Annotated in this window: 46 protein-coding genes, 6 tRNA genes and 8 rRNA genes (2 of these 60 cut by a window edge); 18 read left to right on the plus strand and 42 right to left on the minus strand. The window is 55.2% G+C overall.

Translation table 11 applies throughout. The features are described 5' to 3' along the window. The 14 genes from NH461_RS16205 to NH461_RS16270 all read right to left on the minus strand — a co-directional run. Positions 1 to 231 (minus strand): 23S ribosomal RNA (locus NH461_RS16205); it reaches 2,658 nt to the left of the window's first position. Between the two features lie 262 nt (positions 232 to 493). Then, positions 494 to 569: transfer RNA gene (locus NH461_RS16210), tRNA-Ala, on the minus strand. Positions 570 to 600: 31 nt separating this feature from the next. Continuing rightward, positions 601 to 676: transfer RNA gene (locus NH461_RS16215), tRNA-Val, on the minus strand. A 65-nt stretch (positions 677 to 741) separates the two neighbouring features. Beyond that, a tRNA-Lys gene (locus tag NH461_RS16220) sits at positions 742 to 817 on the minus strand. A gap of 1 nt (position 818) precedes the next feature. Then, a tRNA-Glu gene (locus NH461_RS16225) sits at positions 819 to 894 on the minus strand. A 96-nt stretch (positions 895 to 990) separates the two neighbouring features. Next, positions 991 to 2,542, minus strand: a 16S ribosomal RNA gene (locus NH461_RS16230). A 360-nt stretch (positions 2,543 to 2,902) separates the two neighbouring features. Beyond that, a 5S ribosomal RNA gene (gene rrf, locus NH461_RS16235) occupies positions 2,903 to 3,018 on the minus strand. A 149-nt stretch (positions 3,019 to 3,167) separates the two neighbouring features. Beyond that, a 23S ribosomal RNA gene (locus tag NH461_RS16240) occupies positions 3,168 to 6,056 on the minus strand. A gap of 302 nt (positions 6,057 to 6,358) precedes the next feature. Next, positions 6,359 to 6,434, minus strand: a tRNA-Ala gene (locus tag NH461_RS16245). A 40-nt stretch (positions 6,435 to 6,474) separates the two neighbouring features. Further along, positions 6,475 to 6,551 (minus strand) — tRNA-Ile (locus tag NH461_RS16250). A gap of 73 nt (positions 6,552 to 6,624) precedes the next feature. Continuing rightward, positions 6,625 to 8,190 (minus strand): 16S ribosomal RNA (locus NH461_RS16255). Between the two features lie 292 nt (positions 8,191 to 8,482). Next, positions 8,483 to 8,598: ribosomal RNA gene (gene rrf / locus NH461_RS16260) — 5S ribosomal RNA — on the minus strand. Between the two features lie 149 nt (positions 8,599 to 8,747). After that, positions 8,748 to 11,636 (minus strand): 23S ribosomal RNA (locus NH461_RS16265). Positions 11,637 to 11,986: 350 nt separating this feature from the next. Next, a 16S ribosomal RNA gene (locus tag NH461_RS16270) occupies positions 11,987 to 13,552 on the minus strand. The 16S, 23S and 5S rRNA genes sit together here with 6 tRNA genes alongside, the layout of an rRNA operon. Before the next feature lie 412 nt (positions 13,553 to 13,964). On the opposite strand from NH461_RS16270, the gene NH461_RS16275 reads away from it, so the two are divergent. Beyond that, on the plus strand, positions 13,965 to 14,504 hold the full coding sequence (locus NH461_RS16275) for a gamma carbonic anhydrase family protein (RefSeq protein ID WP_261601300.1): 540 nt from the start codon (positions 13,965 to 13,967) through the stop codon (positions 14,502 to 14,504). Positions 14,505 to 14,507: 3 nt separating this feature from the next. Here the strand turns inward: NH461_RS16275 and NH461_RS16280 are convergent, their stop codons facing one another. The 4 genes from NH461_RS16280 to tsaC all read right to left on the minus strand — a co-directional run bounded on the left by NH461_RS16280 (position 14,508) and on the right by tsaC (position 17,156). Continuing rightward, entirely contained in the window at positions 14,508 to 14,771 is a 264-nt protein-coding gene (locus NH461_RS16280) for a DUF1488 domain-containing protein (RefSeq protein WP_261601301.1), read from the minus strand. A 2-nt stretch (positions 14,772 to 14,773) separates the two neighbouring features. Continuing rightward, a complete protein-coding gene (gene aroE / locus NH461_RS16285) occupies positions 14,774 to 15,595 on the minus strand; it encodes a shikimate dehydrogenase (RefSeq protein WP_261601302.1) in 822 nt (273 codons plus the stop codon). A gap of 91 nt (positions 15,596 to 15,686) precedes the next feature. Beyond that, entirely contained in the window at positions 15,687 to 16,592 is a 906-nt protein-coding gene (gene hemF, locus NH461_RS16290; RefSeq protein WP_261602934.1) for an oxygen-dependent coproporphyrinogen oxidase, read from the minus strand. Positions 16,593 to 16,598: 6 nt separating this feature from the next. Next, a complete protein-coding gene (tsaC, locus tag NH461_RS16295) occupies positions 16,599 to 17,156 on the minus strand; it encodes an L-threonylcarbamoyladenylate synthase type 1 TsaC (RefSeq protein WP_261601303.1) in 558 nt (185 codons plus the stop codon). Between the two features lie 210 nt (positions 17,157 to 17,366). On the opposite strand from tsaC, the gene purE reads away from it, so the two are divergent. Next, entirely contained in the window at positions 17,367 to 17,858 is a 492-nt protein-coding gene (gene purE, locus NH461_RS16300; protein WP_261601304.1) for a 5-(carboxyamino)imidazole ribonucleotide mutase, read from the plus strand. Beyond that, entirely contained in the window at positions 17,855 to 18,970 is a 1,116-nt protein-coding gene (locus NH461_RS16305; RefSeq protein WP_261601305.1) for a 5-(carboxyamino)imidazole ribonucleotide synthase, read from the plus strand. Before purE ends, NH461_RS16305 begins: the two co-directional genes overlap by 4 nt. Positions 18,971 to 19,078: 108 nt before the next feature. Here NH461_RS16305 and NH461_RS16310 read toward each other — a convergent pair whose 3' ends face one another. From NH461_RS16310 to NH461_RS16325, 4 genes are read right to left on the minus strand one after another with little or no spacing between them, the layout of a single operon-like run. Beyond that, a complete protein-coding gene (locus NH461_RS16310; protein ID WP_261601306.1) occupies positions 19,079 to 19,633 on the minus strand; it encodes a type I DNA topoisomerase in 555 nt (184 codons plus the stop codon). A 27-nt stretch (positions 19,634 to 19,660) separates the two neighbouring features. Continuing rightward, positions 19,661 to 20,134 (minus strand): DUF494 family protein, encoded by a 474-nt coding sequence (locus NH461_RS16315; protein ID WP_261601307.1) that lies wholly within the window; start codon positions 20,132 to 20,134, stop codon positions 19,661 to 19,663. A 2-nt stretch (positions 20,135 to 20,136) separates the two neighbouring features. Then, positions 20,137 to 21,237 carry a DNA-processing protein DprA gene (gene dprA, locus NH461_RS16320; RefSeq protein ID WP_261601308.1) on the minus strand — a complete coding sequence of 367 codons (1,101 nt, stop codon included), beginning with the start codon at positions 21,235 to 21,237 and terminating at the stop codon, positions 20,137 to 20,139. After that, positions 21,234 to 22,319, minus strand: coding sequence for a LysM peptidoglycan-binding domain-containing protein (locus tag NH461_RS16325; RefSeq protein WP_261601309.1), 1,086 nt, complete (start codon positions 22,317 to 22,319; stop codon positions 21,234 to 21,236). Before NH461_RS16325 ends, dprA begins: the two co-directional genes overlap by 4 nt. 325 nt (positions 22,320 to 22,644) lie before the next feature. Between NH461_RS16325 and def the strand changes: the two genes are divergently transcribed. From def to NH461_RS16350, 5 genes are all read left to right on the plus strand, one after another. Continuing rightward, entirely contained in the window at positions 22,645 to 23,166 is a 522-nt protein-coding gene (def, locus tag NH461_RS16330) for a peptide deformylase (RefSeq protein ID WP_261601310.1), read from the plus strand. A gap of 24 nt (positions 23,167 to 23,190) precedes the next feature. Further along, positions 23,191 to 24,135 (plus strand): methionyl-tRNA formyltransferase, encoded by a 945-nt coding sequence (fmt, locus tag NH461_RS16335; RefSeq protein ID WP_261601311.1) that lies wholly within the window; start codon positions 23,191 to 23,193, stop codon positions 24,133 to 24,135. A gap of 114 nt (positions 24,136 to 24,249) precedes the next feature. Next, entirely contained in the window at positions 24,250 to 25,530 is a 1,281-nt protein-coding gene (rsmB, locus tag NH461_RS16340) for a 16S rRNA (cytosine(967)-C(5))-methyltransferase RsmB (protein ID WP_261601312.1), read from the plus strand. Positions 25,531 to 25,624: 94 nt separating this feature from the next. Next, a complete protein-coding gene (trkA, locus tag NH461_RS16345; RefSeq protein WP_261601313.1) occupies positions 25,625 to 27,001 on the plus strand; it encodes a Trk system potassium transporter TrkA in 1,377 nt (458 codons plus the stop codon). A gap of 5 nt (positions 27,002 to 27,006) precedes the next feature. Continuing rightward, entirely contained in the window at positions 27,007 to 28,452 is a 1,446-nt protein-coding gene (locus NH461_RS16350; RefSeq protein ID WP_261601314.1) for a TrkH family potassium uptake protein, read from the plus strand. A 93-nt stretch (positions 28,453 to 28,545) separates the two neighbouring features. On the opposite strand, the gene trhA is transcribed toward NH461_RS16350, so the two are convergent. The 3 genes from trhA to NH461_RS16365 form a co-directional block, all read right to left on the minus strand. Next, the gene (gene trhA, locus NH461_RS16355) at positions 28,546 to 29,205 is read right to left on the minus strand and encodes a PAQR family membrane homeostasis protein TrhA (protein WP_261601315.1); all 660 of its coding nucleotides are present in this window, start codon (positions 29,203 to 29,205) and stop codon (positions 28,546 to 28,548) included. Between the two features lie 92 nt (positions 29,206 to 29,297). After that, the gene (locus NH461_RS16360; protein WP_261601316.1) at positions 29,298 to 30,083 is read right to left on the minus strand and encodes a sporulation protein; all 786 of its coding nucleotides are present in this window, start codon (positions 30,081 to 30,083) and stop codon (positions 29,298 to 29,300) included. Positions 30,084 to 30,218: 135 nt separating this feature from the next. Next, entirely contained in the window at positions 30,219 to 30,896 is a 678-nt protein-coding gene (locus tag NH461_RS16365) for a FadR/GntR family transcriptional regulator (protein ID WP_261601317.1), read from the minus strand. Between the two features lie 299 nt (positions 30,897 to 31,195). Here NH461_RS16365 and NH461_RS16370 point away from each other — a divergent pair, with 299 nt between their 5' ends. The 5 genes from NH461_RS16370 to NH461_RS16390 all read left to right on the plus strand — a co-directional run bounded on the left by NH461_RS16370 (position 31,196) and on the right by NH461_RS16390 (position 35,214). Beyond that, positions 31,196 to 31,381: a hypothetical protein gene (locus NH461_RS16370; RefSeq protein WP_261601318.1), complete on the plus strand. Its 186-nt coding sequence runs from the start codon at positions 31,196 to 31,198 to the stop codon at positions 31,379 to 31,381. 134 nt (positions 31,382 to 31,515) lie between these two features. Then, a complete protein-coding gene (locus tag NH461_RS16375; RefSeq protein ID WP_261601319.1) occupies positions 31,516 to 31,782 on the plus strand; it encodes a YihD family protein in 267 nt (88 codons plus the stop codon). A 246-nt stretch (positions 31,783 to 32,028) separates the two neighbouring features. Then, the gene (ccoG, locus tag NH461_RS16380; RefSeq protein WP_261601320.1) at positions 32,029 to 33,459 is read left to right on the plus strand and encodes a cytochrome c oxidase accessory protein CcoG; all 1,431 of its coding nucleotides are present in this window, start codon (positions 32,029 to 32,031) and stop codon (positions 33,457 to 33,459) included. A 96-nt stretch (positions 33,460 to 33,555) separates the two neighbouring features. Further along, positions 33,556 to 34,545 (plus strand): serine/threonine protein kinase, encoded by a 990-nt coding sequence (locus NH461_RS16385; protein WP_261601321.1) that lies wholly within the window; start codon positions 33,556 to 33,558, stop codon positions 34,543 to 34,545. A gap of 66 nt (positions 34,546 to 34,611) precedes the next feature. Beyond that, a complete protein-coding gene (locus NH461_RS16390) occupies positions 34,612 to 35,214 on the plus strand; it encodes a DsbA family protein (protein ID WP_261601322.1) in 603 nt (200 codons plus the stop codon). Positions 35,215 to 35,272: 58 nt separating this feature from the next. Here NH461_RS16390 and NH461_RS16395 read toward each other — a convergent pair whose 3' ends face one another. After that, complete coding sequence (locus NH461_RS16395) at positions 35,273 to 36,805, minus strand: YifB family Mg chelatase-like AAA ATPase (RefSeq protein ID WP_261601323.1); 1,533 nt, start codon at positions 36,803 to 36,805, stop codon at positions 35,273 to 35,275. Positions 36,806 to 37,225: 420 nt separating this feature from the next. Between NH461_RS16395 and ilvG the strand changes: the two genes are divergently transcribed. The 5 genes from ilvG (at position 37,226) to ilvA (ending at position 43,549) form a co-directional block, all read left to right on the plus strand. Continuing rightward, positions 37,226 to 38,872 (plus strand): acetolactate synthase 2 catalytic subunit, encoded by a 1,647-nt coding sequence (ilvG, locus tag NH461_RS16400; protein WP_261601324.1) that lies wholly within the window; start codon positions 37,226 to 37,228, stop codon positions 38,870 to 38,872. Next, positions 38,872 to 39,120, plus strand: coding sequence for an acetolactate synthase 2 small subunit (gene ilvM / locus NH461_RS16405; protein ID WP_261601325.1), 249 nt, complete (start codon positions 38,872 to 38,874; stop codon positions 39,118 to 39,120). The genes ilvG and ilvM overlap by 1 nt, the downstream gene beginning before the upstream one ends. Before the next feature lie 21 nt (positions 39,121 to 39,141). Continuing rightward, entirely contained in the window at positions 39,142 to 40,086 is a 945-nt protein-coding gene (locus tag NH461_RS16410) for a branched-chain amino acid transaminase (protein ID WP_261601326.1), read from the plus strand. Between the two features lie 62 nt (positions 40,087 to 40,148). After that, complete coding sequence (ilvD, locus tag NH461_RS16415; RefSeq protein WP_261601327.1) at positions 40,149 to 41,990, plus strand: dihydroxy-acid dehydratase; 1,842 nt, start codon at positions 40,149 to 40,151, stop codon at positions 41,988 to 41,990. A 5-nt stretch (positions 41,991 to 41,995) separates the two neighbouring features. After that, positions 41,996 to 43,549 (plus strand): threonine ammonia-lyase, biosynthetic, encoded by a 1,554-nt coding sequence (gene ilvA, locus NH461_RS16420; RefSeq protein ID WP_261601328.1) that lies wholly within the window; start codon positions 41,996 to 41,998, stop codon positions 43,547 to 43,549. A gap of 63 nt (positions 43,550 to 43,612) precedes the next feature. On the opposite strand, the gene NH461_RS16425 is transcribed toward ilvA, so the two are convergent. The 16 genes from NH461_RS16425 to rsmG form a co-directional block, all read right to left on the minus strand. Then, complete coding sequence (locus tag NH461_RS16425) at positions 43,613 to 43,990, minus strand: helix-turn-helix transcriptional regulator (protein WP_261601329.1); 378 nt, start codon at positions 43,988 to 43,990, stop codon at positions 43,613 to 43,615. A gap of 292 nt (positions 43,991 to 44,282) precedes the next feature. Next, a complete protein-coding gene (gene glmS / locus NH461_RS16430) occupies positions 44,283 to 46,118 on the minus strand; it encodes a glutamine--fructose-6-phosphate transaminase (isomerizing) (protein WP_261601330.1) in 1,836 nt (611 codons plus the stop codon). Positions 46,119 to 46,146: 28 nt separating this feature from the next. Beyond that, positions 46,147 to 46,920: a DeoR/GlpR family DNA-binding transcription regulator gene (locus tag NH461_RS16435; RefSeq protein WP_261601331.1), complete on the minus strand. Its 774-nt coding sequence runs from the start codon at positions 46,918 to 46,920 to the stop codon at positions 46,147 to 46,149. 181 nt (positions 46,921 to 47,101) lie between these two features. After that, positions 47,102 to 48,463, minus strand: coding sequence for a bifunctional UDP-N-acetylglucosamine diphosphorylase/glucosamine-1-phosphate N-acetyltransferase GlmU (gene glmU / locus NH461_RS16440; RefSeq protein ID WP_261601332.1), 1,362 nt, complete (start codon positions 48,461 to 48,463; stop codon positions 47,102 to 47,104). A gap of 175 nt (positions 48,464 to 48,638) precedes the next feature. Next, the gene (locus NH461_RS16445; protein ID WP_261601333.1) at positions 48,639 to 49,061 is read right to left on the minus strand and encodes a F0F1 ATP synthase subunit epsilon; all 423 of its coding nucleotides are present in this window, start codon (positions 49,059 to 49,061) and stop codon (positions 48,639 to 48,641) included. A 17-nt stretch (positions 49,062 to 49,078) separates the two neighbouring features. Beyond that, positions 49,079 to 50,485: a F0F1 ATP synthase subunit beta gene (atpD, locus tag NH461_RS16450; protein ID WP_261601334.1), complete on the minus strand. Its 1,407-nt coding sequence runs from the start codon at positions 50,483 to 50,485 to the stop codon at positions 49,079 to 49,081. Between the two features lie 32 nt (positions 50,486 to 50,517). Continuing rightward, positions 50,518 to 51,384, minus strand: coding sequence for a F0F1 ATP synthase subunit gamma (gene atpG / locus NH461_RS16455; RefSeq protein WP_261601335.1), 867 nt, complete (start codon positions 51,382 to 51,384; stop codon positions 50,518 to 50,520). 44 nt (positions 51,385 to 51,428) lie between these two features. Further along, positions 51,429 to 52,970, minus strand: coding sequence for a F0F1 ATP synthase subunit alpha (gene atpA / locus NH461_RS16460; RefSeq protein ID WP_261601336.1), 1,542 nt, complete (start codon positions 52,968 to 52,970; stop codon positions 51,429 to 51,431). 16 nt (positions 52,971 to 52,986) lie between these two features. Further along, on the minus strand, positions 52,987 to 53,520 hold the full coding sequence (gene atpH / locus NH461_RS16465) for a F0F1 ATP synthase subunit delta (protein ID WP_261601337.1): 534 nt from the start codon (positions 53,518 to 53,520) through the stop codon (positions 52,987 to 52,989). A gap of 16 nt (positions 53,521 to 53,536) precedes the next feature. Then, positions 53,537 to 54,007 carry a F0F1 ATP synthase subunit B gene (gene atpF / locus NH461_RS16470; RefSeq protein ID WP_261601338.1) on the minus strand — a complete coding sequence of 157 codons (471 nt, stop codon included), beginning with the start codon at positions 54,005 to 54,007 and terminating at the stop codon, positions 53,537 to 53,539. Between the two features lie 47 nt (positions 54,008 to 54,054). Next, positions 54,055 to 54,312, minus strand: coding sequence for a F0F1 ATP synthase subunit C (gene atpE / locus NH461_RS16475; protein ID WP_005302247.1), 258 nt, complete (start codon positions 54,310 to 54,312; stop codon positions 54,055 to 54,057). Between the two features lie 67 nt (positions 54,313 to 54,379). After that, positions 54,380 to 55,168 carry a F0F1 ATP synthase subunit A gene (gene atpB / locus NH461_RS16480; protein ID WP_261601339.1) on the minus strand — a complete coding sequence of 263 codons (789 nt, stop codon included), beginning with the start codon at positions 55,166 to 55,168 and terminating at the stop codon, positions 54,380 to 54,382. An 8-nt stretch (positions 55,169 to 55,176) separates the two neighbouring features. Then, entirely contained in the window at positions 55,177 to 55,566 is a 390-nt protein-coding gene (locus NH461_RS16485; RefSeq protein ID WP_261601340.1) for a F0F1 ATP synthase subunit I, read from the minus strand. Between the two features lie 178 nt (positions 55,567 to 55,744). Then, positions 55,745 to 56,632: a ParB/RepB/Spo0J family partition protein gene (locus NH461_RS16490; protein WP_261602935.1), complete on the minus strand. Its 888-nt coding sequence runs from the start codon at positions 56,630 to 56,632 to the stop codon at positions 55,745 to 55,747. A gap of 17 nt (positions 56,633 to 56,649) precedes the next feature. Then, positions 56,650 to 57,444: a ParA family protein gene (locus tag NH461_RS16495; protein ID WP_261601341.1), complete on the minus strand. Its 795-nt coding sequence runs from the start codon at positions 57,442 to 57,444 to the stop codon at positions 56,650 to 56,652. Positions 57,445 to 57,459: 15 nt separating this feature from the next. Continuing rightward, positions 57,460 to 57,671: the end of a 16S rRNA (guanine(527)-N(7))-methyltransferase RsmG gene (gene rsmG / locus NH461_RS16500; RefSeq protein ID WP_261601342.1), read on the minus strand. 409 nt of this gene lie beyond the right edge of the window; the window shows 212 of its 621 coding nt (coding positions 410–621); its start codon lies beyond the right edge, outside the window; its stop codon occupies positions 57,460 to 57,462.

Genomic DNA, 57,671 nt, shown 5'->3' on the forward strand with positions numbered 1-57,671 from the left:
TCTCGGTTGATTTCTCTTCCTCGGGGTACTTAGATGTTTCAGTTCCCCCGGTTCGCCTCAACACGCTATGGATTCACGTATTGATAACTGCTTCTGCAGCTGGGTTTCCCCATTCGGAAATCGCAGACTCAAGTGGCTCTTACTGCCTCATCTGCGCTTATCGCAAGTTAGTACGTCCTTCATCGCCTCTGACTGCCCAGGCATCCACCGTGTACGCTTAGTCACTTAACCATACAACCCCAAAGGGTCTATATCGTAAACAACCAAGGTTTCCATCTGAGTAAAAGATGGAATAGTTTGTTTTGCCGGACTCTTCTTACACAAGACACTTGAATGTGTATTGCTTGAGAACTCGTTTCACCTTTCGGTGAAACAATAAATCAATCTTTTCGATTGAATTTACTAGTCAGCTTTCCAGATTGTTAAAGAGCATGTGTTGTTATCCCGAAGGGACAGACACTTTCTAACGACACTCGTAAGTGTGTTTAGAAAGTGGTGGAGCTAAGCAGGATCGAACTGCTGACCTCCTGCGTGCAAGGCAGGCGCTCTCCCAGCTGAGCTATAGCCCCATCGATAGTTTGAATTCTTTCGAGGAAAGAATGGTGGGCGATACCGGGCTCGAACCAGTGACCCCCTCCTTGTAAGGGAGGTGCTCTCCCAACTGAGCTAATCGCCCACGGCTGTTTGTCTCCACTTTTGAAAAAGCAGAAGCAAAACGGTTTTACATCCTTCGTGGAAAGATGGTGGGTCGTGCAGGATTCGAACCTGCGACCAATTGATTAAAAGTCAACTGCTCTACCAACTGAGCTAACGACCCGTGGCGTCCCATAGGGGAGTCGAACCCCTGTTACCGCCGTGAAAGGGCGGTGTCCTAGGCCTCTAGACGAATGGGACTTTGGTTTCTAAGTTTGGGCACTTAGAAAAACATGTTCTTTCTATTTCGACCAAGCAATCTGTGTGGACACTGCATCAAACAATGCGTCATATCGTTAAGGAGGTGATCCAGCCCCAGGTTCCCCTAGGGCTACCTTGTTACGACTTCACCCCAGTCATGAACCACACCGTGGTAAACGCCCTCCCGAAGGTTAAGCTATCTACTTCTGGTGCAGCCCACTCCCATGGTGTGACGGGCGGTGTGTACAAGGCCCGGGAACGTATTCACCGTGGCATTCTGATCCACGATTACTAGCGATTCCGACTTCATGGAGTCGAGTTGCAGACTCCAATCCGGACTACGACGCACTTTTTGGGATTCGCTCACTATCGCTAGCTTGCAGCCCTCTGTATGCGCCATTGTAGCACGTGTGTAGCCCTACTCGTAAGGGCCATGATGACTTGACGTCGTCCCCACCTTCCTCCGGTTTATCACCGGCAGTCTCCCTGGAGTTCCCACCCGAAGTGCTGGCAAACAAGGATAAGGGTTGCGCTCGTTGCGGGACTTAACCCAACATTTCACAACACGAGCTGACGACAGCCATGCAGCACCTGTCTCAGAGTTCCCGAAGGCACCAATCCATCTCTGGAAAGTTCTCTGGATGTCAAGAGTAGGTAAGGTTCTTCGCGTTGCATCGAATTAAACCACATGCTCCACCGCTTGTGCGGGCCCCCGTCAATTCATTTGAGTTTTAATCTTGCGACCGTACTCCCCAGGCGGTCTACTTAACGCGTTAGCTCCGAAAGCCAGTGTTCAAGACACCAACCTCCAAGTAGACATCGTTTACGGCGTGGACTACCAGGGTATCTAATCCTGTTTGCTCCCCACGCTTTCGCATCTGAGCGTCAGTCTTTGTCCAGGGGGCCGCCTTCGCCACCGGTATTCCTTCAGATCTCTACGCATTTCACCGCTACACCTGAAATTCTACCCCCCTCTACAAGACTCTAGCCTGCCAGTTCCAAATGCGATTCCGAGGTTGAGCCCCGGGCTTTCACATCTGGCTTAACAAGCCGCCTGCATGCGCTTTACGCCCAGTAATTCCGATTAACGCTCGCACCCTCCGTATTACCGCGGCTGCTGGCACGGAGTTAGCCGGTGCTTCTTCTGTCGCTAACGTCAAACAACTAAGCTATTAACTTAGCCGCCTTCCTCACGACTGAAAGTGCTTTACAACCCGAAGGCCTTCTTCACACACGCGGCATGGCTGCATCAGGGTTTCCCCCATTGTGCAATATTCCCCACTGCTGCCTCCCGTAGGAGTCTGGACCGTGTCTCAGTTCCAGTGTGGCTGATCATCCTCTCAGACCAGCTAGGGATCGTCGCCTAGGTGAGCCGTTACCCCACCTACTAGCTAATCCCACCTGGGCCAATCTTAGCGCGAGAGGCCCGAAGGTCCCCCTCTTTGCTCCGTAGAGATTATGCGGTATTAGCCATCGTTTCCAATGGTTATCCCCCACACTAAGGCATGTTCCCAGGCATTACTCACCCGTCCGCCGCTCGCCGCCCAACAAATCACCCGAAGGGTCAATGTTGTCGCTGCCGCTCGACTTGCATGTGTTAGGCCTGCCGCCAGCGTTCAATCTGAGCCATGATCAAACTCTTCAATTAAAGTTTTGGTGTTTCCGAAGAAACGGCTCAGTGATTACTGATAAATTGACTGTGCTGATACCGAAGTATCAATTTGGTCACTCAGCTCACTGATAAATCTTTTGACTATCATTTCACGAGCGCCCACACAGATTGCATGGTCAAATTGTTAAAGAACGTTGACTTTCAATGCCTTGACGCAATGCGCTTCAGCAAGCCAGGACGCGTATATTACGCTTTCCAGATTTGAAGTCAAGATAAAACTTTCAACTTTTTTGCCAACCGGCGAGAAAGTAAAAACCTTATCTTGACTCCGCTCGTATCACCGTTGATGAGAGCGAAAGAAAAGCCCGTTGTAGCCAACGGGCTTTCGTAATTGGAGCCTGGCGATGTCCTACTCTCACATGGGGAGGCCCCACACTACCATCGGCGCTGCTGCGTTTCACTGCTGAGTTCGGCATGGGATCAGGTGGGTCCGCAACGCTATGGTCGCCAAGCAAATTCGATGTGAAGGGATTCACTAATATCGCGATGCCATGGATGGCAAGGAGCGATGTGACCCTACACTAAATCTGGAAAAGTTAACTAGTATCTCAAACACATCATTCAAGTGCTCGTGGAGTCCGTAAAACCCCTTGGGTGTTGTATGGTTAAGCCGCACGGGCAATTAGTACAGGTTAGCTCAACGCCTCACAGCGCTTACACACCCTGCCTATCAACGTCGTCGTCTACGACAACCCTTCAGAAGGCTTAAAGCCTTGGGGATGACTCATCTTGAGGCTCGCTTCCCGCTTAGATGCTTTCAGCGGTTATCGATTCCGAACTTAGCTACCGGGCAATGCGTCTGGCGACACAACCCGAACACCAGCGGTTCGTCCACTCCGGTCCTCTCGTACTAGGAGCAGCCCCTCTCAATCATCCAACGCCCACGGCAGATAGGGACCGAACTGTCTCACGACGTTCTAAACCCAGCTCGCGTACCACTTTAAATGGCGAACAGCCATACCCTTGGGACCGACTTCAGCCCCAGGATGTGATGAGCCGACATCGAGGTGCCAAACACCGCCGTCGATATGAACTCTTGGGCGGTATCAGCCTGTTATCCCCGGAGTACCTTTTATCCGTTGAGCGATGGCCCTTCCATTCAGAACCACCGGATCACTATGACCTGCTTTCGCACCTGCTCGAACCGTCATTCTCGCAGTCAAGCGGGCTTATGCCATTGCACTAACCTCACGATGTCCGACCGTGATTAGCCCACCTTCGTGCTCCTCCGTTACGCTTTGGGAGGAGACCGCCCCAGTCAAACTACCCACCAGGCACTGTCCGCACCCCCGATAAGGGGGCGACGTTAGAACATCAACACTACAAGGGTGGTATTTCAAGGACGGCTCCACAGATACTGGCGTACCTGCTTCGAAGCCTCCCACCTATCCTACACATGTAGGGTCAATGTTCAGTGCCAAGCTGTAGTAAAGGTTCACGGGGTCTTTCCGTCTAGCCGCGGGTACGCAGCATCTTCACTGCGATTTCAATTTCACTGAGTCTCGGGTGGAGACAGCGTGGCCATCATTACGCCATTCGTGCAGGTCGGAACTTACCCGACAAGGAATTTCGCTACCTTAGGACCGTTATAGTTACGGCCGCCGTTTACCGGGGCTTCGATCAAGAGCTTCTCCGAAGATAACCCCATCAATTAACCTTCCGGCACCGGGCAGGCGTCACACCGTATACGTCATCTTTCGATTTTGCACAGTGCTGTGTTTTTAATAAACAGTTGCAGCCACCTGGTATCTGCGACTCTCAATAGCTCCATCCGCGAGGGACTTCACCGTCAAGAGCGTACCTTCTCCCGAAGTTACGGTACCATTTTGCCTAGTTCCTTCACCCGAGTTCTCTCAAGCGCCTTGGTATTCTCTACCCGACCACCTGTGTCGGTTTGGGGTACGATTCCTTACTATCTGAAGCTTAGAGGCTTTTCCCGGAAGCATGGCATCAATGACTTCAGTGCCGTAGCACCTCGACATCGGGTCTCAGCCTTGAGATGGTCCGGATTTGCCTAAACCATCAGCCTACACCCTTGAACCTGGACAACCGTCGCCAGGCCCACCTAGCCTTCTCCGTCCCCCCATCGCAATAGTAAGAAGTACGGGAATATTAACCCGTTTCCCATCGACTACGCCTTTCGGCCTCGCCTTAGGGGTCGACTCACCCTGCCCCGATTAACGTTGGACAGGAACCCTTGGTCTTCCGGCGAGGAGGTTTTTCACCCCCTTTATCGTTACTCATGTCAGCATTCGCACTTCTGATACCTCCAGCAGCCCTTACAGACCACCTTCAACAGCTTACAGAACGCTCCCCTACCCAATGTAGTAAACTACATTGCCGCAGCTTCGGTGTATCGCTTAGCCCCGTTAAATCTTCCGCGCAGGCCGACTCGACCAGTGAGCTATTACGCTTTCTTTAAATGATGGCTGCTTCTAAGCCAACATCCTGGCTGTCTGAGCCTTCCCACATCGTTTCCCACTTAGCGATAACTTTGGGACCTTAGCTGGCGGTCTGGGTTGTTTCCCTCTCCACGACGGACGTTAGCACCCGCCGTGTGTCTCCCGGATAGTACTTACTGGTATTCGGAGTTTGCAAAGGGTTGGTAAGTCGGGATGACCCCCTAGCCTTAACAGTGCTCTACCCCCAGTAGTATTCGTCCGAGGCGCTACCTAAATAGCTTTCGGGGAGAACCAGCTATCTCCAGGTTTGATTGGCCTTTCACCCCTAGCCACAAGTCATCCGCTAATTTTTCAACATTAGTCGGTTCGGTCCTCCAGTGCGTGTTACCGCACCTTCAACCTGCCCATGGCTAGATCACCTGGTTTCGGGTCTAATCCCAGCAACTGCACGCCCAGTTAAGACTCGGTTTCCCTACGGCTCCCCTAGATGGTTAACCTTGCTACTGAAATTAAGTCGCTGACCCATTATACAAAAGGTACGCAGTCACACCACGAAGGTGCTCCTACTGCTTGTACGTACACGGTTTCAGGTTCTATTTCACTCCCCTCACAGGGGTTCTTTTCGCCTTTCCCTCACGGTACTGGTTCACTATCGGTCAGTCAGGAGTATTTAGCCTTGGAGGATGGTCCCCCCATCTTCAGACAAGATAACACGTGTCCCGTCCTACTCGTTTTCACTGATAAGATGTTACCGGTTACGGGGCTATCACCCTGTATCGCTGAGCTTTCCAGCTCATTCACCTGACATCAAACCAACTTAAGGGCTAATCCGGTTTCGCTCGCCGCTACTGCCGGAATCTCGGTTGATTTCTCTTCCTCGGGGTACTTAGATGTTTCAGTTCCCCCGGTTCGCCTCATTAAGCTATGTATTCACTTAATGATAACTGCTTCTGCAGCTGGGTTTCCCCATTCGGAAATCGCAGACTCAAGTGGCTCTTACTGCCTCATCTGCGCTTATCGCAAGTTAGTACGTCCTTCATCGCCTCTGACTGCCCAGGCATCCACCGTGTACGCTTAGTCACTTAACCATACAACCCCAAAGGGTCTGTATCGTAAACAACCAAGGTTTTCCATCAATTGCTTGATGGAATAGTTTGTTTTGCCGGACTCTTTGTCTGTCTTCACTTTGAAAAGTGAAAGCAAACTTACACAAGACACTTGAATGTGTGTTGCTTGAGAACTCGTTTCACCTTGCGGTGAAACAATAATTTCGATTCCTAAAAATCGAATTACTAGTCAGCTTTCCAGATTGTTAAAGAGCATGTGTTTCGTTTTCTCCAAAGAGAAACAAACCACTGTTTAAAGATTCTCAGGGAAAACCCTTAAAGAGTGGTGGAGCTAAGCAGGATCGAACTGCTGACCTCCTGCGTGCAAGGCAGGCGCTCTCCCAGCTGAGCTATAGCCCCGACGTTTCCGATGCCTCACCAACTTCCCTTGGGCAGGAAGTGGTGGGTCTGAGTGGACTTGAACCACCGACCTCACCCTTATCAGGGGTGCGCTCTAACCACCTGAGCTACAGACCCAGCATCGTTTCGCTCTTCACATTTTAACCAGGCAATCTGTGTGGACACTGCATCAAACAATGTGTCATATCGTTAAGGAGGTGATCCAGCCCCAGGTTCCCCTAGGGCTACCTTGTTACGACTTCACCCCAGTCATGAACCACACCGTGGTAAACGCCCTCCCGAAGGTTAAGCTATCTACTTCTGGTGCAGCCCACTCCCATGGTGTGACGGGCGGTGTGTACAAGGCCCGGGAACGTATTCACCGTGGCATTCTGATCCACGATTACTAGCGATTCCGACTTCATGGAGTCGAGTTGCAGACTCCAATCCGGACTACGACGCACTTTTTGGGATTCGCTCACTATCGCTAGCTTGCAGCCCTCTGTATGCGCCATTGTAGCACGTGTGTAGCCCTACTCGTAAGGGCCATGATGACTTGACGTCGTCCCCACCTTCCTCCGGTTTATCACCGGCAGTCTCCCTGGAGTTCCCACCCGAAGTGCTGGCAAACAAGGATAAGGGTTGCGCTCGTTGCGGGACTTAACCCAACATTTCACAACACGAGCTGACGACAGCCATGCAGCACCTGTCTCAGAGTTCCCGAAGGCACCAATCCATCTCTGGAAAGTTCTCTGGATGTCAAGAGTAGGTAAGGTTCTTCGCGTTGCATCGAATTAAACCACATGCTCCACCGCTTGTGCGGGCCCCCGTCAATTCATTTGAGTTTTAATCTTGCGACCGTACTCCCCAGGCGGTCTACTTAACGCGTTAGCTCCGAAAGCCAGTGTTCAAGACACCAACCTCCAAGTAGACATCGTTTACGGCGTGGACTACCAGGGTATCTAATCCTGTTTGCTCCCCACGCTTTCGCATCTGAGCGTCAGTCTTTGTCCAGGGGGCCGCCTTCGCCACCGGTATTCCTTCAGATCTCTACGCATTTCACCGCTACACCTGAAATTCTACCCCCCTCTACAAGACTCTAGCCTGCCAGTTCCAAATGCGATTCCGAGGTTGAGCCCCGGGCTTTCACATCTGGCTTAACAAGCCGCCTGCATGCGCTTTACGCCCAGTAATTCCGATTAACGCTCGCACCCTCCGTATTACCGCGGCTGCTGGCACGGAGTTAGCCGGTGCTTCTTCTGTCGCTAACGTCAAACAACTAAGCTATTAACTTAGCCGCCTTCCTCACGACTGAAAGTGCTTTACAACCCGAAGGCCTTCTTCACACACGCGGCATGGCTGCATCAGGGTTTCCCCCATTGTGCAATATTCCCCACTGCTGCCTCCCGTAGGAGTCTGGACCGTGTCTCAGTTCCAGTGTGGCTGATCATCCTCTCAGACCAGCTAGGGATCGTCGCCTAGGTGAGCCGTTACCCCACCTACTAGCTAATCCCACCTGGGCCAATCTTAGCGCGAGAGGCCCGAAGGTCCCCCTCTTTGCTCCCATCTCGCAAAAGACAGGAGATTATGCGGTATTAGCCATCGTTTCCAATGGTTATCCCCCACACTAAGGCATGTTCCCAGGCATTACTCACCCGTCCGCCGCTCGCCGCCCAACAAATCACCCGAAGGGTCAATGTTGTCGCTGCCGCTCGACTTGCATGTGTTAGGCCTGCCGCCAGCGTTCAATCTGAGCCATGATCAAACTCTTCAATTAAAGTTTTGGTGTTTCCGAAGAAACGGCTCAGTGATTACTGATAAATTGACTGTGCTGATACCGAAGTATCAATTTGGTCACTCAGTTCACTGATAAATCTTTTTGACTATCATTTCACGAGTGCCCACACAGATTGCATGGTCAAATTGTTAAAGAACTGTGCTTTCAGCGCCTTAGCGCTCAAGCGAGGTGCGTATAATACGCTTCCCACTTTGAAAGTCAACATAAAACTCTAAGAAACTTTAGAACTTTATGGTGACTTGCTTGAATCTCAAGCAAAGTCGGAATGAAAGCCTGGCGATGTCCTACTCTCACATGGGGAGGCCCCACACTACCATCGGCGCTGCTGCGTTTCACTACTGAGTTCGGCATGGGATCAGGTGGGTCCGCAACGCTATGGTCGCCAAGCAAATTCGACGTGAAGGGATTCACTAATATCGCGATGCCATGGATGGCAAGGAGCGATGTGACCCTACACTAAATCTGGAAAAGTTAACTAGTTTCTCAAACACATCATTCAAGTGCTCGTGGAGTCCGTAAAACCCCTTGGGTGTTGTATGGTTAAGCCGCACGGGCAATTAGTACAGGTTAGCTCAACGCCTCACAGCGCTTACACACCCTGCCTATCAACGTCGTCGTCTACGACAACCCTTCAGAAGGCTTAAAGCCTTAGGGATGACTCATCTTGAGGCTCGCTTCCCGCTTAGATGCTTTCAGCGGTTATCGATTCCGAACTTAGCTACCGGGCAATGCGTCTGGCGACACAACCCGAACACCAGCGGTTCGTCCACTCCGGTCCTCTCGTACTAGGAGCAGCCCCTCTCAATCATCCAACGCCCACGGCAGATAGGGACCGAACTGTCTCACGACGTTCTAAACCCAGCTCGCGTACCACTTTAAATGGCGAACAGCCATACCCTTGGGACCGACTTCAGCCCCAGGATGTGATGAGCCGACATCGAGGTGCCAAACACCGCCGTCGATATGAACTCTTGGGCGGTATCAGCCTGTTATCCCCGGAGTACCTTTTATCCGTTGAGCGATGGCCCTTCCATTCAGAACCACCGGATCACTATGACCTGCTTTCGCACCTGCTCGAACCGTCATTCTCGCAGTCAAGCGGGCTTATGCCATTGCACTAACCTCACGATGTCCGACCGTGATTAGCCCACCTTCGTGCTCCTCCGTTACGCTTTGGGAGGAGACCGCCCCAGTCAAACTACCCACCAGGCACTGTCCGCACCCCCGATAAGGGGGCGACGTTAGAACATCAACACTACAAGGGTGGTATTTCAAGGACGGCTCCACAGATACTGGCGTACCTGCTTCGAAGCCTCCCACCTATCCTACACATGTAGGGTCAATGTTCAGTGCCAAGCTGTAGTAAAGGTTCACGGGGTCTTTCCGTCTAGCCGCGGGTACGCAGCATCTTCACTGCGATTTCAATTTCACTGAGTCTCGGGTGGAGACAGCGTGGCCATCATTACGCCATTCGTGCAGGTCGGAACTTACCCGACAAGGAATTTCGCTACCTTAGGACCGTTATAGTTACGGCCGCCGTTTACCGGGGCTTCGATCAAGAGCTTCTCCGAAGATAACCCCATCAATTAACCTTCCGGCACCGGGCAGGCGTCACACCGTATACGTCATCTTTCGATTTTGCACAGTGCTGTGTTTTTAATAAACAGTTGCAGCCACCTGGTATCTGCGACTCTCAATAGCTCCATCCGCGAGGGACTTCACCGTCAAGAGCGTACCTTCTCCCGAAGTTACGGTACCATTTTGCCTAGTTCCTTCACCCGAGTTCTCTCAAGCGCCTTGGTATTCTCTACCCGACCACCTGTGTCGGTTTGGGGTACGATTCCTTACTATCTGAAGCTTAGAGGCTTTTCCCGGAAGCATGGCATCAATGACTTCAGTGCCGTAGCACCTCGACATCGGGTCTCAGCCTTGAGATGGTCCGGATTTGCCTAAACCATCAGCCTACACCCTTGAACCTGGACAACCGTCGCCAGGCCCACCTAGCCTTCTCCGTCCCCCCATCGCAATAGTAAGAAGTACGGGAATATTAACCCGTTTCCCATCGACTACGCCTTTCGGCCTCGCCTTAGGGGTCGACTCACCCTGCCCCGATTAACGTTGGACAGGAACCCTTGGTCTTCCGGCGAGGAGGTTTTTCACCCCCTTTATCGTTACTCATGTCAGCATTCGCACTTCTGATACCTCCAGCAGCCCTTACAGACCACCTTCAACAGCTTACAGAACGCTCCCCTACCCAATGTAGTAAACTACATTGCCGCAGCTTCGGTGTATCGCTTAGCCCCGTTAAATCTTCCGCGCAGGCCGACTCGACCAGTGAGCTATTACGCTTTCTTTAAATGATGGCTGCTTCTAAGCCAACATCCTGGCTGTCTGAGCCTTCCCACATCGTTTCCCACTTAGCGATAACTTTGGGACCTTAGCTGGCGGTCTGGGTTGTTTCCCTCTCCACGACGGACGTTAGCACCCGCCGTGTGTCTCCCGGATAGTACTTACTGGTATTCGGAGTTTGCAAAGGGTTGGTAAGTCGGGATGACCCCCTAGCCTTAACAGTGCTCTACCCCCAGTAGTATTCGTCCGAGGCGCTACCTAAATAGCTTTCGGGGAGAACCAGCTATCTCCAGGTTTGATTGGCCTTTCACCCCTAGCCACAAGTCATCCGCTAATTTTTCAACATTAGTCGGTTCGGTCCTCCAGTGCGTGTTACCGCACCTTCAACCTGCCCATGGCTAGATCACCTGGTTTCGGGTCTAATCCCAGCAACTGCACGCCCAGTTAAGACTCGGTTTCCCTACGGCTCCCCTAGATGGTTAACCTTGCTACTGAAATTAAGTCGCTGACCCATTATACAAAAGGTACGCAGTCACACCACGAAGGTGCTCCTACTGCTTGTACGTACACGGTTTCAGGTTCTATTTCACTCCCCTCACAGGGGTTCTTTTCGCCTTTCCCTCACGGTACTGGTTCACTATCGGTCAGTCAGGAGTATTTAGCCTTGGAGGATGGTCCCCCCATCTTCAGACAAGATAACACGTGTCCCGTCCTACTCGTTTTCACTGATAAGATGTTACCGGTTACGGGGCTATCACCCTGTATCGCTGAGCTTTCCAGCTCATTCACCTGACATCAAACCAACTTAAGGGCTAATCCGGTTTCGCTCGCCGCTACTGCCGGAATCTCGGTTGATTTCTCTTCCTCGGGGTACTTAGATGTTTCAGTTCCCCCGGTTCGCCTCAATACGCTATGGATTCACGTATTGATAACTGCTTCTGCAGCTGGGTTTCCCCATTCGGAAATCGCAGACTCAAGTGGCTCTTACTGCCTCATCTGCGCTTATCGCAAGTTAGTACGTCCTTCATCGCCTCTGACTGCCCAGGCATCCACCGTGTACGCTTAGTCACTTAACCATACAACCCCAAAGGGTCTGTATCGTAAACAACCAAGGTTTCCATCTGAGTAAAAGATGGAATTGTTTGTTTTGCCGGACTCTTTGTCTGTCTTCACTTTGAAAAGTGAAAGCAAACTTACACAAGACACTTGAATGTGTATTGCTTGAGAACTCGTTTCACCTTGCGGTGAAACAATAATTTCGATTCCTAAAAATCGAATTACTAGTCAGCTTTCCAGATTGTTAAAGAGCATAACGCACAAAGCGTTAATCAATAACTGACGTTATTGATTAGCGCTTTCGCGAGTTCTAAAACCATTTCACCAAGCAATCTGTGTGGACACTGCATCAAACAATGTGTCATATCGTTAAGGAGGTGATCCAGCCCCAGGTTCCCCTAGGGCTACCTTGTTACGACTTCACCCCAGTCATGAACCACACCGTGGTAAACGCCCTCCCGAAGGTTAAGCTATCTACTTCTGGTGCAGCCCACTCCCATGGTGTGACGGGCGGTGTGTACAAGGCCCGGGAACGTATTCACCGTGGCATTCTGATCCACGATTACTAGCGATTCCGACTTCATGGAGTCGAGTTGCAGACTCCAATCCGGACTACGACGCACTTTTTGGGATTCGCTCACTATCGCTAGCTTGCAGCCCTCTGTATGCGCCATTGTAGCACGTGTGTAGCCCTACTCGTAAGGGCCATGATGACTTGACGTCGTCCCCACCTTCCTCCGGTTTATCACCGGCAGTCTCCCTGGAGTTCCCACCCGAAGTGCTGGCAAACAAGGATAAGGGTTGCGCTCGTTGCGGGACTTAACCCAACATTTCACAACACGAGCTGACGACAGCCATGCAGCACCTGTCTCAGAGTTCCCGAAGGCACCAATCCATCTCTGGAAAGTTCTCTGGATGTCAAGAGTAGGTAAGGTTCTTCGCGTTGCATCGAATTAAACCACATGCTCCACCGCTTGTGCGGGCCCCCGTCAATTCATTTGAGTTTTAATCTTGCGACCGTACTCCCCAGGCGGTCTACTTAACGCGTTAGCTCCGAAAGCCAGTGTTCAAGACACCAACCTCCAAGTAGACATCGTTTACGGCGTGGACTACCAGGGTATCTAATCCTGTTTGCTCCCCACGCTTTCGCATCTGAGCGTCAGTCTTTGTCCAGGGGGCCGCCTTCGCCACCGGTATTCCTTCAGATCTCTACGCATTTCACCGCTACACCTGAAATTCTACCCCCCTCTACAAGACTCTAGCCTGCCAGTTCCAAATGCGATTCCGAGGTTGAGCCCCGGGCTTTCACATCTGGCTTAACAAGCCGCCTGCATGCGCTTTACGCCCAGTAATTCCGATTAACGCTCGCACCCTCCGTATTACCGCGGCTGCTGGCACGGAGTTAGCCGGTGCTTCTTCTGTCGCTAACGTCAAACAACTAAGCTATTAACTTAGCCGCCTTCCTCACGACTGAAAGTGCTTTACAACCCGAAGGCCTTCTTCACACACGCGGCATGGCTGCATCAGGGTTTCCCCCATTGTGCAATATTCCCCACTGCTGCCTCCCGTAGGAGTCTGGACCGTGTCTCAGTTCCAGTGTGGCTGATCATCCTCTCAGACCAGCTAGGGATCGTCGCCTAGGTGAGCCGTTACCCCACCTACTAGCTAATCCCACCTGGGCCAATCTTAGCGCGAGAGGCCCGAAGGTCCCCCTCTTTGCTCCCATCTCGCAAAAGACAGGAGATTATGCGGTATTAGCCATCGTTTCCAATGGTTATCCCCCACACTAAGGCATGTTCCCAGGCATTACTCACCCGTCCGCCGCTCGCCGCCCAACAAATCACCCGAAGGGTCAATGTTGTCGCTGCCGCTCGACTTGCATGTGTTAGGCCTGCCGCCAGCGTTCAATCTGAGCCATGATCAAACTCTTCAATTAAAGTTTTGGTGTTTCCGAAGAAACGGCTCAGTGATTACTGATTTCTTGCCGCCGCTTTTAAGAAAAGCAGAAGCAAAAATAAATTGACTGTGCTGATACCGAAGTATCAATTTGGTCACTCAGCTCACTGATAAATCTTTTGACTATCATTTCACGAGTGCCCACACAGATTGCATGGTCAAATTGTTAAAGAACTTTTCTTTCACGTCGCTGGCTTATCTCGCCGTGCTCCGTGTCAGTGAGGTCGCATTATAGAGCGTTCGATCACATACGCAAGGGCTAAATTGAAATAATTTTGTCATTTGAGCTCAAACGTACAATTATCACCCAAACCTGGCATTTTCCGATGTTAATTACGCCATCAGCAAGCTATTCTGACCGAGTAAACTGTCAATTTCAGGGTTTTCCTTTCATGCAAAACGCACTTCGCCCTTATAAAGGGATTTATCCCTCGCTTTCATCAACGACCTATGTGAATGACACAGCAGTTCTGGTCGGTGACATTCACCTCGCAGAAGATTCGAGTATCTGGCCGCTGGTTGCCGCCCGCGGTGACGTCAATACCATTCGTATCGGCGCCCGAACCAACGTTCAGGATGGCAGCGTTTTGCATGTGACGCGCAAAAGCCCAAGCAACCCTGACGGCCATCCCCTAATTATTGGTCAAGATGTGACAATTGGCCACAAGGCGATGTTGCATGGCTGCCAGATAGGCGATCGGGTCTTGGTTGGGATGGGCGCCATTATTCTGGATGGTGTCGTCGTCGAAGATGACGTCATTATCGGGGCAGGGTGCCTGGTGCCCCCGGGCAAGCGACTGCAAAGCGGTTACCTCTATATCGGCAACCCGGCCAAACAAGCCCGGCCACTGACCGAGCAAGAGCGGGCCTTTCTTCCTGCATCCGCCGACAACTATGTAAGGCTGAAAAACGACTATCTGGCTGAGGGCTAACCCTCAGCCGATCTCAATATCCCCGTCAGCATTAAAGGCTTCATCTTCGATTAAAGCTTCTGCCAGCTCTTCCAGATCGTAGCGGCTAGCAGCAAACGCCGCCAGGATCTCCGCTTCACTGCTGAAGGTTTGCGCTTCCTGTTGTTGCAACCAGGCCAGACTGACCCAGCACGTAATTAACGCGCCGGCCTGCTGCGCCGGAAAGCTCACTGCTTGCTTTTCACGGTCCCAGTGCTGAATATCGGCAAATAAAATATCTTGGTTCATGATTATTCCTGCATTAAACGACGCAGCTCCCGCTGGACTTGCTTCGCGCCCGGACGAAGACCACGCCATACCATAAAACTCTCAGCTGCCTGGCCGACCAGCATCCCCAGCCCGTCAAGCACGACTTTTGCACCCAACTGCTGCGCCCATTGATTAAATGCGGTGGGTTCGCACCCGTAGACCATGTCGTAACACACCGTCATCGGCTGGATCAGGCTTTCCGGGATCCCCGGCAACTGACCGCTCAGGCTGGCCGAGGTGGAATTAATGATCACGTCATATTGCTCGCCGGCCAGTTTATCCAGCGCGATGGCGTCGACCGGGCCATGCGCGGCAAAGGCATCGACCAACGCCTCGGCTTTCGCCAGGGTTCGGTTGGCAATCTTGATCGATGACGGTTGCTGCGCCAGCAGCGGCAAAACCACGCCCCGTGCTGCGCCACCCGCCCCGACCAACAAGACCCGTTTCCCTTTCAATGCGACCTGATGCTGCAGCAAATCCTGTACTAACCCTTCACCGTCGGTGTTGTCTCCGAGTACCAGCCCATCATCTAATTTTTTGAGGGTATTCACAGCACCGGCCAGACGCGCCCGTTCGGTCAGCTGATCGACATAGTCAAAGGCCTGCTCTTTAAACGGCACCGTCACATTACAGCCGCGTCCGCCTTCTGCAAAAAAAGTATCCAATGCCGCGACAAATCCATCCAACGGGGCCAGCCTGGCTTCATAACTCATCTTCTGTGCCGTCTGACGCGCAAACAGGGTATGAATGAGAGGTGATTTACTCTGGGCAATCGGATTGCCGAACACAACGTACTTATCCATTTGCAAGAAATCCATGCGCTGAAAACAAAAAGGGTCAGTGAATCACTGACCCTATCATTGCCTTTCCACTGGAACAAACCGTTTTTAGCGGTTACCAATCGCGGGGTTGAAGGTAGCGCTCATCCAGCACAGCCTCCGGTGAGCCAGGCTCCGGCTCAAATCCATATTCCCAACGCACCAGAGGCGGCATCGACATCAGGATCGACTCAGTCCGACCGCCACTTTGCAGGCCAAACAAGGTGCCACGATCGTAAACAAGGTTGAACTCCACATAGCGGCCACGGCGATAAAGCTGGAACTGACGCTCCCGCTCGCCGTACTCGATGTCTTTGCGGTTCGCCACAATCGGCAGATACGCATCCAGATACCCGTTCCCGACCGCCTGCATGTAGGCAAAGCTCTTCTCGAAGCCCCATTGGTTCAGATCGTCAAAGAACAGCCCGCCCACGCCGCGGGTTTCATTGCGATGCGGCAGGAAGAAATAGCGATCACACCAGGCTTTGTGCTCGGCATACACCTCATCCCCGAAAGGCTGGCATAACGCCTTGGCCGTATCATGCCAATGCTGGCAGTCTTCCTCGAAGGGGTAAAACGGGGTCAGGTCGAAACCACCGCCAAACCACCACACCGGATCTTCGCCTTCTTTCTCGGCGATAAAAAAACGGACATTCGCATGGGAAGTCGGCACATAAGGGTTGTTCGGGTGAATGACCAGCGACACCCCCATGGCTTCAAAACTGCGTCCCGCCAACTCCGGACGATGCGCGGTTGCGGATCCCGGCATTTCGGTGCCATAGACATGAGAGAAGTTCACCCCGGCCTGCTCGAACACCAGCCCCTGGCGCAAAACCCGACTGCGACCACCGCCGCCTTGCTCTCGCTCCCAGGCATCCTGCTCAAAGGTTGCCCCGCCATCTTGCTGCTCAAGCGCCTGACAAATCCGGTCCTGAAGGTCTAACAAAAACGTTTTTACGGCTTGCTTACTCACATCTTGCATCATTGATTATCCTTGGCGAAAAACTTTCCCTGTCCGGGCATCTCGGATCTCAGACGGATTGTCACGTCCGCCGGTTTCCCCTTGTAAAATAGCCGGTAGATACTGACCCAGCTGTTGTTTGACTTCTTCGGCACTCCGTCCCGGCGCCTGACCGGTCAGGTTGGCACTGGTCGAGGTGAGCGGCTTGCCAAACTGGCGGCATAACTGCTGCACCAACGGATGATCCGTCACGCGAACTGCAATGGTGTCAAACTGGCCGGTCAAAAAGGCCGGGACGCCCGGTTTGGTCGGCATTACCCAAGTCACCGGCCCGGGCCAGGTATCGAAAATCCGCTGCTTCTGCGCGTCGCTCAACTGGCTGTCATCCACATAAGGCGCCAGCTGCGCGTAATTAGCGGCGATCAGGATCAGCCCCTTTTCGATCGGACGCTGTTTGAGCGCCAGTAGCTTATTAACCGCTTGCTCATTATCCGGATCACAGCCCACGCCAAACACCGCCTCAGTCGGGTAGGCCACCACATCCCCTTGCTGCAGCGCAGCCAGCACTTGCGTCAAATTATCCACATCACCCTCGTTCCGGCACCGGTTGGATGCCCGTTTCAACTTTGTTGCGGGTATTTTACCCACTCCGGCCTGACAAGGCCATGTTCCGCAATATCCCTTAACAAAACCTGAGACAAACCCTAACGCAAACGTTTTCCTTCACAAAAAATCACCGTATAATGCGCGCCAAGCCTTCGTTGCCTTCAATTAGCTAACCCAAAGGAGATCGGGATGAAAGTCGGGATTATCATGGGCTCAAAGTCAGACTGGCCAACCATGCAGCACGCTGCTGAAATGTTGGAACGCTTCAACGTACCGTATGAGACCAAGGTGGTTTCGGCCCACCGGACTCCGCATTTGCTGGCTGAATATGCAGAAACGGCCCATGAGCGCGGCATTAAAGTGATCATTGCCGGTGCCGGCGGTGCTGCCCACCTGCCCGGCATGACCGCTGCATTTACCAGTGTGCCGGTCCTAGGTGTTCCGGTCCAGTCACGGGCGCTGAAGGGCATAGATTCACTCCTGTCGATCGTCCAGATGCCGAAAGGCGTTGCCGTCGGTACTTTGGCCATTGGGGATGCCGGTGCAGCCAATGCCGGTTTGCTGGCCGCCCAAATCATCGGCACCCAGGACAGCACCGTGATGGCTGCCGTCGATGCATTCCGTCAAGAGCAAACCGATCAGGTGTTAAGCAACCCGAACCCGGCCGAGGACGCATCATGAAGGTCTTAGTGCTGGGCGCCGGCCAACTGGCCAGAATGATGGCGCTGGCCGGAGCCCCCCTGAATATTGAGGTCCTGGCTTACGATGTCGGCACCGGGCATGTGGTGCACCCGCTGACCCAACAGCTGATGATGAAAGGGCTCAATACGGCAATCACCTACGCCCATGTGATCACCGCGGAGTTCGAGCATATCCCGCATGACATTCTGGCGCTCTGTGAAGCCAGCGGCAAATTCCGCCCGACGGCGGAAGCCATTAAAGCCGGGGGCGATCGCCGTCTGGAAAAGCGCCTGCTGGATCGGGCCGGGGTGGCCAACGCAACCTATCACATCATTACCAACCGGGATGACTTTGAACATGCGATTGACACCGTCGGCCTGCCGATGGTGCTGAAAAGTGCCCTGGGCGGCTATGACGGTAAAGGGCAGTGGCGACTCAAGTCTGCCGACGCCAAAGAAGCGATCTGGGCGGAGCTGGAGCTATTCCTGCAAGCCGCGCCAGAGCAGGCGATCGTCGCCGAAGCCTTCATCCCGTTTGATCGGGAAGTATCGATCATCGGCGCACGCGGGCAGGACGGTAGTCTCGCCATTTACCCGCTGACCGAAAATACCCACAGCAACGGCGTCCTCAGCCTGTCGGTCGCCCAATCCGATTCGTCAGCGCTGCAAGCCGATGCGGAAGCGATGTTCAAGGCACTGGCAGAAACGCTCGATTATGTCGGTGTGCTGGCAATTGAATTCTTCGAAGTCAACGGGACGCTGTTAGTGAACGAAATTGCGCCGCGCGTCCACAACTCCGGTCACTGGACCCAACAGGGCGCTGAGACCTGCCAGTTTGAAAACCATCTGCGCGCCGTCTGCGGTCTGCCTCTGGGGAGCACCGCTTTGCTGCGTCCGACAGCCATGGTCAATATTCTCGGCGAGGATACGCTGGATAACGCGATCTTAGGTCTGCCGCACTGCCATGTTCACTGGTACGGCAAAGAAAAACGCGCCGGCCGGAAAATGGGGCACATCAATGTCTGTGCCAGCCCTGCGTGCGATTTAAAAACCGCCCTGGATGAGCTGGCGGCACATTTGGATCCGGATGCATTTCCGGTCGTGCGGATATAGCCTCGGTCCCGCATCCCCCAATTACCAAAAAAGCCAGCGATTGCTGGCTTTTTGTTGCTTCAAAGACGGATGATGACATCAGGGCTCAGAACCCGGGCAGGGCGCGCTTTAGACGTCCTGATAAGCGTGACATTTACGATCGGCGCACTGCAGCTTGCTGCCACCGGCCAGTTTTTTCTCGATCAACAAACCAAACCCGCATTGCTGGCAGTGGCCGGCAACCGGCTTGGCATTCACGGCAAAACGACATCCCGGATACTGATCGCACGCGTAAAACGTTTTGCCATAGCGAGACTTACGCTCGAGCAAATGTCCCTGTCCGCATTCCGGGCAGGTCAGTTGGGTATCCTCGGCTTTGCGCTCCGGTGACTCAATGTGATGACACGCCGGATAGCCGGAACAGCCAATAAACATCCCATAGCGACCCTGGCGAAGCAGTAGCTCCTCGCCACAATCCGGACAGGCTTTGCCCAGGTACTTCACTACATGGCCGTCATTGTGATGCAGCGGTTTAATGAAATCACAGGCGGGATACGCCGCACAACCTAGAAAAGGTCCTCGTTTACTGTTGCGCATCACCAGTTCAGCACCGCACTGCGAACAGTGCTGCTCTAGTGCATGCCCCCGAGCCGAAAACAGTTGCTCGTCAATTTTTCCAGCCATACCTTCTGTTCACATCTGCCCAGGCAATCAGTGAATATACCCGTCTTCCACGCCGTACAGAAGCTCTTCCATCTGACTGTAGGCACTTTCATTACCCGGCGCATTGAACAGCACCATCAAAATAATCCATTTCAAATCGTCGAGGGTAAATTCCGTGGTCTCCAGCTCCATCACCCGGTCGATCACCATTTCACGCGTGTCGGCACTCAGAACGTGGATCTGCTCCAGATAGGTCAGGAAGCCGCGACAGGCGGTATCCAGCCGCGCCATCTCCTGGGCGGTATAGATGCGCATTGAGGTCACCGCACTATTGTTCATGTACGGTGTATGTTCGGTGTCTTGCAATGCAGCCAGTTTCTCTAACCATGTCAGAGCTTTATAGATATCTTCCTGATGGAAGCCGGCACGTTGCAGCTCATCCGATAGCTCGTCCTGATCGACCAGCAATTCCACATCGCTGTGGATATAGGTCTCAAACAGGTACATTAGGATATCCATCATAACTAGCCCCTCCTCGTTCTGATATAGCCACCGGGCACTGTGGCAACAACCCCTCGCAATTCCAGTTCCAGCAATTGCGTCATGACTTCATGCACGGGTTGTTGACAGCGTTCAGCAACTACATCTACGGGTGTTGCTTCATTGCCTACGTTAGCCAACACCGATGAAAATGGCAATTCTTCATTTTCAGGTTGTGGTAACGGCATGTCTAACTGCTTACTTTTTACACACTCGGTTAGACTCCCAATCTCCTCAAAAATATCGACCGGACTTTCTACCAATTTAGCACCGGATTTGATCAATGCATTACATCCACGACTACCGGGTACATGGATCGAACCGGGGAGGGCAAACACTTCGCGTCCTTGTTCAAGGGCATAGCGCGCTGTGATCAGCGATCCGCTTTTTTCTGCCGCTTCGATCACTAATACGCCAACGGACAGGCCACTGATCACTCGGTTGCGGCGGGGAAAGTTTTGCGGCCGGGGCGCTTCATCCGGCCAGAACTCAGAAACCAACGCCCCTTGTTCGACAATTTGCCCCGCCAACTCCCGGTGACGGGCCGGGTAGAGCCGCTCCAGCCCCGAGCCCAACACGGCCACAGTCCCACCACCATGACGCAGCGCGCCGGCATGGGCCTGGCCATCGACGCCTAATGCCAATCCACTGGTCACGACATAGTCCGCGGCCGCCAGCGCGGCTGCGAACGCATAGGCCGATTCGCGCCCGTCAATGCTGGCAGAACGGCTGCCGACCACGGCAATCTGGGGCTGATGCAGCCACCGGGGATCGCCACGCACAAACAAGAGCGGCGGCGCCGAGGCGATTTCCCTGAGCAGCGGCGGATAATCAGGCGAATCAAGGGGGATAATGGTTTGATGCGCTGCCTGCGCCCATTGCAAGCAGCGCTCAAGACGGCGCGCATTCGGCCGAAGCAATGCCTCAACTTGGCGCGGCTTCAAGCCGATGCCATTTAACTCTTCAGCCGACATCCGGCACAGTTGCCGGGGCGAGGCATAGGGCAGTAACTGATGGATCCGGTGCCCCCCTAGATAAGGCACCGCAGCCAAGGTCAGCCACGCGACCAGATCGTCCTCGCTCATGATGCTCCCTTTCCAGGCCCGCTGGACACCTCTGGCGGGCGCGCCGCCAGGCCCGGTTCAAACGGGGCTGCGGCCCGGGTGATCACTGCCAGACTGAAATGCTCATAAGGGCGGATCACCATCACATCCCCGACCACCGGGCCGGCAAGCCCTGTGGCGGATGTGTGCTGCGCCACTGAACCGTAACGATAGTCGCCGCTCTCACCCCGGATCGGCACCGCCGGGCGATGGATCTGAAACACCTGGCCGGCCCGGGTCCCATCCAGATGCCCCCGGTCCAGCACCACCACCATAGCCGTAGCCAGATACTGCTGTTGGTTGGTCAGTCCCCCCAACACTTGGGCGTGTAATCCGTGCGGCGGCGCAGAGGGAACAAAACGCAGGGCTGACTCACGAACAGGAGCAGGCGAGGGGAGCAGAACATCATTCTGGCGAACTTCCTGCAACAAAGTCGTGATCGCAATCTGACTGCGATCGTCCGCCTGACCGACCACCGACACCTCGGCAATCGCTTTCAGGGCCACCACTTCAACCGTCTCGCCGCTGGCCAGGGTGCGGGTAAAGCTCCCATCCGGGCGATAAACGCCCCATTGCCGTTGCGGACTCAGCGGTTCATCCACCCAGATGGCGGCTCCCGGGGTAATAAATTGCTGCCGCTGGCTGTCGCCCATCACCCGGGGCAGACGCGAGACATCTGCAGCCGTCAGCAAGCGATGGTCTTCTACATAAGGGAGCAACAGCTGCGCCGGTAACGTCAGGATCGGCGTGCGCTCCACCCGGACACGCGGCGAGAGTTTCACGGTTCTTTTCAGCTGTAACTGCGGCCGGCCGTCGCGCCAGATCAGGTGCAGCTGATCACCGGGATAAATCAAGTGAGGGTTCTTGATATAATCGTTGGCCTGCCACAATTCCGGCCAACGCCAGGGGCTCTCGAGAAAATGCTCCGAAATATCCCACAAGGTGTCCCCTTTCTGGACGGTATATACCGACGGGCTCTCCGTTTTCACCGTCAAGGGTGCCGCATGCAGGCTGTTGATCGCCATTCCCCACACACAAACGCACCCCGCCACCCATCGCCACATGCTCATTTCTCCCTGAATGCTCCGACCATTAATCACCACAGGTTGGCATCCGGCTCAGGACGTGTCTATGGCGTCAAACCGGCCCGCCCATGTTTTTCGGCTCACATCACTCCCCATTCCGGCCGTTGCATCCTCACCGGCAGATTAATGTTTTGCCGACGGCAAGTTCGCGGCAACCGGGCAGGGATGTCAGCTCAGCTTGCCAGCGCCGCCGCAGACCGGGACGCAATTGGTCTGCGGTGCTGTTATTTGATCTTTAAAATGACTAGAATTAGAGCAAATAAGCGATAATCGTTTTTAGCACTATCCATTTGTACGAGTACCTATGTCTGTATTGCAAGTATTAACATTCCCTGATGAGCGTCTGCGGACGGTGGCCAAACCCGTCGAAGCGGTGACCCCTGAGATCCAAAAAATTGTCGATGACATGCTCGAGACCATGTACGACGAGGAAGGTATTGGCCTTGCCGCCACTCAGGTTGATATCCACCAACGCATCGTGGTGATCGATATCTCTGAAGAGCGCAATCAGCCTATGGTACTGATCAACCCGGAAATCATCGAAAAACACGGTGAAGATGGGATTGAAGAAGGCTGTCTGTCGGTTCCGGGCGCCCGTGCCCTGGTGCCGCGTGCTGCGGCCGTTACCGTCAAAGCCCTGAACCGCGACGGTGAAGCATACACCTTCGAAGCCGATGATCTGCTGGCCATCTGTGTTCAGCACGAGCTGGATCACCTGCAAGGCAAATTGTTCGTCGACTACCTGTCCCCGCTGAAACGCAAGCGTATTCAGGATAAACTGGCGAAAATCAAACGCTTTAACGAAAAGCACACCAACCCAGCCTAACCCCAGATTGTAAGGAAGTTGACCTTGAGCAAGCCGTTACGCATTGTTTTTGCAGGTACGCCTGATTTCGCCGCCCGTCACCTGGCGGCGTTGTTGTCTTCAGACCATGACGTGATTGCCGTCTATACACCGCCCGACAAACCGGCCGGCCGCGGGAAAAAAATCACCGCCAGCCCGGTGAAACAACTGGCGCAGGCACACGACATTCCGGTTTATCAGCCGGAAAACTTTAAATCCGATGAAGCCAAGCAAGAACTGGCCGCGCTTGATGCCGATCTCATGGTCGTGGTGGCCTACAGCCATCTGTTGCCGCAAAAAGTGCTCGATACCCCGCGTCTGGGCTGTATTAATGTACATGGCTCCATTCTGCCGCGCTGGCGGGGCGCAGCACCGATCCAACGCTCCATCTGGGCCGGTGATGCTGAAACCGGCGTCACCATCATGCAGATGGATATCGGTTTAGATACCGGCGATATGCTGAAAATTGCCACCACGCCGATTGAAGCCACCGATACCAGCGCCACCATGTATGACAAACTGGCTGAACTGGGGCCAGTCGCCCTGGTTGAGTGCATCAACGAGATTGCCGACGGCACCGCCGTACCGGTGAAGCAGGATGACGCGCTGGCCAATTACGCCAAGAAACTCAGCAAAGAAGAAGCCCAAATTGACTGGACGATGGACGCCGCAGCCATTGAGCGCTGCATTCGCGCCTTTAATCCATGGCCGATGAGCTACTTCACCGTCGCCGAGCAGAACGTGAAAGTCTGGCGCGCCGCAGTCGAAACCGACAACCAAGGCCAGGCGCCGGGCACCATTTTGGCAGCTGACAAACACGGGATCCTGGTCGCGACCGGCAACGGCGCCCTGCGTCTGCTGGAGCTGCAACCGCCGGGTAAGAAAGCCATGCCCGCGCAGGATCTGCTCAATTCGCGCCGGGACTGGTTTGCCGCCGGCACCGTACTGTAATCATCAAGCCAGTGTCTGCACTGGCTTTTCTTTTCTGCCCCGGAAACGAATAATTCAACTGCCGGTGCCGCAATGCCTGCCGAAGCGCCCGCAGAACTAACTCAGGAATACCAAATGAACGTAAGAGCCGCAGCAGCCGAGGTGATTTATCAGGTTGTCGATCAAGGCCAGTCCCTGTCCTCGGCCCTGCCTGCCGCCCAGCAACACATCAGAGAGCGCGATCAGGCCCTGTTGCAGGAAATCTGCTATGGCGTCCTGCGCTGGCTGCCGAAATTAGAAGCCATCACCCAGCAACTGATGGAAAAGCCGCTCAAAGGCAAGCAACGGGTGTTTCACCACCTGATCCTGGTCGGCCTGTACCAGCTCGGCTACATGCGTATTCCCGCCCATGCCGCCGTGGCCGAAACCGTCAATGCCACCAAGAACCTGAAAAAACCGCAACTCCGCGGTTTGATCAATGCCGTGCTGCGCAATTACCAGCGCCAGCAGGCCAGTCTGGATGAGCAGGCCCAAAGCCATGATGCCGGTCGCTACGGCCATCCGGGCTGGTTACTCAAACTGATCCAGACCAGCTACCCGGAACAATATGAAGGCATCCTGACCGCGAACAATACCAAGGCGCCAATGTGGCTGCGTGTGAACCGCCGTCACCACAGCCGCGACGCCTATCAGGCGCTGCTGAATGACGCCGGCATTGAGAGTGCGATCCACCCGCAAGCGCCGGATGCCCTGCGCCTGCTCAGCCCATGCGATGTCAGCAAGCTGCCTGGCTTTGCCGAAGGCTGGGTGTCGGTTCAGGATGCAGCCGCCCAGTTGGCAGTGGAATACCTCCAGCCACAGGCCGGTGAGCTGATCCTCGACTGCTGCGCCGCACCGGGGGGCAAAACGGCCCATATCCTGGAGCGCGAGCCCGCGTGTGACGTAGTCGCCATTGACTGTGACGACACGCGTTTGGCCCGGGTACACGAGAATCTGCAGCGATTGAACCTTCAGGCCCAGACCCTGTGTGCCGATGCCCGTTACCCGTCGCAGTGGTGGCAGGGAGCACAGTTCGACCGCATTCTGCTGGATGCGCCGTGCTCGGCCACCGGGGTGATCCGTCGCCATCCGGACATCAAATGGCTGCGCCGCGCCGATGACATTGCAGCACTGGCGCAGCTCCAGGCTGAAATCGTCGATGCCATGTGGCAACAGCTCAAACCGGGCGGGACCCTGGTGTACGCCACCTGCTCAATCACGCCGCAGGAAAACTGCGATCAAGTTACGGCTTTTGTAGCCCGCACAGCCGATGCCACGCTAATCGACAGCGACCCGCAACAGCCGGGACGCCAGATCCTGCCAGGGGAAGACGAGATGGACGGGTTTTACTACGCAGTGATCCGAAAATCACCATAGAATGTCCTGAATCTGTCAAAACAAGGATTTACCTCAAGGTCACTTGCGCTGGGCGTAGTAACCTAAAGCAGAACGAACCGTAAACAGAGATGCTATGAAGATTATCATCCTCGGTGCCGGTCAGGTCGGCGGCACACTGGCCGAAAACCTGGTGGGCGAGAATAACGACATCACCATTGTCGATAAAGATCCGGAGCGGCTGCGCGAGCTGCAGGACAAGTATGATTTGCGGGTGGTCCAAGGCTTTGCCAGCCATCCCCGCACGCTGCGCGAAGCCGGTGCCCAGGATGCCGATATGTTGGTGGCCGTCACGAACTCCGACGAAACCAACATGATCGCCTGTCAGATTGCATTTACCCTGTTTAACACCCCGAACCGGGTGGCGCGGATCCGTTCACCGGAATATCTCAAAGAGAAAGAACACCTGTTCCAGTCCGACGCGGTACCGGTCGATCACCTGATCGCGCCGGAAGAGCTGGTGACCGGCTACATTGAGCGACTGATTGAGTACCCGGGGGCGCTGCAGGTGGTCGGGTTCGCCGAAGACAAAGTCGGCCTGGTGGCCGTCAAAGCCTATTACGGCGGTCCGCTGGTCGGCAATGCTCTGTCGGCGCTGCGCGAACACATGCCGCACATTGATACCCGGGTCGCGGCGATTTTCCGTCAGGGACGGCCAATCCGGCCGCAGGGTACCACCATTATTGAAGCCGATGACGAAGTCTTCTTCGTCGCGGCCAGCAACCATATCCGCTCGGTGATGAGTGAGCTGCAACGGCTGGAGAAACCGTACAAGCGGCTGATGATTGTCGGCGGGGGGAACATCGGCGCCGGTCTGGCCCGTCGCCTGGAGCAGAGCTACAGCGTCAAACTGATCGAACGCAACCCGGAGCGGGCTGAGAGCCTGTCCGAAATGCTGGAAAATACCATTGTGTTTTGCGGCGATGCTTCCGATCAGGAACTGCTGAGCGAAGAGCACATCGAGCAAATCGATGTATTTGTCGCCGTCACCAATGATGATGAAGCCAATATCATGTCAGCCATGCTGGCCAAACGGATGGGCGCCAAGAAAGTCATGGTGCTGATCCAACGTGGTGCCTATGTCGACCTGGTTCAGGGCGGCACCATCGATATTGCGATCTCGCCGCAGCAGGCCACCATTTCAGCCCTGCTGACCCACGTGCGCAAGGCCGACATTGTCAACGTTTCCTCGCTGCGCCGTGGCGCGGCCGAGGCGATTGAAGCCATTGCCCATGGTGATGCCAGCACCTCGAAAGTGGTCGGGCGGGCAATCGGGGAGATCAAACTGCCGCCGGGCACCACCATCGGCGCCGTCGTGCGCGGGGATGAAGTGTTGATCGCCCATGACCGCACCGTGATCGAGCAAGACGATCACGTGGTGATGTTCCTGGTCGACAAGAAGTATATCCCTGACGTTGAACGCCTGTTCCAACCAAGCCCGTTCTTCCTGTAACTGCTATGGTGAACTACCGTCCCATTTTATTTGTGATCGGGCTGGTCCTTTCCAAGATCGCCCTGTTCATGTACGTACCCACGCTGCTGGCCTTTTTTACCGGCACCGGGGGTTTTATCGACTTTGCCACTGCGGTGCTGATCACCCACCTGGTGGCATTTCTCTGCCTGACGCTCGGCCGGACTGAGGAGTTCAAACTCGGGGTGCGGGACATGTTCCTGATCACCACCCTGGTGTGGACCATCGCCAGCGCCTTCGCCGCCTTGCCGTTTGTGTTGATTAACCACATCAGCTTTACCGATGCCTACTTCGAGACCATGTCGGGGATCACCACCACCGGCTCTACGGTCCTCAGCGGGTTGGACGAAATGGCCCCGAGCATTCTACTGTGGCGCTCGACCCTGCAATGGCTGGGCGGGATCGGCTTTATCGTGATGGGCGTTGCCATCCTGCCAATGCTGAACGTGGGCGGGATGCGGCTGTTCCAGACCGAGTCTTCCGACTGGTCGGATAAAAGCTCACCGCGGACCAAAAACGTGGCGAAGAATATCGTCAACGTCTACCTGATCCTGACCGGACTGTGCTTTATCGGTTACCTGTTGGCCGGGATGAATTCCTTTGATGCCATCAACCACGCATTTACCACCCTGTCGACCGGCGGCTATTCCACGTCCGACGGCTCGATGAACCACTTCTCCAACCAGGCCCACTGGGTGGCGATCGTGTTCATGTTTGCCGGGGGCCTGCCGTTTTTGCTGTTTGTGCAGGCATTGCGCAAGAAAAAAGTCACCGCGCTACTCAAAGATGCCCAGGTCCGCGGCTTTACCCTGCTGGTGCTGTCAGCCGGGCTGGCTGTCGCCTGCTGGCTGACCTGGCAGCAGGACTATACGTTCAGCGACGCGTTTCGGGTGGCACTGTTTAATATCGTCTCGGTGGTCACCACCACCGGCTTCGGGCTGTCCGATTTCTCAGCCTGGGGACCGTTTCCGACCATCGTGTTTGCCTTTATGATGCTGGCCGGCGGTTGCTCCGGCTCCACCGCCGGCGGGGCCAAAATCTTCCGTTTCCAGGTCGCGCTGGCGCTGCTGCGCAAGCAGATGATGCAGCTGATCCACCCGTCGGGTATTTTCGTCCAGCGCTACAACGGCCGCCCGGTGACCGACAATATCGTGCGCTCGGTAGTGGCCTTTGCCCTGACCTTTATTCTCACCATCATCGTGGTCGCGGCCATCTTAGGCGGCCTGGGATTGGATCCGGTGACCAGTATCACCGGGGCCATGACCGCCGTCGCCAATGTCGGGCCGGGGATGGGCGAGGTGATCGGGCCGACCGGGAACTTTGCTTCCCTGCCGGATCTGGCCAAATGGGTTTTAAGTTTCGGGATGTTGATGGGCCGGCTGGAGATCCTGACCGTCCTGGTGGTCTTCTTCCCGGCCTTCTGGCGGAACTAATTCAGAACGCGAACCCTTGACGGGTGCAACACCTGATCAGCCTCGACGCTGGCTGCCAGTCCCGGGGCTGATCAGGGGATTCACCGATTTCGGCTAAATCGGCTCCACATAGAAATAGATCGAGCAAAAATGGCACACAGTACCGCCGAGCACGAACAGGTGCCAGATGGCATGATTGAACGGCACCCGGTCCCAGACATAGAAAATCACCCCCAGCGAATAGACCAGCCCGCCGGCACCCAGCAAGACCAGTCCCCCGGTCGATAAGGATAAAGCCAGCGGATAAACCGCGACCAGGGCCAGCCACCCCATCACCAGATACGTGATCAGGGACAAGCGCTTAAACCGGTACACAAAGGCAATTTTCAGCACAATGCCAACAAGGGCGATACTCCAGATCACCGCCATCAGCGTGATCGCCAGCGGGGTGCGGAGTGAGATCAGCAAGAAAGGCGTGTAGGTCCCGGCGATCAGCAAATAGATCGCGCAGTGATCGAAGGTTTTCAGGGCCCGCTTGGCGCGCTCAGACGGGATCGCATGATAGAGGGTAGAGGCCAGATACAGCAGGATCATACTGCTGCCGTAAATACTCAGGCTGGTAATACTCAACCCGTCCGCACCGGCATCAATGGCCTGGTTTAACAGTAAAACCAGGCCGACAATCCCGAAAATCATCCCCAGGCCGTGGCTGATGCTGTTCGCCACTTCTTCGGCCACCGAATACCCGGAGGTTGCTGCCAATTGCTTTGCCATCTATACGGCTCCTCATGAGAGTATTAACTCAACTGATTCGCAGTATGGCACACTTTAGCTTACAGGTGTAAGCTGAAATAAATAATTCACTCTCAGGTGTGCTGATCCAGATAAGCCAGCACCCACTTGCCCGCCTGCGACGGTGGGGTATCCGCCGGGATCACACAATGCCGTGCCAGCTCGCCCTGCTGCCCGAGCAATCCGGCCAGCATTCCCCGCAGGCCATGATGACGGCGATCGATTTCAAACCAGAGCGCCAGTTCAGTGTCATGGCGATAGGCCACAATTTCCAGCTCCCGCCACCGGCCATGGAACGGCCCGGCAACCGGCACCAGTTCAAACTCCTGCACGAAGGGCAGGGGAAAGCCTTGCGCAGCCTCGCACTCCACCTGGCGGATCCGCAACCCCGCCTGCTCCAGCGCGGTGAACACACCGTCCATCAGCGGATCCGGACGCACCGTCAGCCGGTCACGATCTTTCGGATCCAGAGCCAGCGGAATATCGAGGTGGGTTTCGAGCCAGACTTTGGCATCGCCGATGGTAATGGGGGTGTTGTACGGCAGCGTCAGCGCCACCTCGAATTGCCGGGTATCCCCGGCGGCCACGGTAAAGGGTTCCGCCAGCGACCAGTGGGCCAGCGTACAGGTCTGGCGGATGGTTTCCGGCTCGGATGACTCATCCTCCGTTTCGACATCTGCCAGATACTGGCAACACAGGTAGAGCTGGATACGCTCTACCTTCTGGGCTGCCTTGCCGCCCTGAACAACCACGGTGATCGGCAGGGTTTCCCCCGGGATCAGCACATCACGCTGTAAGACCGCATCCACTTTGGCCGCACCAATCCCGAGACTGGCCAGGCTTTTCCGTAACAAAGACATCCCCCCTCCTCAATCCGTTGACTCAGATATGCAACGAATATAGTGTGCAAAGAATTGGGGTCAGCCGCAAGCAAGCGCCGCGGGGAAATGAAAAAGAAAAACGGAGCCTGGGCTCCGTCTCGAAATTCTGGGAAATTATTTCAGCAAATCAATGGTGGCCTGGCGGGCAGCGTCCGGATCCCGCGCCAGGATCCCATCCACAATCCGCTGATGAATATCCAGCTTCAGCACCCGATCGCGGGTGATGATCCGGAAATAACTTTCAAACACCGCTTTGAACAGGTTCCCGAACGGACTGATAAAGTGATTCCCCGAAGCAAAATAGATCAGCTGATGGAAACGGGTATCGACATCAATCCATTGCTCCTGATCGAAATTATCGCCCAGTTGATACATCGCCTCCATCAGGGCTTTCAGCTCCGCCCGATCCGCCTCGCTGGCATTGACCGCCGTCAGTGCCGCGGCCTGTGGCTCCAGCGTCATGCGAACCTGCTGGAATTCTTCGACCAGTTCATGATGCTGTTCACAACTGAGCCAGACCAGTAAGTCCTGATCCAGATAGTTCCAGTTACGCTTGGGCAGGACCCGGGTCCCGATACGGGGGCGGGGCAAGACCATGCCTTTGGCGGCAAGCATCTTAATGGCTTCACGCACAGCAGTACGACTAACGCCATACATTTCGCCCAATTCAACTTCGCCCGGCAGAATATCTCCCGGTACGGTTTCTCCACGCAGTATCCGCTGGCCAATCGACTCGGCCAGTTTGTAAGATAGGTTCCGGTTGGTCACTAACCGTTGCTGATCCCGTTCCATTTTCCCTCCCAGGCTATTTTTATAATAGTTGCCAGCTAGAGGCATTAGACCACAAAGCACACAGTGAGAAACGGTTTATCTTCACAGATGCCGATAAGGCTAACAGTTTCTTGCTGTTATTCCCCGCAGACCGCACTAGAAGCCACCACAAATATTCGCTCGACTTCATATTTGGTTGCTGATATATTCGCCGCCGAAAAATACCCGCACTGCCGCACAGGATAGGTTTCGCCAGCGATAACGGCGGCAGTGACTTGATTGATTTGGCCACGGATGCGCCGCCTCACGACAGGTGAACCATGCGCTCAACAACTTTTGCCAGAATGGCCCCCCGCAGCCCGGCACGCTTGCGTGCAACCGCGCACGCCGCACGCTGCAAGGCCAAACCCCAAGCCACCGCGACCCTGCTGACCTTAACACCGGCAACCGGTGAGCCGAACAGCCCGCAGCCAACCCGTCCGGTACACGAAGGACAAGCGGCCTGATGGCCGACGGTGACCGTCTTGCCACGGTCACCGTCTGATCTGACATTTGTAACCCTACTCGGTTTGGGGTAATTTACCCGGATAAAAACCAGGCCTATTCAGGCCGTCTTGTCCGCCGAACCCAGGGAGCCGCCATGAAAACCCACCGCGTCAACGAACTAATCGAACTCTTGCATCCTGCCTGGCAAAAATCGCCGGACCTCAACCTGGTCGAATTTCTCCTTCAGCTGGCCGAAGAAGCCAAATACCAGGGGAAACTGGCCGAGCTGACCGATGATGTACTGATCTATCATCTGAAAATGCGCGAGCATGCGCCCGATGCCATGATCCCGGGGATCGCCAAAGATTGCGAGCCGGACTTCAAAACCGCTATTCTGCGCGCCCGCGGGATCCTCAAATAATCCCGCGGCAATCCGCCGATCCCCCCCTGACGCCGGCACCATCTGCCGGCGTCATCTGTTCTACCCTGTCAACTCCTGATCTGTATCTGTTCGCCAAACTATGACCTTGTTAGAGTTATGGAAAATACGTCTGTAATATAATCAACGCAGTATTTGTGCATATAAAAAGATGAGCGGTCAGGCAACGTACCGAACCGTAAGCCCTTGCTATAGTTATAAATGGGGTCACCCAAGGAAAGTAATGTCATGAGCCATGAAAGAATCAAGATAAAGGATGTAACACCGCAAGAGTTCAATCCCAAAACCCACAAAGGAACCTCTGATCGCTTCAATCCCAGCAACCGCATTTATGTCCGGGCTGTGTATGGGGTTTACCAGAAACTGCGCCGCAACACGGGCTGGTTGCTGATGCTCCTGTTTATGGGCCTGCCCTGGATCCCGTACGGTGATCGCCAGGCCATTCTGCTCGATATCGGTCGTCAGCAGTTCAATTTCTTCGGGACCACCCTCTGGCCCCAGGATCTGACCCTGCTGGCCAGCCTGCTCATGATTGCGGCCTTTGCGCTCTTCTTCATCACCACCTTTTTGGGCCGGGTCTGGTGCGGCTATCTCTGCCCCCAAACGGTCTGGACGTTCATCTATATCTGGTTTGAAGAAAAGCTTGAAGGGCCAGCGAACAAGCGGCGCACGCAAGACAGTATGAAACTGACCGGCAACCTGCTGGCCAGAAAAACTGCCAAGCACATCGCCTGGTTCGCCGTGGCACTGGTCACCGGCCTGACGTTTGTCGGCTACTTCCTGCCGATCAAGGCATTGTTTGTTGACTTCTTCACCTTCAATGCCAGCTTCTTGGCCGGTTTCTGGGTCCTGTTCTTTGCCGGCTGTACCTATGCCAACGCCGGCTGGATGCGCTCAATCATGTGTATTCACATGTGTCCGTACGCCCGCTTCCAGTCTGCCATGTTCGACAAAGATACCTACATTGTCGGCTACGACGTCCAACGTGGTGAGGCCCGCGGGCCGCGTTCGCGCAAGAAAGACCCGAAAGAGCTGGGCCTGGGTGACTGTATCGACTGTAACCTCTGTGTGCAGGTGTGTCCGACCGGGATCGACATCCGCGACGGCCTGCAATATGAGTGTATTAACTGTGGTGCCTGCGTCGATGCCTGTGACCAAACCATGGATCGCATGGGGTATGAGCGCGGGCTGATCAGCTACACCACCGAGCATAAACTGGCAGGCCACAAGACCCATGTCATGCGGCCGAAACTGCTGGGCTACGGTGCAGTGATGGTGGTGATGATCGGCCTGTTCTTCTACCTGATGACCACCATCCAGCCGATGGGGCTGGATGTGATCCGTGACCGCAACCAGTTGTTCAAAGTCAATGCTGAAGGGCTGGTTGAAAACACCTATACCCTGAAGCTGCTCAATAAAACCCAACAGCCGGCGGTATTTAACCTGCGTGTCGAAGGACTGGAAGAAATCGAATGGTACGGTCAGCAACAGGTCACTGTCGCCGCCGGGGAAATTTACACCCTGCCGGTCAGCCTGGGCGTCGACCCGTACTTACTGAAAGAGCCAATTGCCAACATTACTTTCGTAATGGAAAAAGAGGCCGGGGACGAAACGCTGGAGCTGAGCACCGAAAGCCGGTTTATCGGTGACTTGCGCTAACGCTTGAAGCCGTCACACATAAAATCAGGGCCGGAAACGGCCCTTTTTTATGAAAGTGTTATACTGACAAGCCAAACACAGGCTCGGAATGTTCAAATGACACAACAAGATGGTTTTAGTTTTTCTGATCTGACCCCCGACTTGCTGCTCGATGCCCTCGACAGTGTCGGGGTACGTGCCGAATCCGGCCTCCTGCCGCTCAACAGCTACGAAAACCGGGTCTACCAGTTCAGTGCCGAAGACGGGGCCCGCTACGTCACCAAGTTTTACCGTCCGCACCGCTGGAGTGACGCGCAGATCCAGGAAGAGCATGATTTTGCCCATGAGCTGGCTGTGCAGGAAATTCCGGTCGCCGCCCCAATCCTCCATGATGGCCAAAGCCTGCACCACTACCAGGGGCACCGCTTTGCCCTGTTTCCCAGCCTGGGCGGCCGCCAGTTCGAGGTCGATAACTATGACCATTTAGAATGGGTCGGCCGGTTTCTCGGACGCATCCACCAGGTGGGTCAGCGCCAGCCTTTCCGGCACCGTCCGACCATCAGTTTGACGGAATACCTGGAACAGCCCAGAACACTGCTGGAAAACAGCCTGTTCATTCCGGACCACCTGAAAGCCGCTTTCTTTGCCGATCTCGATCGGCTCATCGACGCGCTGTCCCAGCGCTGGCATACCGACTGGCAGCCCCTGCGCCTGCACGGCGACTGTCACCCGGGCAATATTCTCTGGCGCGACGGCCCGCTGTTTGTCGATCTCGATGATGCCCGCAACGGCCCGGCCGTACAGGATTTGTGGATGCTGCTGAGCGGCGAGCGCAACGAGCAGCTGGCCCAACTCGATACCCTGCTCGAAGCCTATAGCGAATTTGCCGACTTCAACCCGAAAGAATTGCAACTTATTGAGCCATTACGCGGTCTTAGAATGGTCTACTACATGGCCTGGCTGGCCAAACGCTGGCAGGACCCGGCTTTTCCACGGGCTTTCCCCTGGTTTGCCGACGGTAAATACTGGGAAGGGCAGGTCCTGGCATTCAAGGAGCAACTGGCCGCACTCAATGAACCGCCCCTGCAATTGATGCCGCAGTGGTGATATTGTCATAACCTCAACCGAATGACCGTGCAGGTTATTCAATTTTCTCAGGGAGAATCTCGTAACATGTTTAAAAAGCTATTTGCACTGGCGACTGCTGCCATGCTGTCATTCTCGGTTCAGGCCGCCAAGTTCACTGAAGGGGATTACTACAAAGTCCTGGATCTGCCAAAATCCAGCACCCCGATCGTGACGGAGTTTTTCTCGTTTTACTGCCCGCACTGTAACCGGTTTGAACCGGTGATCCAGGCGATGAAGAAAACCCTGCCGGACAACGCCAAACTACAAAAAAGCCACGTCTCTTTCATGGGCGGTGCGATGGGTAAATCCATGAGCAAAGCGTACGCGACGTCTGTAGTGCTGGGTGTCGAGGACAAAATGATCCCGGTGCTGTTCGGCCGCATTCACAGCATGAACAAGCCGCCGCGCAACGATCAGGAATTGCGTCAGATCTTCATCGATGAAGGCGTCAAAGCCGAAGCGTTCGACGGCGCCTTCAACAGCTTTGCCGTGAACTCTATGGTCAACCGTTTTGACAAAGGCTTCCAGGACAGCGGCCTGACCGGTGTTCCGGCGCTGATCGTCAACAACAAGTACCTGGTGCAAACCGGCAAAATTGCCTCCACCGAAGAGTACTTCGAGCTGGTCAATTTCCTGCTGAAAAAGTAAACCCGTTGCCATCTCAACGACAAAAGGGCCGTAGGGCCCTTTTTTGTTATCGCAACGCCTACATCGCCTGAGACGTCAGTTGCTTCATCAGCCGATCCATGGCCCGGTAGCCCAGTGCTTCGGCCAGGTGGGCCCGTTCAATCTGGGCACATCCCGCCAGATCGGCGATCGTCCGAGCCACCTTGATGATGCGGTGATACGCGCGGATCGACAGACCGAGCTGGTGCAGCGCGGTTTCGAGAAAATCGGCATCAACCCGCGCCAGGGCGCAGTGATGCTCCAGCTCCCGGGTCGAGAGCAGCGCGTTAACTTTCCCGGCGCGATCCACCATCGCCGCGCGCGCCCGGAACACCCGCTCGCGGATCACCGCCGTCGGATCGCCGCGATCACCGCCTTCCGCTAATGTGCCGCGGGGCAGGGCGGGGATCTCAATCGACATGTCGAACCGGTCCAGTAAAGGCCCGGACAGTTTGCCCAGATAGCGCAAAATCGCCTGCGGGTTGGTCCGCGCCTGATTGCCTTCATAGTAGCCGGTCGGACTGGGGTTCAGCGCACCCACCAGCTGAAAGCGGGCCGGGAAGCGGGTTTTGCTGGTGGCGCGGGAGATCACTATCTCCCCCGACTCCAGCGGCTCGCGCAGCGAGTCGAGCACCTTACGCTCAAACTCCGGCATTTCGTCGAGAAACAATATCCCGTTATGGGCCAGGGAGATCTCCCCCGGTCGCGGCACCGAGCCACCACCGACCAGAGCCGCCATCGAGCTCGAATGGTGCGGGGTGCGAAAAGGGCGACGGCGCCAGTTACCCTCATGCAAGGCCTGCCGGGTGAGCGAGGTCACCGCAGCCGTCTCCAGCGCCTCCTCAATACTCATCGCCGGCAGCAGATCGCACAGCCGCGAGGCCAGCATGGTTTTCCCGGTGCCGGGCGGGCCAAGAAACAGCAGGTTATGCCCGCCTGCTGCGGCAATTTCCAGCGCCCGTTTGCCCTGTTGCTGGCCGATAATATCCTGCATATCCCGCCCGGAAACGGGCGTGTTGTCTTCCGGCGGTGAGGCCTGGCGTACCGACAGACTCAGCTGTTGTTGACCGCATAGCTGACCGCACACCGCCAGCAAATCCGGCGCCGATTTATGGCAGTCGCGACCCACCAGCGCGACCTGATCGCCGTTGCGATCCGGCACCACCAGACAGCGTCCGGCCCGCTTGGCCGCCAGGGCTGCCGGCAGTGCGCCCTTGACCGGCCGGAGTTGGCCGGAGAGCGCCAACTCACCCAAAAATTCATAATCTTGCAGGCTTTGTGTCGGAATTTGCCCGGAAGCGGCCAAAATCCCCAGCGCAATCGGCAGATCAAACCGGCCGCCTTCCTTGGGCAGATCGGCTGGCGCCAGATTCACCGTAATGCGCCGGGAAGGGAACTCAAAGTTGGCATTCACAATGGCACTTCGCACCCGATCCCGTGCTTCTTTCACCGTGGTTTCCGGCAACCCGACCAGGGTCAGCGCCGGCATCCCGTTACTGATATGCACTTCCACCGTCACCGGTGGGGCACCGACACCCACACTGGCGCGGCTGTGAACTATGGCTAACGTCATCCTTACCTACCCTGGAGCCGAGTGGCCATACCGACCTGTCTCTGGCTGAAATTCATGCAAGACTGGGCTCAACGTAGCCTATTTATGCAGGCAGGATGAAAAACAATCTGAAGTTTTTTCTTGTCATGCGAGTCATGTCTGTGTTACCACTAAAGACGCACAACAAATGAACAATAAAACTGGACAGACAGTCAATGCCATTAAACGCCAACATCCTCGTACTCATTCTCAACATTATCGTGGTGATTATTACACCGCGAGAGGGGCTGGCAGGCGTAAAATAGCAACAAACACAACACACGCAAAAAGCCCCCGCACCAACCGGTCCGGGGGCTTTTTTTTAACACTTGGAAGTCAAATCATGCTGAACAGGCCATTGGGAGCCGTTTCAGCAACTCGCAGGATATATGAGGAGCTGAAATGACAGGAGCAGAATTAGTAGTCAGCGCGCTACAGCAACAAGGAATATCGACCGTCTTCGGGTATCCGGGCGGGGCGATTATGCCGATCTATGACGCGCTGTACGGCAGTGCAGTCGAACATGTCCTTTGCCGCCACGAGCAGGGTGCCGCCATGGCCGCCATCGGGATGGCCCGGGCCACCCAGGATGTCGCCGTCTGCATGGCCACTTCCGGTCCCGGCGCCACCAACTTAGTGACCGGTCTGGCCGATGCCTTTCTCGATTCTGTCCCGCTAGTGGCTATCACCGGACAGGTGGCCAGCAGCCATATCGGTACTGACGCCTTTCAGGAAATGGACGTGATCGGGATGTCGCTGTCTTGTACCAAGCACAGCTATTTGATCACCGATATCAACGAACTGGCCCCCACCCTTGCCGAAGCGTTTGAAGTGGCCAAAACCGGTCGTCCCGGCCCGGTCATCGTCGATATCGCCAAAGATGTTCAACTGGCCCAAGCGCCGGTCACCGACCTGCCCGAGTTCACGCCGCCCGCCATGCCGGTGGCCGAGCCGCAAGCCCTGCAACAGGCCCAGGCGCTGCTGGCCGAGAGCCAGCGCCCGGTGCTGTATGTCGGCGGCGGCGTCCAGCTGGCACACGCGACCCACACAGTGCGCACCTTCCTGGCTATGAACCCGATGCCGGCCGTCAGTACCCTCAAAGGGCTGGGGACCATTGATCGCCATCACCCGCATTATCTGGGGATGCTGGGGATGCACGGCACCAAGGCAGCCAACCTGGTGGTCCAGGAAGCCGACCTGCTGATCGTCGTCGGCGCCCGGTTTGATGATCGGGTCACCGGCAAGCTGGAGACCTTCGCCCCCCATGCCAAAGTGATCCACCTGGATATCGATGCTGCCGAGTTCAACAAACTGCGCCATGCCCACGCCGCACTGCGTGGCGATATCAACACCATCCTGCCGCAACTCGAGCTGGCCGGTGATATCGCTCCCTGGCTGGCCCACTGCCAGCAGCTGCGCACGGAGTTCAAATGGTGCTACGACCATCCGGGTGAACTGATCTATGCCCCGCTGCTGCTCAAGCAACTGTCGGACATGATGCCGGACAGCACCATGGTGTCGACCGATGTCGGCCAGCACCAGATGTGGGCCGCCCAGCACATTCAACCGCGGGCGCCGCAGAACTACATCACCTCGGCTGGGCTCGGCACCATGGGCTTCGGCCTGCCGGCGGCGATGGGCGCCAAGCTGGCCCGCCCGGCGGATGAGTCAGTGCTGATCTCGGGCGACGGCTCGTTCATGATGAACGTCCAGGAGCTGGGGACGCTGAAGCGCAAGCAAATCCCGGTCAAGATGGTGCTGATCAACAACCAGCGCCTGGGTATGGTCCGCCAATGGCAATCACTGTTCTTCGACGGCCGCCACAGCGAAACCATCCTCGACGACAACCCGGACTTTGTCATGCTTGCCAACGCATTCGGGATCCCCGGCAAAACCATCACCCGCAAAGCAGAGGTCGAGCAGGCCCTGCGGGAAATGCTGGCCAGTGACACCCCGTACCTGCTGCACGTGCTGATCAGTGAAGAAGAGAACGTCTGGCCCTTAGTTCCGCCCGGCGCTGCCAACCAAGATATGCTGGAGAACACATAATGGACAGATATTTACTCGACATCAAAGCCGATGATAAGCCAGTATTACTAGAGCGCGTGTTACGCGTGATCCGTCACCGCGGTTTTATCATCAAGCAGGTGACGGCGACGCAAAATCAAGAAAGTAAAATTGCCAGTATTGAAATCATCGTCGACAGCGATCGCCCGATCAGCACCCTGATTAACCAAATTGAGAAGTTATGGGATATTCGGACGGTCGAGACCACAAACATTGGATTACAAAATTAAAACATAAGGAAGGTACCCAGAATGGCAAACACAGCAGATTACATTTGGTTCAATGGTGAGCTCGTTCCCTGGCAGGATGCCAAAGTCCATGTCCTGACCCACGCCATGCACTACGGCACCTCCGTCTTTGAAGGGATCCGTTGTTACGATACCCCGCAGGGGCCGGTGGTTTTCCGTCACCGGGAGCACATGCAGCGCCTGAAAGACTCCGCCAAGATTTACCGTTTCCCGATCCCGTATACCGTCGATGAACTGATGGAAGCCTGCCGGGAAACCCTGCGCGAGAACAAGCTGTCGTCCGCCTATATCCGTCCGCTGGGCTATGTGCCGAATGTCGGCCTGGGCGTTTGTCCGCCGGCCGATACCCAAATGGATCTCATCATCGCCGCCTTCTCCTGGGGGGCCTACCTGGGCGAGGAAGCCCTGGCCAGCGGTGTGGATGCCATGATCTCCAGCTGGAACCGCGCCGCACCGAATACCATTCCGACCGCTGCCAAAGCGGGCGGCAACTATCTCTCCTCCCTATTGGTCGGCGGCGAAGCCCGTCGCCACGGTTATGCCGAAGGGATTGCCCTGAGTGTCGACGGCTACCTGTCTGAAGGGGCCGGGGAGAACATCTTTGTGATCCGCAACGGCGTGCTCTCGACCCCACCGGCCACCAGCGCAATTCTGCCGGGGATCACCCGCGACGCCATCATGACCCTGGCGACTGGGCTGGGCTATGAGATCCGGGAAGAGAATATTGCCCGCGAGGCCCTGTACCTGGCCGACGAAATCTTCATGACCGGGACCGCGGCGGAAATCGTGCCGGTGCGCAGCGTCGATCAGATCACCGTCGGCAGCGGCGCCCGCGGCCCGATCACCGAAAAAATTCAGTCCACCTTCTTCGGCCTGTTCAACGGCCAGACCGAAGACAAATGGGGCTGGCTGGATCCGGTCTATCCGTCGCAATCGAACCATCAGTAATAGAATCACCTGTCGCTGCCCGGAAAGCATCCGGGCAGCCGCCCGAAAAGGAATTTGAAGTTATGCCAAAGTACCGCTCAGCCACCACCACCCACGGCCGCAATATGGCCGGTGCCCGCGCCCTGTGGCGTGCCACCGGTGTGAAAGATGAAGATTTCGGTAAACCAATCATCGCCGTCGTCAACTCATTTACCCAGTTCGTCCCGGGCCACGTGCACCTGAAAGATCTGGGCCAGCTGGTTGCCCGAGAGATTGAACAAGCGGGTGGGATCGCTAAAGAATTCAATACCATCGCAGTTGATGATGGGATTGCGATGGGCCATGGCGGTATGCTGTATTCCCTGCCGTCCCGTGAGCTGATTGCCGATTCAGTCGAGTATATGGTCAATGCCCACTGTGCCGATGCCATGGTGTGCATCTCCAACTGCGATAAGATCACCCCGGGGATGCTGATGGCCTCCATGCGTCTGAATATCCCGGTGATCTTTGTCTCCGGCGGCCCGATGGAAGCCGGTAAAACCAAACTTTCCGATCAGATCCTCAAGCTGGATCTGGTCGATGCGATGATCCAGGGCGCAGATCCGACGGTCTCGGACGAGCAAAGCGAGCAGATCGAACGATCCGCCTGTCCGACCTGCGGCTCCTGCTCCGGCATGTTCACCGCCAACTCGATGAACTGCCTGACCGAAGCCCTGGGCCTGAGCCAGCCGGGCAACGGCTCACTACTGGCCACCCATGCCGACCGCAAACAACTGTTTCTCAATGCCGGCAAGCGCATTGTTGAGCTGACCAAACGCTACTACGAGCAGGACGATGCCACGGCCCTGCCACGCAACATCGCCACCAAGCAGGCGTTTGAAAATGCCATGGCGCTGGATATCGCCATGGGCGGCTCAACCAATACCGTGCTCCACCTGCTGGCTGCCGCCCAGGAAGGCGAGGTCGACTTCACCATGACGGACATCGACCGGATGTCCCGCCAGGTCCCGCACCTGTGTAAAGTCGCGCCATCGACCCAGCAATACCATATGGAAGATGTCCACCGCGCCGGGGGCGTCTACGGCATTCTGGCCGAGCTGGACCGCGCCGGGTTGCTGCACAGCGACTGCCACAATGTGCTGGGTCAGACCTTTGCCGAGACCCTCAAGCAATTCGACATCGTGCAGACCGACTCGGAAGCGGTCAAAAGCTTCTACCGCGCCGGCCCGGCCGGGATCCGCACCACCCAGGCTTTCTCCCAGGATTGTCGTTGGGAGACCCTGGATGACGATCGGGAAAACGGCTGTATCCGCCGCAAAGAGCACGCCTTCAGCCAGGATGGCGGGCTGGCCGTCCTGGCCGGCAACATGGCCCTGGACGGTTGCATCGTGAAAACCGCCGGGGTAGACGAGAGCTGCCTCAAGTTTACCGGACCGGCCATTGTGTTCGAGAGCCAGGAAACTGCGGTCGAAGGGATCCTGGGCGGCAAAGTCAAAGCCGGGGATGTGGTGGTGATCCGCTACGAAGGACCGAAAGGCGGGCCGGGCATGCAGGAAATGCTGTACCCGACCACCTACCTCAAGTCGATGGGCCTGGGCAAAGCGTGCGCCCTGATCACCGACGGTCGTTTCTCCGGCGGCACCAGCGGGCTGTCAATCGGCCACGCCTCTCCGGAAGCGGCCAACGGCGGCACCATCGGCCTGGTTGAAAACGGCGACACCATCGCCATTGATATCCCGAACCGGACTATCGAACTCCAGGTTGACGACGCCACCCTGGCCGCCCGTCGTGCCGAGGCCGACCGCCGGGGCTGGAAACCGTTGGCTCGCCAGCGCGAAGTCTCCTTTGCCCTGCGCGCCTACGCCAACCTGGCCACCAGCGCCGATAAAGGGGCCGTTCGCGACAAGTCCAAACTCGAGGAATAAGGCCGATGAACGAAGCCAAACAAACCGCAGACGCCCCCTGCCTGAGTGGGGCAGATTATCTGCGCGATATCCTGCGCGCCCCGGTTTATGAAGTCGCCCAAGTAACGCCGCTCCAGGCCATGCAGCGCCTGGGCGCACGCATTGGCAACCAGGTGCAGCTCAAACGGGAAGATCGCCAGCCGGTGCATTCGTTCAAGCTGCGCGGGGCCTACACCATGATGGCCCAGCTGACCGAGGCCCAGTGCCAGGCCGGGGTGATTGCTGCCTCGGCCGGCAACCATGCCCAGGGGCTGGCCTTGTCCGGCCGCCAGCTCGGCGTCAGCACCGTGATTGTGATGCCGCGGACCACGCCGGATATCAAAGTCGATGCAGTCCGCAGTTTCGGTGGCAACGTCGTGCTGCACGGCAGCAACTTCGATGAAGCCAAGGCCCATGCCGAAGCGCTGGCGACCAAACACGGCTATACCTTTATCCCGCCGTTTGACCACCCGGCCGTGATTGCCGGGCAGGGCACCATCGGGATCGAGCTGCTACAGCAAAACGGCCATCTCGATTATGTCTTTGTCCCGGTCGGCGGCGGCGGCTTAGCCGCCGGGGTCTCGGTGCTGCTCAAACAGCTGATGCCGGAGATCAAGGTGATCGGGGTCGAGGCCGAAGACTCGGCCTGCCTGCGCGCAGCACTGGATGCCGGCGAGCCGGTCACCCTGGATCAGGTCGGCATGTTCGCCGACGGGGTGGCAGTGAAGCGGATCGGCACCGAGACCTTCCGACTTTGCCAGCAATACCTGGATGACGTGATCACCGTCTCCAGCGATGCCATCTGCGCTGCGGTGAAAGATATCTTTGAAGATACCCGGGCGATTGCCGAACCTTCCGGGGCGCTGTCCCTGGCCGGCCTGAAAAAATATGCCGACGAGCACCAGCTGCGCGATCAGCAACTGGCAGCGATCCTTTCCGGCGCCAACCTCAACTTTCACGGCCTGCGCTATGTCTCCGAGCGTTGTGAGCTGGGAGAGAAACGGGAAGGCCTGCTGGCCGTCACGGTCCCGGAGCGCCCCGGCGCCTTCCTAGATTTCTGCCATCTCTTGGGCGGGCGGGCCGTGACCGAGTTTAACTACCGCTACAATGATGACACCCTGGCCAATGTATTTGTCGGCGTACGGTTGATGCAGGGGCAGGAAGAGCTGGACAGCATCATTGCCGACTTGCGTAAAGGCGGATACCCGGTGGTCGATCTATCCGACGATGAAATGGCCAAAGTGCATGTGCGCTATATGATCGGCGGGCGGCCGTCCAAGCCGCTTCAGGAGCGACTCTACAGTTTCGAGTTTCCGGAATACCCGGGAGCGCTGCTCAAGTTCCTCACCACCCTGGGTACCCAGTGGAACATCAGCCTGTTCAACTACCGCAACCATGGTGCCGATTACGGTCGGGTACTCTGTGGCTTTGAGTTGGCCGAGCACGATCTGTTGTCATTCACCAGCCACCTGCGTGAACTGGGTTACCATTGGAAAGATGAAACGGACAACCCGGCCTATAAGTTCTTCCTGGCACAGTAACTTAGCCGGTGTCGTCTTGACATTCGAACAAGCCGCAGCCTTCGGGCTGCGCTTCGTTCTGGATTAGCGGTCTTTGTGAGTCAGGGCGCGGGTATACTCCGCCATGAAACCGGCCAGATTAATGCTCTGTTGCAAGATCACGTTGCGAGCCGAGTGGGGCAGGCGACTGAAGTATTGCAATAAGCGATCAATCTCCTCCTTGTATTCGCTTTCCAGGATCTCAATCCCCTCATCACCATAGACAAACCAGGTCAACGGGCGCTCGGTGATCGTGGCAATTTCCGACAACAACCGGACTTTCGGCTCGGTTTTACCGGTTTCCAGATCCAGGTAGGTCTGGCGGGCCACGCGCAGTTGCTGCGCCATGTGAACCTGAGTCAACCCTTTCCATTCCCGCGCTTCCTTAATACGCGCTGCAATTTTCGCTTTGGGATCTGTCATCTCTAACCTCCTGCACAGATTGAATTGAAGACTGCTTGGTGCTCTAACCATTTAGTTGCACAACACACGCCAACTTTGTGTACATGAGATACAGCCTGAAAAATCAAAAGGTTAAAATGGTATCGACGAGAAGGTTCTTATTTTGAGTCGCAGTTCGTTCACGACAATGCCGGTTTTTTTCATTTCGCAATAAATGCGTCATTCATGTCTAGCGTAGCTTTTTCTGACTGCCACAACGACAAAAGGCGCCGGAGTCGGCGCCTTTTCTCAGTTTTGAGAATCTCAAGATTCGTTATTCAACCGTCACGGCTTTCGCCAGGTTACGAGGCTGATCGACATCCGTCCCTTTGATCAGGGCAACATGATAAGACAGCAGCTGCATCGGGATGGTATAGAAGATCGGTGCAATAATGTCATCGACACACGGCATGGTGATGATCTGCATCCCTTCGCTGGCTTCAAAGCCCGCGTCACTATCGGCAAAGACATACAGCAGGCCGCCCCGGGCACGCACTTCTTCGATATTTGATTTCAGCTTCTCCAGCAGATCATTGGTCGGTGCGACAACAATCACCGGCATATCAGCATCGATCAGCGCCAGTGGACCATGTTTCAGCTCGCCAGCAGCATAAGCTTCAGCATGAATATACGAGATCTCTTTCAGCTTCAGCGAGGCTTCCATGGCAATCGGGTAGAACTCGCCGCGACCCAGGAACAGCGCATGGTGCTTGTCGGCAAAATCTTCCGCCAGTTGCTCAATCGGCTTGTCGAACGCCAGAGCCTTCTCGATTTGCGTCGGCAAGGCATGCAGCGAATCCACGATCTGCTTCTCTTTGGCCGTATCAATCAGGCCTTTCTCTTTCCCCAGTGCAGTCACGAACATCAGCAGGGTCACCAACTGGGTGGTAAAGGCCTTGGTCGATGCCACACCAATTTCGGTCCCGGCGCGGGTCATGAACGCCAGATCGGATTCACGCACCAGCGAGGAGCCAGCCACGTTACAGATCGTCATCGCCGACATGTAGCCTTTCTCTTTGGCCAGACGCAGAGCGGCCAGGGTATCTGCGGTTTCACCCGACTGCGATAAGGTGATCAGCAGGCTGTTCGGGCGGGTCACAAATTTGCGGTAACGGAACTCAGACGCGATTTCGACATCACAGCTCACCCCGGTCAGGGCTTCAAACCAGTAGCGGGCAACCATCCCGGCATTGTAGGAGGTCCCGCAGGCGACAATCTGGATGTGCTCGACTTTTTCCAGGATGGCTTTGGCGCCGTTGCCGATACTCTCAACAATCACCGAATCACTGCTGATACGGCCTTCCATGGTGTTGATCAGCGCGCTTGGCTGCTCGTAAATCTCTTTTTGCATGTAGTGACGGTACTGGCCTTTGTCTGCCGCATCATGCTGCAGGTTCGACTCGTGCACTTCACGGGTCACCGGCTGGCCCTGGTTATCAAAAATGTTCACTTCACGGCGGGTGATCTCCGCCACATCGCCTTCTTCGAGGAAGATAAAGCGGCGGGTAACATTAAGCAGCGCCAGTTGATCCGAAGCCAGGAAGTTTTCCCCGACACCCAGGCCAATCACCAACGGGCTGCCGGAACGCGCCACGACCACACGTTCCGGATCACGACGGTCCATCACCACCGTGCCGTACGCCCCTTCCAGTTGGGAAACAGCCTTTTGCACCGCAGCCAGCAGGGTGTCTGCGCTGCGCAGCTCCCACGCCACCAAGTGAGCAATCACTTCGGTATCCGTTTGCGACAGGAACTCATATCCCCGGGCAACCAGCATGTCACGCAACGCTTCGTGGTTTTCGATGATGCCGTTGTGAACCAGGGCAATGTGATCACCGGACATGTGCGGGTGGGCATTGATTTCAGACGGCTCGCCATGTGTTGCCCAACGCGTATGGGCAATCCCGGTGCCGCCGGCTGGGGCTGCAGTTTCAACCGCATCCGCCAGCTCCTGGACCTTGCCCAGGCGGCGGATACGCTCGAGGTTCCCCGCGCCGTCGACGACCGCCACCCCGGCAGAGTCATAACCGCGGTATTCCAGGCGACGCAGCCCTTCCACCAGAATTTCAGCGACATCACGTTGCGCGACCGCGCCAACAATCCCACACATATCTTTCTCCTCAGATCCTAAATTTGTTCTAAACTTGGTCATCCGGCGCGCAAATCACCTGCACGCCATGGTGTTCAATTTCTTGCTGAGCCTGCGCACTCAAACCACTGTCAGTGATCAGCGTACTGATGCTGCCCCACGGCAACTCCAGATTCGGGATTTTTCGCCCGACCTTACTCGACTCCACCATCACCACCACTTCCCGCGACACTTCTGCCATCACCCGGCTCAGGCCAATCAGTTCGTTAAAGGTGGTGGTGCCCCGCGCCGTATCAATGCCATCGGCGCCAATGAACAACTGGTCGAAGTCATATGAGCGTAGCACCGTCTCGGCCACCTGCCCCTGAAAGGCTTCTGAATGCGGGTCCCAGGTCCCACCGGTCATCAGCAGCGTCGGCTCGCTCTCCAGTTCATTGAGTGCATTGGCGACATTGAGCGAGTTGGTCATCACGATCAGTCCCTGCTTGTCACTCAGCAGGCTGATCAGCCCGGCCGTGGTGCTGCCGCTGTCGATAATGATGCGGTTGTGGTCCCGGATCCGTGCTGCGGCCGCTTTGGCGATTGCTAACTTACGAACCGAAATATGTTCCTCAACCTCCGTGACCATCTCCGACGGCATGGCAATCGCGCCGCCATAACGGCGCAGCAACAGCCCGTTCTTTTCCAGGGCTGCCAAGTCTTTGCGAATGGTCACTTCGGAGGTGGCAAAAAATTTGGCCAGCTCATCGACGCTGACCTCGCTCTTTTCATTCACCATGGTGACAATCGCGTGGCGACGTTGTTGGGTATTTCGTTTCGACATAAATTACGAAGTGACAGCTTTAAGTTTCGATTTGAAAGAAATGGTATCAGATCAAAACTTTTTTGATCAAGATTGTGCAATTAATTTTTGATTAAAAAGAAGCAGGATGGGAGCGTGGTTCCGTCCAGAGCATAAAAAAGGCAAGGGGAGCGCCCTTGCCTTCTGCGTACGACCAGCGAACTTATTTCTGTTTCACCGGACGCTTCCAGCCTTTAATGGTCCGGGCTGGCGCGCGAGTAATGACTAACTCACCCTCGCCGATATCGCGGTTGATGGTTGCACCGGCGCCGACCGTCGCCCCTCTGGCAATCCTCACCGGCGCAATCAGCTGGGTATCCGAGCCGATAAACACATCATCGGCAATTTCAGTTTTGAACTTGTTGGCGCCGTCGTAGTTACAGGTAATAGTGCCGGCACCGATGTTCACCCGGTCGCCAATCTCGGCATCCCCCAGGTAGGTGAGGTGATTGGCCTTCGAGCCTTTGCCCAGGCGGGCTTTCTTCATTTCCACGAAGTTGCCGACGTGCGAGTCGCCCACCAGCTCCGCCCCCGGACGCAGCCGGGTAAATGGCCCCACCGTGCAGTCTTCACCGACCGTCGCACCTTCAATGATGCTGTAAGGACGCACCAGGGTATTGTCATCAATTTCGCAATCTTTCAGCACCGAGCCGGCACCGATCACCACGTTGTTGCCGAGCGAGACACTGCCTTCAATGATCACGTTGACGTCAATTTCGACATCAGTGCCACACTGCAGCTCACCACGCAGGTCAAAACGGGCCGGATCACGCAACATCACGCCTTGCTCGAGCAGACGTTCTGCCTGCATGGCCTGATAAGCACGCTCCAGTTTGGCCAGTTGGACCCGGTTGTTCACCCCTTCGACTTCAATCGCCTTCGCCGGGTGAACCGCTTCCACCGCCCGGCCTTCATCATGGGCAATTTCAATAATATCGGTCAGGTAGTACTCACCCTGGGCATTGTCATTTTTCAGCGCCGCCAGCCAGCGTTTCAGATCGCGGCCATTGGCCACCATCACCCCGGTATTGATTTCTTTGATCAGCTTCTGCTCTTCGGTCGCATCTTTTTGCTCGACAATCGCCACCACCGGGCCGTTGCGGCGCACAATCCGGCCGTACCCCGTCGGGTCGTCCAGCACCACCGTCAGCAGGGCGATCCCGCCATCCGGCTGGGCATCGAGCAGGTTCTCCAGCGTTTCGCTGCTGATCAGCGGCACATCGCCGTAGAGGATCAGAACTTTTTCATCATCAGCCAGATCCGGACACGCCTGGTTCACCGCATGGCCGGTCCCCAGCTGCTCCGCCTGCAGCACCCAGTTCACCGACTCGTCCACCAGCGCCGCTTTCATCTGATCGCCGCCGTGGCCGTAGACCAGGTGAATGTTCTTCGCCCCGACACCGCCACAAGTATCAATGACGTGCTTGACCATCGGCTTGCCGGCCAGCGTATGCAAGACCTTGGGTAAATTCGAGTACATGCGGGTTCCTTTGCCCGCCGCCAGGATCACAGCACTGAAGCTCATGATGATTCTATCCTTCTTGATACATATTTAAGGGTTCACAGCAGGCATTGTATCGACTTCCAGGAAGCGGGTTAAGGAAAAAAGCCTTAATTTGCTACCTGCTCCCAGCGCTTCGATGACTGGGAGGTATAAAAAAAGCGACCCGAGGGTCGCTTTTTGTCAGGTATGTACCTGATTAACGCGCTTTTTTCGTCAGCTCGATCACACGCAGCTGAGCAATCGCTTTTGCCAGGTCACTGGCCGCTTGAGCAAAGTCGATGTCGCCATGCTGATTGTGGATACGCTCCTCAGCTTGACGTTTCGCTTCTTGCGCCTTGGCCGTATCCAAATCTTCACCACGGATCGCGGTGTCAGCTAGAACGGTAACCGTTCCCGGCTGGACTTCCAGCATCCCACCGGAAAGGTAGATCACCTCTTCCTGGCCATGCTGTTTGACGATTCGAACCATGCCAGGCGTAATCGCGGTCAGCAGCGGTGTGTGTCCTGCGTGAATACCCAGTTCACCTTCGCTACCGGTCACCTGGATGTTTTCAGCGCGGCCTGAGAATAGCTTTTTCTCTGCACTTACTACATCCAGATGGAAGGTTATCGCTGCCATGTCGCCTCCTACTTAGCTTAAAGCTTCTTCGCGTTTTCCAATACGTCTTCGATCGCGCCGCAGTACATGAATGCCTGCTCTGGGATGTCGTCGTATTCGCCCGCCAGAAGACCCTTGAAGCTACGCAGCGTATCTTTCAGCGCTACATAGATACCCGGGTCGCCCGTGAAGACTTCGGCTACGTGGTAAGGCTGAGTCAGGAAACGCTCAATCTTACGTGCACGGGATACGATTTGCTTGTCTTCTTCAGACAGCTCATCCATACCCAGAATCGCAATGATGTCTTTCAGCTCTTTATAACGCTGCAGGGTGCTCTGAACGCCACGCGCGATGTCGTAATGCTCTTGGCCAACAACCAGTGGGTCCAGCATACGAGATGTTGAATCCAGTGGGTCGATCGCCGGGTACAGACCCAGAGACGCGATTTGACGAGACAATACAACCGTTGCATCTAAGTGGGCGAATGTGGTCGCCGGAGACGGGTCAGTCAAGTCATCCGCAGGGACGTATACCGCCTGAACAGACGTGATCGAACCGGTCTTGGTTGACGTGATACGCTCCTGCAGCACACCCATCTCTTCAGCCAGCGTTGGCTGGTAACCTACCGCAGATGGCATACGGCCCAGCAGTGCTGATACTTCAGTACCGGCCAGGGTATAACGGTAGATGTTATCGATGAACAGCAGAACGTCACGGCCTTCGTCACGGAACTTCTCAGCCATTGTCAGACCCGTCAGGGCAACACGCAGACGGTTCCCTGGTGGCTCGTTCATCTGGCCGTAAACCATGGCTACTTTCGATTCTTCAGGATTCTCAACGTTAACAACGCCGGCTTCCTGCATCTCGTAGTAGAAGTCGTTACCTTCACGGGTACGCTCACCAACACCGGCAAATACAGACAGACCGGAGTGTTTCAGGGCGATGTTGTTGATAAGTTCCATCATGTTAACGGTCTTACCTACACCCGCACCACCGAACAGGCCGATTTTACCACCCTTAGCGAATGGACAAATCAGGTCGATAACCTTCACACCTGTTTCCAGCAGTTCAGTCGCGTTGGACTGATCTTCGTAGCTTGGCGCTTTACGGTGAATCGCGTAACGCTCTTCTTCACCGATTTCGCCACACTCATCAATTGGTTGACCCAGAACGTTCATGATACGTCCCAGAGTGGCATTACCAACTGGTACTTCAATTGGGCGGCCTGTGTTTGCAACAGACAGACCACGGCGCAGGCCGTCAGAACTACCCATTGCGATACCACGTACTACACCACCACCTAGCTGCTGCTGAACTTCCAGTACCAGCGTACCGTTTTCTTTTGCATCAACGTGCAGGGCGTCGTATACCTGCGGTACAGAGTCCTGTGGGAACTCTACGTCGACTACCGCACCGATGATCTGTACGATCTTACCTGTAGCCATCGTTAATCCTCTAAACTTAAAAATTCTTTGCCTTAAACAGCGGAGGCACCAGATACGATTTCCGACAGCTCTTGTGTGATCGCAGCCTGACGGGCTTTGTTATACACAAGTTGCAGTTCGTCAATCAGGTTACCTGCATTATCTGTTGCTGCTTTCATCGCAACCATTCGAGCGGCCTGTTCACAGGCCAGGTTCTCGACCACACCCTGGTAGACCTGAGATTCGGCATAGCGAACCAGCAGGGTATCCAGCAGGGCTTTCGGCTCAGGCTCATAGATATAGTCCCAAGCATGACTGCGCTGCATTTCTTCGTCTTCCGACTTAGGCAAAGGCAGCAATTGATCAATCACTGGTTGCTGCACCATGGTATTTACAAACTTGTTGTAAACCAGGTACAGGCGATCCAATTGGCCTTCATCATATTTCTTCAGCATCACGCCGACGGTACCAATCAGCTCATCCACTGATGGGTTGTCACCCAGGCCAGAGACCTGCGCTTGGACATTACCGCCATAGCTGTTAAAGAATGCTGTGGCTTTCGCCCCAACCAGGGCCAGATCCACCTCAACACCTTTGTCTGACCAGCCTTTGATGTCCGTCAGGGCTTGCTTGAACAGGTTAATGTTCAGGCCGCCACACAGACCGCGGTCAGTTGAAACAATGATGTAACCAACGCGCTTGGCTTCACGCTCCTCAAGATAAGGGTGCTTATACTCAAGGCTACCAAGGGCGATATGACCGATCACTTTGCGCATAGTTTGTGCGTATGGACGTGATGATTCCATGGCATCTTGCGTTTTACGCATTTTAGATGCAGCAACCATCTCCATCGCTTTGGTGATCTTCTGCGTGTTTTTCACACTACCGATCTTGTTACGAATCTCTTTTGCGCCGGCCATCGTTACTCTCCGTTAGTAGGTGATCGCAAGCGATCACCAACCAATTACCAAGTCTGGGTCGCTTTGAAATCTTCAACCAGTTTTACAAACTGAGCTTCGATTTCGTCGTTCCACGCACCCGTTTCATCAACCTGAGATACCAACTCAGCGTATTGAGCTTTGGCATAAGAAAGCAACGCGGCTTCGAAGTCTGCCAGCTTTTCCAGCTCAACATCGTTCAGGTAGCCTTTTTCCGCAGCAAAGATCACCACCGCCTGCTCAAATACAGACATTGGTGCATACTGCTTCTGCTTCATCAGCTCGGTCACTTTCTGACCGTGATTCAGCTGCTTCTTCGTTGCGTCATCAAGGTCAGACGAGAACTGGGCAAATGCTGCCAGCTCACGGTACTGTGCCAGGGCAGTACGGATACCACCAGACAGTTTCTTGATGATCTTGGTCTGGGCAGCACCACCAACACGCGATACAGAGATACCTGGATCAACGGCTGGACGGATACCGGCGTTGAACAGTTCTGTTTGCAGGAAGATCTGACCATCAGTGATCGAAATCACGTTGGTCGGTACGAATGCCGAGACGTCACCCGCTTGCGTTTCGATGATTGGCAGAGCCGTCAAAGAACCGGTGCGACCTTTCACTTCACCCTTGGTGAATTTTTCTACGTAGTGTTCGTTCACACGCGCAGCACGCTCTAGCAGACGAGAGTGGAGGTAGAAAACGTCACCTGGGAAGGCTTCACGGCCTGGCGGACGGCGTAGCAGCAGAGAGATCTGACGGTAAGCAACAGCCTGCTTAGACAGGTCATCGTAAACAATCAGGGCATCTTCGCCGCGGTCACGGAAGTATTCACCCATGGCACAACCAGAGTATGGCGCCAGGTATTGCAGTGCAGCCGCTTCAGAAGCAGATGCCACAACAACGATGGTGTTTGCCAGTGCACCGTGCTCTTCCAGCTTGCGCACAACGTTGGCAATGGTCGACGCTTTCTGGCCGATCGCAACGTATACAGAGTAGATACCAGAGTTTTTCTGGTTGATGATCGCATCGATTGCCAGCGCCGTTTTACCGATCTGACGGTCACCGATGATCAGCTCACGCTGGCCACGGCCGATTGGGATCATTGAGTCAACCGCTTTGTAGCCGGTCTGAACTGGCTGATCAACCGATTTACGGTCGATTACGCCTGGTGCAATCACTTCAACTGGAGAGAATGTCTCCGTTTCGATTGGACCTTTACCGTCAATTGGCTCACCCAGCGTGTTGACGACACGGCCAAGCAGTGCAGGGCCAACCGGTACCTCAAGGATACGGCCGGTACCTGTAACTTTCATGCCTTCCTGAAGGTCAGCATATGGGCCCATGACAACCGCACCAACCGAGTCGCGCTCAAGGTTCAGTGCCAGTGCATAGCGGCCACCTGGTAATTCAATCATTTCACCTTGCATTACGTCTGCAAGGCCATGGATACGAACAATACCGTCGCTTACCGAGACGATGGTACCTTCGTTACGCGCTTCACTGGCAACGTTGAATTTTTCAATACGCTGCTTGATCAGTGCGCTAATTTCCGTGGAATTAAGTTGCATGCTCCAATTCCCCAAATCAAGACTGCAAAGCATCGCTCAGGCGGGCTAGTTTGCCGCGCACAGAGTTATCGATGACCAAGTCTCCAGCTCTAATAACAACCCCGGCAATCAGGGCCTCGTCTACACTGCAATTCAGCTTAACCTTACGCTCCAGACGCGCTTCTAATTTCTCGCTGATCGCGGCAAGTTGACTCTCGTCCAGGGTAACTGCAGAAGTTACTTCGGCATCGATCGTCTTTTCATGTTCGTTTTTCAGGAACAGGAACTCGTCGCAGACATCAGGGAGCGCTTTCAGGCGTCCGTTTTCAGCCATCACCTTGATCAGGTTCTGACCGAACTCGTTGAGTTGCTCGCCGCAGACTGAAATGAAGATCTCAGTCAGCTTGTCAGCCGCATAGCCACTATCCAGAATATCGCGGATGGTGTCATTGTGGGCGACTTCGGCAGCAAAGGTGAGCATCTCAGCCCATTGGGCCAGCTCACCTTTCTCAACCGCAAAATCAAAGGCTGCTTTAGCGTAGGGGCGTGCGATAGTAGTCAAATCAGACATGTGCTTGCCCCTTTAATTACAGTTGTGCAGTGACTTTGTTAAGAAGATCAGCGTGCGCATCTTTGTCGATGGAACGCTCGATGATTTTCTCAGCACCAATCACAGCCAGAGTCGCAACTTGCTTGCGTAGATCATCACGAGCGCGGTTACGTTCGGCGTCGATCTCAGCAAGACCTTGGGCCAGAATTTTCTCACGCTCGGCTTGGGCTTCCGCCTTGGCCTCTTCGATGATTTGAGCTTTGCGTTTGTTCGCTTGCTCAACAATGTTAGTTGCAGTTTGTTTTGCTTCTTTTAGTTGTTCAGAAGCATTCGCTTGCGCCAGGTTCAGATCTTTGGCAGCCCTATCAGCGGCTGCCAAACCGTCAGCAATTTTTTTCTGACGCTCTTCAATCGCTTCCATGATCGGTGGCCATACATATTTCATGCAGAACACGACGAACAGGAAGAACGCGATAGCCTGACCCAGCAAAGTTGCATTCATATTCACAACGGCATCTCCTTAAAAAGGGTTGCTATGGGTCCGTTCGTTATTAATTAGCCAGCTAGTTGGCCAACGAATGGGTTCGCGAATGTGAATAGTAGAGCAATAACGATACCGATCATTGGAACCGCATCAAGCAGACCTGCAATGATGAACATCTTAACTTGCAGCATTGGAGCCATTTCAGGTTGACGCGCTGCGCCTTCAAGGAATTTACCGCCCAGCAGTGCGAAGCCAATCGCAGTACCCAGTGCAGCAAGACCTACAATGATGCCCACGGCAATTGCAGAAAAGCTTAGTAAAGTTTCCATCACTATCTCCAGTTTATAGTTGTCGGCTAAAGTGCCAGTAAAAAATTGAATAATTTACAAAAAATCGTTAATGATTGTCTTCATGCGCCTGAGACAGGTACACAATAGTCAACATCATAAACACGAATGATTGAATTGTAATGACCAGGATGTGGAAAATAGCCCACGGGAGCGAGCCCAGCCATTGTGCCCACCACGGCATCAGTGCCGCGATAAGGATAAACACCACCTCACCGGCAAACATGTTACCGAACAGACGCATACCCAGTGAAATCGGCTTCGCTAACAGCGATACAACTTCAAGAAGCAGGTTGAACGGGATCATGACCGGATGATTGAACGGGTGAAGTGCCAGTTCTTTGACAAAGCCACCCAGGCCTTTCACTTTGATGCTGTAGTAGATCATCAATGCGAACACACCCAGTGCCATTGCCATGGTGATGTTGACATCAGCAGTTGGTACAACCTTAAGATAAGGAATACCTAACCAATGCTCTGCCGGATACGGGAGGAAATCGATAGGCACAAGGTCCATCGTATTCATCAGGAATATCCAACAGAAGATGGTCAGAGCCAGCGGAGCAATCAGTGGGTTGCGGCCATGGAAAGTATCTTTGACGTTGGTGTCAACGAACTCTACCAAGATTTCCACAAGACACTGCAGCTTGCCTGGAACTCCCGACGTTGCCTTCTTCGCTACTGAACGAAACAGCCATAAAAAGGCCATCCCGGTCAGGACAGAGAATACAAGGCTATCTATGTGAACCGTCCAGAAACTGCCATCACCCACTGCCAGATTGGTCAGGTGGTGGGTAATGTAGCCCGACGGCGTAAGCGCTTCACCTGGCGCAGCCATAACTCATCCTATTTGTTGTTGTTAATGAATAAAACCGGCCCAAAGATATTAATCCCGAGAGCCAGCAAATAGGTCAGTTTGAGGGGAACAAGTTCCACCTCGACATACAGGTAAACAACCGCAAACAAGATAACTGTGATGAGAATTTTGAGCACTTCGCCACCGTAAAAGGACGCCATGATCAGCCGTGCCTTGCGGGCACCGCTAAACAAAAACGCACAGGTCGCGAAGACGGCATTGGCAATCACAAAGATGCCACCACCGATTAGTGCGGAGATTCCCCAGTCAACGCTGACAGCAAACACTGCCATGATTGCCGTTGTCAATACGACGCCAGATTGTAACAACAACAACCGTTTCGCCAGTTGGCGTCCCGGTCTCACCAGCGCCGATACCATGTATTCATTCCTCGAGTCCGTTCCACTGCACATACGTCGTGCTGGGAAAACTGCGAAAATTATACGGCTCATCAAGCTGAATGCAATCTAATCACAGCAAAAAAAAGTGTTAGATTTTACAACACAATAACCTGATCACGCCGTGGTAATTTTTGCAACATTATCACTACGTTTTACGTCACATTTCGTGACCAAACATTGCAATAAATTGCTCTAATTTGTGGGCTTCATCAAAACTGAACGTGATTTTTCCTTTCCCGTTTTTCTGCCGGTTAATGGCGACCTGGGTGCCGAAGTGCTCACTCAGATGATTTTCTGCCGCCTGCAGCTTCGGATCCGCCGCGGACGCTGCCGGGGTTGTTTCCGGCTGTTGCAACCGCTTGACTAACTTTTCCGTTTCACGCACGGTTAACATCTTGGCGACAACCAGTTGCGCCGCTTCCAGTTGCTGCTCCGGTGCCAGCGCCAGCAAGGCACGGCCATGGCCCATTTCCAGCTGATGCTGCTCGACCATGCGCTTCACCGGCTCAGCCAGTTGATTCAGCCGCAGTAGATTGGAGACCGTGGTCCGGGATTTACCGACCGCTTCCGCCACCTGCTGGTGCGTCAGGGAAAACTCATCCAGTAACTGCGCCAGCGCCTGGGCTTCTTCTATGGCATTGAGATCTTCACGCTGAATATTCTCAATCAGCGCCACGGCCACGGTGGCCCGGTCATCAATAGCCTTAATAATACAAGGGACTTTCTGAAGCCCGGCTTGACGGGCAGCCCGCCAACGTCGCTCGCCAGCCACAATTTCAAATTGCTGCGGCGCAATCTCCCGCACCACAATCGGCTGGATCACCCCTTGTGCACGAATCGAATCCGCCAGCTCGGCCAGCGCTTCCTCGGCGATGGCTTTGCGCGGCTGGAACTGTCCCGGCTGCAACTGGCTGACCGTCAGCTCCTGTAACCGGCCATCAGCCGAGAGTGTCTGTGCCTGATCGGCTCGCTGCTGCTTGGCCTGGGCGACTGAGCTGGTTGCCAGCAGTGCGTCCAGACCTTTTCCCAGGCCCCGTCTACTCATATTCATGTGTTTACCCTTTATGCATCCACTGCACCGGCCCGGCGCTCGGTTTCATCACGGCGAATCATCTCGCCGGCCAGGGCCAGATAGGCCTTGGCACCGCTGGAATACTTGTCATAGTACATGGCCGGTCGGCCATGGCTCGGCGCTTCGGCCAGCCGGACATTACGCGGGATCACGGTGCGGTAGACTTTTTCACCAAAGTGTTTCTTGATCTGCTCGGAGACTTCAGTGGCCAGACGGTTACGCGGATCATACATGGTCCGCAGCAACCCTTCGATTTTCAGCTCACTGTTGACCACCGCAGTCAGCTTGCTGATGGTATCCATCAGGGCGGTCAGCCCCTCCAGCGCGAAATACTCACACTGCATCGGGACCAGCACGGAATCGGCAGCTGCCATCGCATTGATTGTAAGAAGGTTCAAAGCGGGGGGACAATCGATAAAGATGAAATCATAGTTACCACGAACTCCCTCTAAAGCGTTACGCAGACGAACTTCGCGGGCAAACACTTCCATCAGTTTGATTTCAGCGGCCGTCACATCACCATTGGCGGCTATCAGGTGATAACCGCCGGTGGTGTCCGTACAGACGACCTGTTCAAATGGGGTTTCTTCGACCAGAAGGTCATAGGCTGTTGCATCGACCTGATACTTATCGACACCGCTGGCCATAGTGGCATTTCCCTGCGGATCGAGATCGATGACCAGTACTTTACGTTGCGTCGCCGCCAGTGATGCCGCGAGATTGACGCAAGTGGTGGTTTTACCCACACCTCCTTTCTGATTGGCTACAGCTATGACTCTTCCCACGAAAAATCCTCATCCTTAGTCCTTTGCCGTCAAGATTACTAGATGGCGTTCGCCTTCCAGCTCCGGAACTTGCAAAGATTTGACTTCAGTCACAGAACACCACGCCGGGAGCTCTGTCACTTCTTGTTGATTAAACTGCCCCTTGAGGGCCATAAAGCAGCCATGCTCGGCCGGCAGGTGGTGACACCAGGACACCATATCGCTCATGGACGCAAATGCCCGGCTCA

Source organism: Photobacterium sp. TY1-4 (assembly GCF_025398175.1).
Lineage (GTDB): Bacteria > Pseudomonadota > Gammaproteobacteria > Enterobacterales > Vibrionaceae > Photobacterium.

What these genes read in the sequence shown, in the direction of transcription:
- atpH (WP_261601337.1), bottom strand. Translation starts at nt 53,520, where the DNA reads ATGTCTGATTTGACTACTATCGCACGCCCCTACGCTAAAGCAGCCTTT.
- NH461_RS16425 (WP_261601329.1), bottom strand. Translation starts at nt 43,990, where the DNA reads ATGACAGATCCCAAAGCGAAAATTGCAGCGCGTATTAAGGAAGCGCGG.
- NH461_RS16325 (WP_261601309.1), bottom strand. Translation starts at nt 22,319, where the DNA reads ATGTGGCGATGGGTGGCGGGGTGCGTTTGTGTGTGGGGAATGGCGATC.
- rsmB (WP_261601312.1), top strand. Translation starts at nt 24,250, where the DNA reads ATGAACGTAAGAGCCGCAGCAGCCGAGGTGATTTATCAGGTTGTCGAT.
- NH461_RS16395 (WP_261601323.1), bottom strand. Translation starts at nt 36,805, where the DNA reads ATGACGTTAGCCATAGTTCACAGCCGCGCCAGTGTGGGTGTCGGTGCC.
- NH461_RS16385 (WP_261601321.1), top strand. Translation starts at nt 33,556, where the DNA reads ATGACACAACAAGATGGTTTTAGTTTTTCTGATCTGACCCCCGACTTG.
- NH461_RS16375 (WP_261601319.1), top strand. Translation starts at nt 31,516, where the DNA reads ATGAAAACCCACCGCGTCAACGAACTAATCGAACTCTTGCATCCTGCC.
- ilvD (WP_261601327.1), top strand. Translation starts at nt 40,149, where the DNA reads ATGCCAAAGTACCGCTCAGCCACCACCACCCACGGCCGCAATATGGCC.
- trkA (WP_261601313.1), top strand. Translation starts at nt 25,625, where the DNA reads ATGAAGATTATCATCCTCGGTGCCGGTCAGGTCGGCGGCACACTGGCC.
- NH461_RS16275 (WP_261601300.1), top strand. Translation starts at nt 13,965, where the DNA reads ATGCAAAACGCACTTCGCCCTTATAAAGGGATTTATCCCTCGCTTTCA.
- NH461_RS16410 (WP_261601326.1), top strand. Translation starts at nt 39,142, where the DNA reads ATGGCAAACACAGCAGATTACATTTGGTTCAATGGTGAGCTCGTTCCC.
- atpA (WP_261601336.1), bottom strand. Translation starts at nt 52,970, where the DNA reads ATGCAACTTAATTCCACGGAAATTAGCGCACTGATCAAGCAGCGTATT.
- NH461_RS16280 (WP_261601301.1), bottom strand. Translation starts at nt 14,771, where the DNA reads ATGAACCAAGATATTTTATTTGCCGATATTCAGCACTGGGACCGTGAA.
- ilvA (WP_261601328.1), top strand. Translation starts at nt 41,996, where the DNA reads ATGAACGAAGCCAAACAAACCGCAGACGCCCCCTGCCTGAGTGGGGCA.
- NH461_RS16360 (WP_261601316.1), bottom strand. Translation starts at nt 30,083, where the DNA reads ATGTCTTTGTTACGGAAAAGCCTGGCCAGTCTCGGGATTGGTGCGGCC.
- atpG (WP_261601335.1), bottom strand. Translation starts at nt 51,384, where the DNA reads ATGGCCGGCGCAAAAGAGATTCGTAACAAGATCGGTAGTGTGAAAAAC.
- ilvG (WP_261601324.1), top strand. Translation starts at nt 37,226, where the DNA reads ATGACAGGAGCAGAATTAGTAGTCAGCGCGCTACAGCAACAAGGAATA.
- NH461_RS16445 (WP_261601333.1), bottom strand. Translation starts at nt 49,061, where the DNA reads ATGGCAGCGATAACCTTCCATCTGGATGTAGTAAGTGCAGAGAAAAAG.
- purE (WP_261601304.1), top strand. Translation starts at nt 17,367, where the DNA reads ATGAAAGTCGGGATTATCATGGGCTCAAAGTCAGACTGGCCAACCATG.
- hemF (WP_261602934.1), bottom strand. Translation starts at nt 16,592, where the DNA reads ATGCAAGATGTGAGTAAGCAAGCCGTAAAAACGTTTTTGTTAGACCTT.
- atpE (WP_005302247.1), bottom strand. Translation starts at nt 54,312, where the DNA reads ATGGAAACTTTACTAAGCTTTTCTGCAATTGCCGTGGGCATCATTGTA.
- aroE (WP_261601302.1), bottom strand. Translation starts at nt 15,595, where the DNA reads ATGGATAAGTACGTTGTGTTCGGCAATCCGATTGCCCAGAGTAAATCA.
- NH461_RS16350 (WP_261601314.1), top strand. Translation starts at nt 27,007, where the DNA reads ATGGTGAACTACCGTCCCATTTTATTTGTGATCGGGCTGGTCCTTTCC.
- ccoG (WP_261601320.1), top strand. Translation starts at nt 32,029, where the DNA reads ATGAGCCATGAAAGAATCAAGATAAAGGATGTAACACCGCAAGAGTTC.
- NH461_RS16485 (WP_261601340.1), bottom strand. Translation starts at nt 55,566, where the DNA reads ATGGTATCGGCGCTGGTGAGACCGGGACGCCAACTGGCGAAACGGTTG.
- atpB (WP_261601339.1), bottom strand. Translation starts at nt 55,168, where the DNA reads ATGGCTGCGCCAGGTGAAGCGCTTACGCCGTCGGGCTACATTACCCAC.
- NH461_RS16435 (WP_261601331.1), bottom strand. Translation starts at nt 46,920, where the DNA reads ATGTCGAAACGAAATACCCAACAACGTCGCCACGCGATTGTCACCATG.
- atpD (WP_261601334.1), bottom strand. Translation starts at nt 50,485, where the DNA reads ATGGCTACAGGTAAGATCGTACAGATCATCGGTGCGGTAGTCGACGTA.
- ilvM (WP_261601325.1), top strand. Translation starts at nt 38,872, where the DNA reads ATGGACAGATATTTACTCGACATCAAAGCCGATGATAAGCCAGTATTA.
- NH461_RS16365 (WP_261601317.1), bottom strand. Translation starts at nt 30,896, where the DNA reads ATGGAACGGGATCAGCAACGGTTAGTGACCAACCGGAACCTATCTTAC.
- NH461_RS16390 (WP_261601322.1), top strand. Translation starts at nt 34,612, where the DNA reads ATGTTTAAAAAGCTATTTGCACTGGCGACTGCTGCCATGCTGTCATTC.
- trhA (WP_261601315.1), bottom strand. Translation starts at nt 29,205, where the DNA reads ATGGCAAAGCAATTGGCAGCAACCTCCGGGTATTCGGTGGCCGAAGAA.
- def (WP_261601310.1), top strand. Translation starts at nt 22,645, where the DNA reads ATGTCTGTATTGCAAGTATTAACATTCCCTGATGAGCGTCTGCGGACG.
- NH461_RS16315 (WP_261601307.1), bottom strand. Translation starts at nt 20,134, where the DNA reads ATGATGGATATCCTAATGTACCTGTTTGAGACCTATATCCACAGCGAT.
- dprA (WP_261601308.1), bottom strand. Translation starts at nt 21,237, where the DNA reads ATGAGCGAGGACGATCTGGTCGCGTGGCTGACCTTGGCTGCGGTGCCT.
- glmU (WP_261601332.1), bottom strand. Translation starts at nt 48,463, where the DNA reads ATGAGCTTCAGTGCTGTGATCCTGGCGGCGGGCAAAGGAACCCGCATG.
- glmS (WP_261601330.1), bottom strand. Translation starts at nt 46,118, where the DNA reads ATGTGTGGGATTGTTGGCGCGGTCGCGCAACGTGATGTCGCTGAAATT.
- NH461_RS16370 (WP_261601318.1), top strand. Translation starts at nt 31,196, where the DNA reads ATGCGCTCAACAACTTTTGCCAGAATGGCCCCCCGCAGCCCGGCACGC.
- NH461_RS16490 (WP_261602935.1), bottom strand. Translation starts at nt 56,632, where the DNA reads ATGAGTAGACGGGGCCTGGGAAAAGGTCTGGACGCACTGCTGGCAACC.
- NH461_RS16310 (WP_261601306.1), bottom strand. Translation starts at nt 19,633, where the DNA reads ATGGCTGGAAAAATTGACGAGCAACTGTTTTCGGCTCGGGGGCATGCA.
- NH461_RS16305 (WP_261601305.1), top strand. Translation starts at nt 17,855, where the DNA reads ATGAAGGTCTTAGTGCTGGGCGCCGGCCAACTGGCCAGAATGATGGCG.